This window comes from Colwellia psychrerythraea, from assembly GCF_000764225.1.
GTDB lineage: Bacteria > Pseudomonadota > Gammaproteobacteria > Enterobacterales > Alteromonadaceae > Colwellia > Colwellia psychrerythraea_D.
In genome coordinates, this window is record NZ_JQED01000029.1 from 288,356 (window position 1) to 334,417 (window position 46,062).

Sequence of the window (46,062 nt, forward strand, 5' to 3'; positions counted from 1 at the left end):
TTGATAACCACCAACTGCTCTCAAAAACTTGCGATCAGCGATAAATGCGGGAAGATCTTTATGGTAATGCTTTAACTCCTTTTTTAACTGTCTAGCATTGCCCTTAGTGCCAACTAAGGCAATATTCACTGAATGTCGACATTGCTTAAAGGCTATTGATAATGTCTTTCCTTGTTTTTTACACCAACTGCAATTAGGTTGATAGATCATAACAATCGTTGCTAAATCATTATCTTCTCTACTGTTTTCTACTCCGTGGGCGTTTAGTGATTTCAGTGAAAACGGTGTCGCTTGCACCTCACTAAACAAAATAACAGTAGCTAATAATAGTGCTATTACTAAGTAAAATTTATTTAAAAAACACATATCAACTAATCACTATCATGCTAGACATGCCAAAAGATAAAGTAAGCTACAATTTAATTTCTACGCCTGCATACATTTCTCGACCGTGTAGAGCGCCATAAATATAGGCAACATCATAACCCCCTTCTGCGTCATAAAATAATGGCGTATCACCATCATCAATTTGGGTCTGCTCAAATATATTGGACACACCTGCATAAATCTTAGTATGTTCAGTTAGTTGATATTGAACTTTAATGTCTGACATCGAAAAAGACTTACCCACCAATGTTTTTACCGTACTGGCGTCGTTCAGCTTGTTATAACCTTCATAACCATAGTCGCTTAAGTTTTTTTCACCAAACCATACTGTTGACCAAAAAACTTTCAAATTATCTTTCTCATACTGAAGCTCTATGCTGGCACGCTCTTCTACCGGTGCAATGGCATAAGAAGATTTAAAAGCATCATCATAATTGAATTTTTCAAGACCAATATTCACAGTGAAGTTTTCAGTAAGGTTATAACCAAGTGTAATATCAAAAGTGGTAACTGAGGCACTTTCTTCTAATTGAGTCAATAATGGCACACCGTCTGCGGTTTCTTCTAAGCTGGCTAAGTTATCTACACTAGAGTGAGCCAATGATGCTGTGATAGCGACGGTTTCAGTATCGTAACTTAATGAGTAGCTGGCTGATAAGGACTCTTCAAGTGAGTTAATATCAATCTGATAACCTAATTCAGTATCTAAAATACCGTGATCTGTTTCAAAGAATGATAAAGGCGCTCGATAACCACGACCCGTTGAAAAGCGAGAGGTTAATTCGTCGGTATGGAAATAACGTAAATCTAAGCGGGGAGCAATAAAAGTTTCTTCAACCTCAGTACCTACTTTTTCAGGATCAACGAAATCAGCGGTGATTTGGTCGATACGCAAAGCAATAGCAACCTCTAGTACTTCCAGTGGTGTCCAAGTATCTTGAAAGAAAATGCCTGTAGTCTCGTAATCAAACCCATCACTTTGATAAGCTGCAACCGCTTCTAATGCTTCGGTAGAGGAACGCATTTCTTCATGTCGAGTATCAGCACCAAAGGTAATGAAGTGCTTGTCAGATAGTTCCATATCAATTTTGGCTCTTGCATACCACATGGTATCTTCTGCCTGGTAATCTATACCTTCATAAAAAGAGTCTTGTAAATGATTTGCATAACTGACAGCAAACTCTGCGACAGTATAGTCACTGACCTCTGTCAGGTATTTTACATAAGCTTCATCGCGAGAAGTATCAATCCACTCAGTAGTTTCCCATGGCTTACCTAGATATTGCTTTCTAACATCATCATCTTCAAACAAATGCTCAGAGGCTTGTTTATCATAACCCGCAAGTGCTGCACCAATGGAGTCCACTTGCCCACCTAGAATAGGTCCGCCAAAAATTTCAGACTTTACTTTAGAGATACGAATTTGCACATTGCTGCTATCAGAAATATCTTGGGTAATAAAGCTTGTAAAAGAAAAGTTTTCAATAAAAGGCGCTTCACTGACGCCATTATCATCATGATCTTCCTGATCTTGTTTATCATATTGCCCTATAAAGGTCATGCCTGTTTTGCCATCATCAGAAATACCTGTAGCCATAGCTTTCATTGCAGTAAAGTCATGAGAACCTTTAGCAATATCAAAACTCGCAGTATTTTCATAAGCTTCTTTGGTGATGATATTAACAGTACCGCCAATTGCTTCAGGAGCAATCAATGAGGCCCCTGCTCCACGAGCGACTTCAATTCTATCAACCCCCGTAGTCGCAATTGCATCTACGGCATAAAAGCCAGAAATCAAGGTATGAGTAGGTAATCCATCAACTAATATGGTGGTATGTTCACCTTTCATACCATTAAGCATAATGCGCTTAACGCCACACATAGAGCACTCATTTGAGACATTAACACCTGGCTCATTATTAATTGCAGCGGTGAGACTTAAGGCATTTTTATTTTCTATCGTGATTGCATCTAAAACTTCAGTTTGCTGAATGACATCTTTTAGTCGACCCGCTTGATCTAATTTTTGTCTTAAACTTCTAATTTCAATCACTTCAGTATTATCGTCAGCTGCAGCCGCTTCTTCAGCAAAGGCTACGCTCGTTGAAACTAGCGGGTATATTGTCGCGAGGGCAAGGTATAACGGTGAAAATATTCTCATGTAAAGCTCTTTATAGTGGCAGATAAATGTCAAATCAACTTGAACGCTATTGTGAATGATTCGCACTACCACTTACTTGATCGATGTCAAACTTTGTAACAATTAATTACAGCGGTTCATATGTTTAAGTTTGACTATGAGTTTGAGTGAATGGCTATATGAGAAAGGGAATGATCGAGATAATGGCTACCTCATCGGAACGAAAGACCTCTGCTTAATTTACCTTTCACGTAAAGTTAACCAAAGGTCTTCCTGTTATTCAGCTATAGTTTTTTATGATTTGGTTACCACTTCTTTAACAGCCAAATCTTGCATAGCGATTTGGGTTATCAAGTTGCTAACTCTTAGGGGTAAACCTCTAATTGACTGGTTTTGGGCGTGCAAGCCTTCAACTAATGCCGTGCAACTATCAACTAATGAGTCACTGTAAGCAAAACCTATCAAGGCAACTAGTTTGACCATCGCCACTTCATCAAGCATCTTGCTTGTTTCGTCTTGCTGATCATAAACTATATTCACCAACTCAATAGTGCTAACGAGTTTTTCCATTCGTGGATTTAGCCGATGTAACGCCGCAGCTCTGTTGCTCGCAGCTCTATCAACAAGTTCTTTACTTGCCACTAAGCCATCCCGAGGTTTCCTGCGAATGACAGGTGATTTTCTTTTGACAATCTTTCGCTCGATTGAATCATCATAGGTAAACTCACCATCGACAAACTGGCCTATATTAGTCACGCTTAACCGCTCAGCCATTATCGCAGCAGATTTTGAAGTTTTACGGGTAAAGTCTCTATAATCTTCAGCAAAACCATGGGTCGAAATACATTGCGCTAAGTCCAGTATCAGGGCATCAGTTTTACCTTTTGATGCACGTAAACACCTACCAATAATCTGTAAATACAAGCGTAATATCTTGGTTGGTCGTGCTAAAACAACACAATCAGTCGTCGGATCATCAAAGCCAATGGTTAACATAGACATATTAATAATTAGCCTAACTTCGTTTGATTTATACCGACGTATACTTTCATCATTCTCTTCAGAAGAGCGCTGAGAGTGAACACGCTCATGGTCAACACCGAGTAAATCAAAAGCCTCGGACAAGGATTCTACATGGTTGATAGAGTTAGCAAATAGCATAACCTTTCGTCCTTGAGACAATGCATCATCAAGGGTTTGCTGTGCCACTAACGAGCAATGTTCAAGCAAAATAAGATCTAAACCTGAAACACTAAAGTCACCTCGATACATTTTTACGGCGCTATAATCTATCTCTTGAGAAAGGCTGGGTACTTTATAAACAGGCTTAGCCAATTCCCCCAACTCAATTAACTGTCTTGTGGTTGTTTCTTCAATGAGTTCCATCGATTTATCAATATAAACACCTAATCTATCGATGGGTGTTGCGGTAAGCCCTATGATCAAATCAGGAGATAACTCTTCACGCATAGCAATATAAACGCCCCCCATACAGCCAACGTGATATTCATCTCGCAGCAAAACATCACATTGTATGTTTAAGTGCTTTCGCCGACTATATGATTGCTCCATTACCAAGGTAACATCACCGCCAGCAATATACTTATAGCCTGACTTTACGACACTAACTGACAATCCATTGACATTGAGGGTATTCAGTAATTGAGGAACCAGTGCCGCATTACGTAAACTAATGACAACTTTTTTATCGGGCATTGCTTGGCATAATTTAAGTATACAAATACTCTTACCGCCCCCTGTTGGTAAGGCAATAATTGAGTTAACACCTGCATCAATAGCCTTACGAACGCTGTTTATCTGATAATCTTTTTCTAATACCTGCATGCCATACTACTCGGGCTTGTTTTAGTGTTTATCTGGTAAAATCCAGTCAGTGATATGTCTACTTTGCTCATAACATTTTCCCGCTTCAACAAAATTTATAGCTAATAAAATACAAACCTTTTTGAAAGGGGGCATCATTATATACCTAAACTACTGCAAGATGCAGAAATGAGCATGACTAAAGAGCTATTTAACTACAGATCAAGATCGAGATCATAGATAGTTAATTGTTAGGTTTGACTTTTTGCATATTTCTTCCCCAATAAGAAGCCTTATTTTTTATTGCTAAGTCGAGTCAAAACACAAGTGCTAACAGCAAGTTAACTGTATCTTATTACGATTTTATCAACTACTTAACCTTCACTTACCCCCTACTTTGCTCCACTTAAATCACATTTGATTAATTTGAGTTTAACAGTGAAGTTTTATCCGTTATTGCTTTAAGTGATTAGTGATCTTCTTATCAGCACATGTGCAACCTTCGAAGACTTTGCTTATAATAAAGCTGCATAATAAACGGCTTTTAAATATCAGTGGTAAATAGATAGCGCCATAAAGCTCAGAATTATTTTGTAAATATGATACAAACTGAGAGAAATATCATATAATTATTACCAACAATTTTGTCCGTTTTTTTTACACAAAAAAATCCACCTACTAATTACTATTCATAACCAACTGTTATTAAAGTAATTTAAAAAAACGGTACATTTATTGCTTTTTAACTTTATCTTTTAGATCTCACTTGGAGTCATTATGTTGTTAAATATTAAAAAATGGAGTTTAACAGGACTTCTTATTCTTTCTTCCTCAATTGCTTATGCTGATACTACCACGGCAAGTTTTAGTGGTGTTTCTGGCTCATCAAGTAACATAACCAATTTTTCCCTATCTGTTGATGGTGTTAATATTAACGTGTCTGGATGGTCTGACACTAGAAGTCGTTCTAATGATGGCCCAGGGGACGGTACCATTCAGATAGCAAGAGACTTAAACAAGTATAGTAACGGCTGGGGAATAACAAATAGAGATGAAGGTGGCGGTAGTCCAAGTCACTCGGCCAATAATACTGGGAATGATTATGATTTTTTCTTACTGTCATTTTCTGAAGTCGTTTCACTAACCAAAGCCACCTATAGTTGGGTATATGGTAGTACTGGCCAAAACCAAGTTAGCGTTGCTGCTCTGGACCCCAACGATTTTACAGGTAATGGCAGCCTACATAATAAGACTTGGTCAGGTATTAAAACTGATAACACTTTAAGTTCTGATTATGCACAAATGGAGAAGTCAGGAGGTTATTTTACCAATTTTGCAGGCACAAATGTTGACAACGAATTCTCAACTCACTGGTTAATTGGATCACTAAATTCAGTATTTGGTGGTAATAAGGATATGGAAAGAAACGATGGAATGAAACTAGCTAGTGTAAGCTTCGATAAACAAGAGCCTGTTGGACCAGCTTCTATTCCAGAGCCAAGCTCAATTCTTCTATTCTGTTTAGCTATAATGGGATTAACGGCATCAAATCGTCGTAAAATAAAATAGCTCTAAATCTCTCTCTAAAAAAAGATGGCCGTGGCCATCTTTTTTTGTTTATTATTTAACATTATACCAAGTAAATGAATTATATCGCCGACAAACTTTCATTTAATTGTTATATAGTTAGAATTAAAGTCATAAACATTACCTAATTAATTGGACAGACATGCGTTTAATATTCTTATTTTTGTTAATTTTTGCTTCTTTTTCAGTGACCGCTGCTGATGATTACGAACAAGCGCTTTTAGCATTTGAAGAAAACAATACCAAAGAAGCCTATATACACCTAAAAAACTCATTAAAGCATCAACCTGATAATTTACCTGCAAAAATATTAATGGCTAAAGTATTATTAAAGCAAGAGTTGTACTCAGATGGAATTGATACATTTCTAGATGCATTAGATCAAGGTGCAGACATTAACCTAGTGCTTAACGACTTAGGACATGCATTAATGGTTACTGGACAGTATCATCAAGTAATAAACTTGGGGAAAAATCGCTCTTTATCAAAAGAAGGGCAACTTATTTGGTTATTACTTTCAGGTAATGCTTATTCTTCTTTAAACGATAATGCAAGTGCCCGTTCAGCTTTTGAACAAGCATTAGCTATCAATTCAAACGATATACGCGCGCTAAGTGCTTTCGCTTCATTTGAATTAAATCAAAAAAACGTCAATGCTGCTAAAAAGCTTATTGATAATGCCGTAGTACTCTACCCAAACGATAGTCGTGTTTGGAACCTGACAGGTCAGTATTTCGATAAAATTTCCGATCAAGGCAATGCCTTAACCGCTTACGAAAAAGCACACAGTCATAACGCTAATGATCCTATGGTGCAAAGAAAGTTAGCCCATGCTTATACCAATGCAAGTCAATACGATAAAGCCCTTGGCATAATCGAAATGATACTACTTGCAACACCTTCAGATCCCTATGCAATACTCTTAAAAAGTCAGTTATTAGCTTATAGTAATAAAAATGAAGAATCGCAAAATATTTTACGTGATATTAGTGAAAAACTATCACGATTAACTGATGAAGAAAAACATTCCCATATATCGCTTGCTTATATAGCTGGTACTGCAGCTTATTTTCAAGGGGAATTTGAACTCGCTCAACAAGAATTACAATTTTATATACAAGAAAGACCAGAAGATTTATCTGGTATAAGTATACTTACCGATATTTACCTACAACAAGGGCAGACAGAAAATGCCCTCGAATTTTTAGAAGTTAAAACTAGTATTATTTATGCTGATTTACGCTTATCTTTGCTACTTGTTGAGCTTTACTTAAATAATAAAAAACTGTTTAAAGCAGACGGTATAATTTCACAACTTGAAATAACCTATAAAAGCCATCCTCAATTAATCATTGCAAGAGCAAAATGGCTTACAATAAGCTCTCGTTATGATGAAGCTTTAGCCCAACTCGATAGTAATACACCAAAAGATTTTGATGCTGCCTACGCGCTAGCTAAGGGGCTTACCTACCGAAGCCAAGGAAATCTAGTAAAAGCAGTTGAAATGGCTGAACTCTTGTTAGAGAAGGATTCGACAAATAGCGACTCCCTTGCTTTTAGAGGTACGTTATTCTTACAACAAAAACAATGGCAAAGCGCTGTTGATACCTTTGAAAAAATACTAATTAACAAACCAGATGATTTTTCTAGTTTATTTAATATAGCCACAGCAAGTGCTGCAATGCAAAATTATCAAAAATCAAAAGAGATTACGGCTAAACTAATCGTTTTACAGCCAAATCAAGTTCAATTGAAAATACTGATGGCAAAGCTTGAACGTGATACTGGCTCAATAGTTACAGCCATTAAGTTGTTTAAGGAAATAGCTCAGGCAAACAAAACTAATACAGAAGTAATAGAAGCGCTGTTAATGATTTATGCTAATCAAGGCGATTTCAATGCGGCACTAGTTGAGTCAGATAAACTCACTAAGCTAGTATTTTTAAATCCTGCCTATATTAAACAAAAGGCTGAAATATATTTGGCATTGAACAAAATAGTTGATGCCAGAAAACAACTTGGCTTGTTACAAGGAGTAGTCAATTCACCAAGTGAATTATTTCAATTAAGCCAATTACAACTCAAATTAAATGATGTTAGTAATGCCAAAAACTCGATTGATAAGGCATTATCATTAGCACCACAAAGCCTACGTCTACGCCTAGAATTAGTAAAGATAGAAATGACTTTAGGTAATCTAGATTCTGCAGTGACGCAATTAAAAACTATTGAAAAAGATCACAAAAACAATCCTAACGTACTTTTGGTACAAGGTAGTTTACTTATGAAACAAGGCAAAAATTTATTAGCTCAAAAGAAGTTTTATGCCGCCTTATCCATAGATAATCATTTTAGACTCGCGTTAATAAAGTTATATGAACTTACTGAGCAAGGTATAGGAGGAGAAGAGTTCAGTGATCTCGTAGCAAATATATTGAAGAAATATCCTAACAAGCACTTTATGCGAAATTTACTCGCAGATTATTCACTCAATAATCAAGATTTTCATACTGCTAAATTACATTATGAAAAACTTGCTGAGGTCCCTAACTGGCCAAGTAAAGCTTCTGTTTTTAATAATTTGGCCTACATATCAATAAATTCAGATTTAGGAAGTGCAGAAGCCTATGCTAAAAAAGCATTAGCCTTAAATGATTCATCTGCATCTATTTTCGATACTTACGGTTGGATTTTAAGCTTACGTGGCAATCATAACGAAAGTTTAAAAATACTCAGAAAGGCATTTTCAATGAATTCAAACGCTCCTTCAATCCGTTATCACTTGGGCTACACTCTCAATGAGTTGGGACGAACAGGAGAAGCAAAACAAGAGTTAATAAAAGCAACCTCTTCCACTGATACTTTTATTGAGCGAAATGATGCCGTTAATTTATTACAGCAACTATCGGAATAAAATTTATTGATATTTTTCTCTGTATAAAGTCACAAAATTTTGTCTCGGCATTTCCTGCAAGGAACTGCCTCTGATGCTCCACAACATTGTCGATAACGGGCATCTTTATGCCCCCCAGCGGCGATAAAGAGCAGGAAAACTGGAGAGTTAATTGCTCAATAAATTTGCTCTTCAGTTAACTATTGAAAGGACCATTACACGCCATTTCTGTGAAGTTTGCTCTTTAGAAACCCAATTGCACCTGCTCAGTGAAAGCAAAAATCAGCCATTTGGTGTTTACAGTCAAAACCAGCGTTATATATTAATCGAAATCGTCCAGAAAAATGCTATTTTTCACCATCTGGACAGTTTGCTATTGCTTAGCTAGCCACTTTGTTCCCCTACTATCACTATGTTTCCAAGTTTATGCATCTAACCTTATTGTTGAGTGAAAGTAAGAGAGCTCAAGACTTTTGACATATCAGTACTTGTTACTGACAAAATACTAATGAAGCTGAACTCGGCTTAACAAATGTTTATCTAGCAGCTATTTTTCCTAACTTCTGCGTTAAATTTACCTGTAATAGACCAGCTATTGACGCGAACTTTGCCTTGAATTAAGAAAAACTATCAAGCCAGAAAACAATAAAAATGAATGTTAGCGATTAAGGCAATTTCTTAACCTTCACTTAACCCCTGCTTTGTTACATTTAAATCACATTTGACTAATTTGAGTTTAACAGTGAAGTTTTATCCGTTATTTCTTTCAGTGATTAGTGCTCTTCTCATAAGCGCATGTTCAACTTTTGAAGACGTTACTTATGACACACAAGCCAATAATCAGCTAACTAATCTAGCCAATACCAAGATAGATTTTAGCAATGAACCAGCAGCTATGCCGCTGACTGACCTTTTATCAATCAAAGAAGTTGATGCACTTATTGAGAATGCATTAACGAATAACCCAAGTTTGCAGCAAACGTTGCTTACCTTAAAAAAGGCTCGAGAAAAAGTCACTGTATCATCATCAGCCCAATGGCCAAGCATGTCTGCAGGGGTTAATGCCAGTAATTCGGAAAACAATTCAGCATCTTACAGCGGTAGCCTAGATGTTGCCTGGACTGCAGACATTTGGCAGCAACTCGCCAATGCAAATCAAGCCCAAGAAGCTGATTTTTCTGCCAGTGTTTACGCCTATCAAGGCGCTAAGGATTTATTGGTAGCCAAAGTTATGCAAGCCTACCTCAACTTGGTTAGGCTCACTCAATTAACGAATATTGAAGATAAGCGTGTTACAACGTATAAAAAAAATGGCAAGGTTATCATCGATCGTTACCGTAAAGGTTTGATCTTATTAAACGAGCTAGATACGGCGAAATCGACTACGCGAAGTAGCCAAGCCAATTTGGTTGATTATCAAAACCAATACCAAGAAGCATTGAGAAACCTTTCGTTACTCACCGGTGTAGCTAAAAATCAATTAAGTTATCAAGCAAGCTTTCCAGAGGTTGTTATTCCTGTAAATGAGATCGACGCGAGCAGTATTGGACGTCGCCCCGACCTACAGCAGGCTTATCAAAATATACTCTCAAGCCAATACCTGCATAAGGTTGCTTATAAAGCATTATTACCCAGCTTAACCCTATCTGGTTCAATCAATAGTAATGACAATAACTTACATGATGCTTTATTCGGCAGTAGTGCATGGCAACTACTTGGTCAGATATCAGCGCCAATTTTCAATGCTGGCAAACTAAACAGTGAAGCCGAGATAGCCAAGCTTTCGGCTGAACAAAGTTATTGGGCATTCCAAGAAGAACTGTTATCTGCGGTCAATGAAGTTGATAACGCGATTGCACAAGATGATGCAATATCCAAGCGCTTAAACTTAACAAAGTTAGCATTAGAGAGTGCGCTACGCAGTGAAGTCACTTATACCTCAAGATATCGCCAAGGCACAGTATCCTTACTCGATTTATTACAAATTCAACAACAAACATTTTCCCTACAAGCACAAGTAACACAGCTGACCTATGAGCAATTAAATAATCGTATTACGTTAGGTCTTGCGCTGGGGTTAGGACTATAACGCATGTCAATTATCAATAAAAAATCCCTTGCCACCATTGCTGACGTAACGTGTATCGGCTTAGCAATCATGATTAATAGTACGTTGTCAGCAAATCAACAACAAACACCACCACCACAAGTTATGCCGCAATATCCCGTCGTTTCTGTGTCTGAAGTTTTACCCGTATCCCATCAGGCATCTGTTACAGCCTATGGTGAAGTCAAATCGAGAAATCAACTGGCATTAACCTCTCAGGTCAGCGGCCAAATAACCTACCTATCAGCAAAATTCCACACCGGAAAAACCTTTAAACAAGGAGAGCTATTAGCTGAAATCGAACCCATTGTTTATCAACAAGCCCTAGCCAATGCACAAGCAAGTTTAGCTGATGCCCAATTAGCACTGGCTCAAGAAGAGCTAAACAGTAATCAAGCAGCACAAGAATGGCAACAGTCGGGCTTAGCAAATGAACAAGCTTCAGATCTTGTATTACGAAAACCACAACTCGTTGCCGCTAACGCTAAATATACTATGGCGAAAAAGGAAGTTGAGAAAGCACGATACGACTTAGCACAAACTAAACTAATTGCCCCATTTGACGCCTTGATTGTTTCCAAAAAAGTGCACGTTGGTAGCAATGTGCAAGCAGGTACAAGCTTAGCAGATCTTTATGACGTTTCACTTTTTGAAGTGTCATTGCCTTTATCTGCTCAGCAATGGCAGCTATTGCCCAAAGCGAATAATACTGTTGAGCCGTTTGCCAATATAGAGGTACAGCTAGCAGACGAAACAAGCCATGAACAATGGCTCGCTGAAGTTGATCGTTACGAACGACACCTTGATACGAAAAGTCGTCAACGTTCACTTGTCGCTGTGGTTAAACACCCCATTGCACTCGCCAACCCCTTATTTCCTGGGTCATTTGTCAAAGCGACTATAAAAGGCCAAAAAATAGAACAATTATGGAAATTACCAGCCTCAGCTTTAATTGATAACAACACAGTTTGGCAAGTAAATGATGAAGACTTATTGGTTCAGCTTCCTATCAAGGTGATATTTTCAGAAAACAATGCTGTATATATACAGCCGATAGAGCCGTTACAGCAGGCTAAAATAGTTAATCGTCCATTATCGAGCTATTTAGTTAATATGAAAGTTGCTGCTAAAACTGAGGAGTTATTGTAATGACTCCTGCTCACCAACAACGCGGGATAATTGCCTGGTTTGCTGATAACACTGTTGCGGCTAACTTGTTAATGTTATCAATAATATTTCTTGGCTTAATGTCATTTGATCAGTTACGTAAAGAGGCATTCCCCCCTTGGGCAACTGATTCTATCAGTATTTCTATGACCTATGACAGCGGCGATGCCCGGCTTTCTGAAGAAGGCATTGCAATTAAAATTGAAGAAGCATTGGCAACAGTACAAGGCATTAAACGGGTAACTTCAACATCAAATGCTGGCGGTAGTCGCGTGACTGTTGAAGCGCTATCAAGTTATGACCTAGATATTCTATTACGCGATGTTAAAGCAAAAGTGGATGCAATCTATAATTTTCCAGCGGCAGCTGAGAAACCTGTAATTGAAAAGTTAACCTCACTTGAACATGCTTATTCCATCAAAATATTTGGCGAAAGTGATCGTAGCGGACTACAAGCTATCGCAGAGCGATTAAAAGTAGATTTACTTGCGCAGCCTTCGATATCCAATGTGGTGATAAACGGTAAAGCAGAGCCCATGATGTCCATCGAACTCGATGAACAAAAGTTGCAAGCATATAATTTATCCTTCTCTGACGTAGCAGATGTAGTGAACAATGAATCGGCAACGGCTATTTCCACCAGTTTACGTAATGCCGATAAAGTGGTACGTCTAAAAGTTGCTGAACAAGCCTATCAACAACAAGAATTTGCTAACATCCCATTACTTACACTAGATGATGGCAGTCAAGTTCGATTGGGGGACGTCGCAACAATAAAAGATGATTTTGCTGATGATATTTTTGTCATCGGTCGTTATAACGGTCAACCTGGCATTGGTGTCGAAATCAAAGTAGATGACAATGGTGACGTGTTAAAAATTGTTGAACAGGCAAATAATATTGTCAGCAAATGGCAAAAAAGCGCGTTATTACCACAAGAAGTTGTTATGGAAACTTGGAATGATGGGGGTACGCTTATTCGTGATCGACTAGCCTTATTGGTCAAAAATGCTTTATCTGGTATAGCATTAGTTTTCATCGTATTAGCCATCTTTTTAAATCTTCGTGTTGCCTTTTGGGTAACTGCGGGCTTACCGTTTATTTTTTGCGGCACTTTATTTTTTATGACCGATAGTTTCACCGGCATGACAATTAATGAAATGACCACCTTCGGTTTTATTCTTGCGCTCGGTATTGTTGTTGATGATGCCGTTGTCGTGGGAGAAAGTATTTATACCACACGCAAGGAGCAAGGTGATTCATTAAAGAATACCATTATTGGCACACAAAAAGTCGCGGTACCTACTATTTTTGGTGTGTTGACAACCGTTGCAACTTTTATCGCACTCGCGAATGTAGAAGGCGGCATGGGTCAAGTTTATTCTCAGTTTGCTGTGGTCGTCACTATTTGTTTACTGTTGTCATTAGTTGAATCAAAACTCATATTACCATCGCATTTAGCGCATTTAGATACCCATCGTAAAGCCAAATCAGGTTGGAAAAATATTTGGCCTCGTATTCAAGAAGGCGCTGATAAAAACCTGCAAAAATTTAGTGAAAAAGTTTATCAACCTGCCATAACTTGGGCGGTAAATTACCGTTATGGCGTTTTCTTTGGTTTCATCGCCATTTTCATTTTAGTTATCGGTATGCCAACTAATGGCGGCGTGCGTGTTGCATTTTTTCCTGATATTCCAGGCAGTGTTATTGAAGCGAATATGACCATGCAAAATGATGCTAGTTTTGGTCAAACGAATAAAAACTTAAGCCTAATAGAACAAACGGCTAGACAGTCTGATCAGCAATTAATGGCGGATTATGGCCAACGAGGTAGTGCTATTGATACTATTGAAGTGATTGGCGATAGTGACTTATCAGGCTCCATTGTTGTTGAGTTAGATGAATCAGCCCCTTATGGTTTAAATGAGTTTGCCCGTATTTGGAAACTAAAATCACAGACACCTGAAGGTGTGCGAAAACTGGATATTCGTTCTGGTTTCGGTGGTGGTGATAACTTTAAAGTTGAGTTAAAAGCATGGAATACCGAAACCATACGTGCTGCTGGTCAGGAAATTAAAGCGGCTATATCGCAAGTATCAGGGGTTAGTGGTGTTGATGATAATTTTGACTCAGGCCAAGCACAGTTACGCTTTGCCTTAAATGAGCAAGGGCTGGCTCTAGGTCTAACAACTCAGGGGCTTTCTCGACAAGTTTTACAAGCTTTTGGTGGTGAAATAGTGCAACGTTATCAACGTGGTAAGGATGAAGTTAAAGTAAGAATTCGTTACCCAGAAAGTGAACGTCAAACTATAGATGATGTGATGAAAGCAAACGTAAGGTTAAATGACGGCCAAGCAGTGCCACTCGCCTTAGTGGCAAATGTGAGCACAGAGTATCAACAAAATGACATTACCCGTATTTCTGGTCTACCGGCAGTTTATGTTAGTGCACGGGTTGATAAAGAGGTGATCTCCTCAAATGAACTGGTTGTTGAATTACAAAAATCATTAATACCCAGTTTAGAAAACCGTTATCCCGATTTGGCGATTCATTTTGCCGGCGAAGCAGAAGAACAAGCAGAAACGACAAATTCAATGAGCCGTTTATTTATGATGGCCATGGCTGCGATATATATTTTACTGGCAATTCCACTGCGCTCCTACGTACAACCTGTCATTATTATGATGGCAATTCCATTTGGTTTGGTTGGTGCTATCTTAGGTCATTGGTTGAACGACATGGTACTGAGTATCTTATCGTTTAATGGAATAGTAGCGCTGAGCGGCGTAGTGGTGAATGATAGCTTATTATTAGTATCGCGTTTTAATCACCTGAAACAACAAAAAGAAAAAGTAACTGATGCCATTATTGAAGCCTGCACTGGTAGGTTACGTGCGGTATTGTTAACATCGATTACAACATACGCTGGACTAATGCCGCTATTAAGTGAAACATCGGCACAGGCACAATTCATTATTCCTGCGGCGGCATCACTGGGCTATGGCATTTTATTCGCAACCTTTATTACTTTATTGTTAGTGCCATCATTGCTAATGATGCATCAAGATGCGATAAACTTATTTGGTCAGTTAAAAAGTAAAATTCTCAATGATCGAAAAAAGGAGTTAATCCATGACCATTAGTGTATTACTGGTTGAAGATGATATAGACCTTGCTGCGACAGTAGTTGATTATTTGGAAATTGAAGGTATAAGCTGCGATCATGCTGCTAATGGAGTGCAAGGTCTGTCATTAATAGACAATAATGACTACCACGTAATTTTACTTGATATTAATTTGCCTCGGTTAGATGGTTTATCTGTTTGTCAAAAAGTACGAGCTAGCAGTGATGACACCCCTATATTGATGCTGACGGCGCGTGACTCATTAAAAGATAAAGTAGCAGGTTTTGATGCCGGTACGGATGATTATTTAGTTAAACCTTTTGAAATAGAGGAATTATTAGTACGCATTATTGCCTTATCAAAACGTCGCAGCGGTCAAGCGACCAGTTTAAATGTTGGTAATTTGGCCTTGCAGTTAAAAGCGCGTACAGCGACCTATGCAGGCGAGTCGCTAAAGTTAACGCCAATTACTTTTAAACTGTTAGAAAAATTAATGCGAGAAGCGACCAAACCAGTTACTAGAAATAAACTGATGTTAGCCGTTTGGGGAGAGGACCAGCCCGATAGTAATAGTTTAAAGGTGCATATCCATCACTTGCGAAAGCAGCTTGATAAAGTCAACGCCAATTTATCCATTGATACAGAAGCCGGTTTTGGTTTTGTTCTACGAAAGAAGTCACCTTAAAAAAGAGCATCATAGATGAGTATTCGAACCTATATTTTTGCCTTGTTAACCAGTTTAGTCTTGTTCATTGCGGTTATCTTATCATATCAAAGTGCCCGCCTGTTCATTGGATCATTTGATATGGTCATTGAAGATACTATGTTAAAAATTGCTGAACAGTATCCAGAGCAAGATAAAATAGAACAAAAAATACTCGAATATCATGTCACCACTGACTGGCAGAAAGTACCACAACAGGTACGCGATTATTTTCCGGTAATCCCAATAGAAACAGAAAAACTTCATACTAAATTTGTCGATTGGGCCTATATCGCACCACCACAGAAAATATATTCCATATTGGTATTAAATAGAGATGATGGACAAGTATTTGTTTCTAAATTTAATGAAAACATTCATCAAGAAATGGAAGAAGACCACGACGGTGAGTTTTTCATTGACCCTATGGTGATGATTGTACTGGTGGGGCTATCTGGCATAGCCATTTTCATCATAGTATTGCTTTACGTCTTTAAGAAAGTTGCCTTGCCGATGGAATCGTTGCAACAATGGGCAAAGCAACTGAAATTGACTGAGCTTAACAATGAACGTCCAGACTTTAGGTTTAAAGAACTTAATGGATTAGCAACACTAATACACAATAACCTTGCCTCTGTCGCTGACTCAGTAGAGCGTGAACAAGCCTTCTTAAGTTATGCTAGCCACGAATTACGAACTCCTATTGCTGTCATGAGGAGCAACTCTGCCTTACTGGAAAAGGTGAACCCTTCGCCGTCTGAAAAAGAACGTGTTATTCGAGATCGAATTCAACGCGCAAGTTTAACCATGAAGTCTATGACAGAAACCCTACTCTGGCTCAGCCGAGAAGGAGATGCCGATGTGCCTATCGACAATGTGCACCTAGGAAAAGTAATAGAAAATACACAAGCTGAGTTGACGTATTTACTTGCAGGAAAGTCAGTTTCAGTAAGTGTTGACATCGATGACATAGAAGTTTCTTTAGCTGAAATCCCCGCTGTTATTGTGCTCAGTAACCTGATCCGTAACGCTTTTCAACATACCCAGCAAGGTACTGTGACGATAAAACAACAAGGACATAAAGTGACCATAGTCAATGTTGAATCTAATCAAGATGCCATAGACAATAATCATGAGGAGTTAGGGTTTGGTTTAGGTATGCAATTGGTTGAAAAGCTTAGCAATCAATTTGGTTGGCAATATGAAATCACTCAAGATAGTAAAGGATATCAAGTTTCTATTATTTTTAGCTGATACCTAAAACAATTTAACCTCACCTTAACCCTAGCATTGTTACCATGATTTCAAATTAGAAATCTAGGATAAATCATGCAACTATCAACTCGAACAAAAATTTTACACATCACTATTGCTTTCACTATGATATTTTTATTGATTATAGGGATTTATATGTCCGAAACAGAGACTTTTTCCTTATACCCTCTACATAAATCAATCGGTGTCATCGTTTTTCTTTTTACCGCGTTTAGAGTCCTGACTAGGATCAGAGAAGGTTGGCCTAAAGTTATTGGTAATGCTTCGAAAATACAATTAGCCATGGCTAAAATAGTGCACTGGGGCTTGATTACATTGACAGTATTATACCCAGTTTCAGGCATGATGATGTCTGGAGGTGGCGGTCATGGAATTACTGTTTTTGGCCTAGAATTACTTGCGTCGAACCATGATGACATTTCGGGTAAAACTATAGCACTAAATGAGACAATATCGTCAATTGGTCATAATCTGCATGAAACATTAGTTCCCGTTTTGATTTTATTAATAGTCATTCATGTTGCAGGAGCGCTCAAACATCATTTTTTCGACAAAGATAAAACGATAACAAGAATGTTTTCATTTAAGTAAGTTCATTGCTTGGCTAAAGAGGTAACGTAAGAAAAATCGCCGCTAATTAATACTACCTAATCTGCACTTATCAATTAACGGAAATACCCTAGCTAACTTCCACGAAGTTACCTAGGGTCATTCTTCTGCCTGATTAAAGGAATCAACAAAGGACTGTAACCCTACTTTCACCAATTCATGGGTATTGACAATATTGTTGGCAATATCCCCTTCTAATACTTTTAAATTACCTAGTATATCTTTGGCTTCGCTAAAACCTTGCTCAATACCACCACCAATAATATCCATAAAACTCGTTAACGACTCTTCTGCATCCATTTCAGGGTGTTGAGCTTGATAAGCCCCCAAGAATTGAGTGCTAAACGAAACAATACGCTCAGCCGTTGCTTCCGGACTAAAATCAATGCCTGACTCATAAGCATCTTCAACGTTACTTTCAACCCCATCTTCTTTGAGCGCTTCGTTTATTCCCTGCAAGGCGGTTCTTAACAACAGTGACAGTGGTTGATCACCGACTGTGTTACTGAATTTCAATGTCGACTCAATAATTGCGGCGTTAAGTTGTTTTTTATTACTGACCGCAATAGATTGCTGCACTTCGCCTACTTTCTTCTCGTGTGCAAGAGCCGATATATTTTGGCCTATGGGCCCATTTTCTTTTTTATCCTGTACTTTTGCTAATGATCGAACATCTTGGCTAAAGGTAGCATTCGATTTAATTGCTGAGTTCATAAATTTTATCTCTCTTAATCAACGAATAAACATATATAGAATTATCGGCATGGCACAGTATAACTTAAGTGTCTTAGCCAAAATCAAAAGGCAGTGAATAGTGTTATTGACAATCAATCGAGTACTAGCCAAAACGGCTACCCAACTCATAGCGATATTAGCAGCGTCCTCATCAATACTAGAATAAGATATAATAAACTTATGCTAGTATTTAAATCCAATGTCCCAGACAATTCACCCGACTATTTTCCGCATAAACCTTTGCCTTAAACCGAGTAAGAGTCAATGTTCTCCCAGATATCATCAATTATTTCAGCCATACCCACGACCCTCATTACTGGTTTTTTAGGGGTCGGCAAAACGACCGCAATACTGCAATTACTTGCCAATAAACCTAAGAATGAAAACTGGGCAGTTCTTGTCAATGAGTTTGGCGAAATAGGCATAGATTCAGCACTACTCGCTGCTAATCCTAGTGAAAAAAGCGTATTCATTCGGGAAGTCCCCGGAGGCTGCATGTGCTGTGCTTCTGGTCTACCTATGCAGGTAGCATTAAATCAACTTATTACGAAAGCGAAACCTGACAGACTCATTATTGAACCAACAGGTTTAGGTCACCCAAAAGAAGTAGTAGAAGTGCTAACGAAGGGAAAGTTTCAACAAGTTATATCACTGCAATCAATTTTCTGTTTAGTTGATGCTAGAAACCTTATCGATAAACGCTATACAGAGCATCCATCCTTTATACAGCAACTCAACGTAGCAGACACTATCTTAGCAGCAAAAGCAGATACCTATTCAGCTCAAGATGAAGAGAACTTATCATCTTTTATTAGCCAAAATAAACTAGCAGATAAACCATTACACCTAATGTATCAGGGGAAAATTGATCCCGCTTGGCTAACGAAACGACCTAAAGACATAATAGCGAGCAACACGACTATTGGTGTTGCAACTCCTTCTTCACAAGAAAGTTCACATCAAATTGAAGTCATTGCGAAAAAAGCTAGTGAACAAAAACAAGCGCTACAAACAAAACTATCGAATGAAGGATTTATTGAGCGGCATAATCATGGTGAAGGTTATTTTAGTAAAGGGTGGATTTTTTCGGACAAATATATTTTTAATTATAAACAATTATTCGACTTAATCACTTCATTAACGGTTTCGCGTGCAAAAGGTGTGGTACTTACCGAGCAAGGAAGTTACACCTTTAATAAAACAGGATGTGAATTTAGCTGCAATCAAGTCTCAAAGGTAAAAACTAGCCGAGTTGAATTGATTGATAGAGATGAAAAGGTTTTAAATAATATAACGAGTATCCAATTATTAATGCTAACGAAGGACAACCCATAATTTCACTATTAAGCCGATGATATGAAACGGTATTTAATATAAGTACTGCTTCACCATAAAAGAGTAAACAGTTAGCAGTTTTATTGTAAACTCTTATTATGTGTTGCTTAGTTAAGCCCTTTTCACAAACTTTGCAGTAACCATCATTTCACCTGCTCCATCGACTTTGCAGTCCAGTTGATGATCTTTACCTTCGACTATTCTCCTAATAACCGCTTTTGTACCAACTTTAAGTACTTGAGAGCTACTTTTGATTTTAAGGTCCTTAATCATGGTGACCTTGTCACCTTCATTTAACAAAGTTCCATTGAAGTCCTTAACCGTAAAGGCTTCTTCTTCATCAAGCAGCTCTGATGGATTCCATTCATGGGCACATTCAGGACAGATCAGCAGGCTTTGATCTTGGTAAATAAAATTAGAATTACATTTGGGGCATGGTGGAAGTGACATAAATTATTACTTTATCGATTTTATTTTACTCATATTGTAAAGGCTGTTTCTTATATAATCGAGTATTATAATAGTAATCCCTTTACCATTGTATGAATATTAATAAATAGAATACTCCTCTCTTAACTCCCACTTTTCTCCTCTTCATTGATCCGAATCAACTCCATCGTAAAATAGTGATGCAAGCGAGACAAAACAAGAGAAGATCAATATTTCTGATCCGTACACACGTTACAGTATCTCCTTGAATAACAGAAGTAATGACGAATAAGATGCCACTTTGTATTCGTTGATGAGAGCTTACTTATGAGTATAGAGAATTCACAACAAAGCGTAACCGTAGACCAGATTTCTTTTGGTAATGTCTACATAATGACCCATTCAATTTTCTCAAATGTGATTAAAATTGGCTGCACTCCGAATGACACACAGGCGTATGCAAAATCACTTTCTGCGAAAGGTCCCGGTGATTATCAGGTATATTTTTCTTTGCCTTGTAATAATCCCTGTCAGATTAAAAAACAGCTAAGAAAGCATTTTGAAGCGGAACAATACGTGAATGAGTTTTACGAAGTTGCGCCAGAAAAAGCAAAAAGTATTTTAAAAAGAGAATTAATGAAAATACCGGTATTGAACAACTATTAACTTGCACAATATTTCACAACACAGGCACAATTAAGCCCTGTGCTGTGAATTTCTATTTTCCCTGTCATGCAGTATTTACGCTAAACAGACAGAGCTTCACGTCCATGAGGGCTGTGAAAGTCAATTTCAGGTCCAAGAGGTATTACCCGTGTTGGATTAATTGTTTCGTGACTACCGTAGTAATGTGCCTTGATATAGTCCATCGCCACGGTTTCTTCAATAGCAGGGACTTGATACAAATCTCGTAAATACCCCCAAATATTCGGGTAGTCGACAATGCGACGTAAATTACATTTAAAGTGCCCAACATAAACAGCATCAAAGCGAACTAACGTCGTAAATAAGCGCCAATCAGCCTCAGTAATGTTATTACCCGTTAAATAACGACGCTCTTCTAGGCGTTCTTCCAGGGTATCTAGCGCAGCAAAAACGTCAGTAACCGCTTCTTCATAAGCCTCTTGAGTGGTAGCAAAACCCGCACGGTAAACACCATTATTAATCGTTGGGTAAATAAATTCATTGAGTTCATCTATTTCGGCTAACAGCGCTGGTGGTGAAAAGTCACCTGGCAAAGCACCAACGTCATCAAAAAGCCATTACTTTTTATCAACCAAGAAGCACGCATTTATGGCGGTACATTAACTAAAGGTACAATAATAGAGCATGACATAACACATCAAGCTTATATTTAGCTTCTGAAGGTATGTTCAAAGTGGCAGACAACTCAGAATTTATAACAATGAACAAAGGAAATGGTGCTGAAGTCAGTCAATCAAATTCAATAACATTAAGAGCAGCGACTGATTGTGAGATTAGTATTATCGACACTATAGAGTAAACAATAGCGTTCTGTTAATAACAGACAAACTACCTTACAAACAGTGCTAAGTTTATTTACACCATGTGGCAACAAACGCTGAAATAGCAGCCGAACTAAACACATCAATCAAAAGCAGTATTCAGCTTTACTCATCAGTGACTATGAGCTTAACATGTTAGTTTATAGAGTTTTTTTCAACAGTGATTTACCCAGAGTTTATCTCAGTTAACAAGCCGTCAATTTGACCTTGTGAAAACTAAGTAAATTAAGCCTTACACAACAGCATCTATTGACCATAACGATTAGCAGAAAAAACGCTATGAAGTGTAACTTTGCAGCTATCAGAGCTATTTTATTAGGTAAAATACAGTTAAAATAGCCATACGTTACACTCAGCAGACCTTTTCTTTTGAACCTATTTTCACTGTCATCAATGATAAGCTCCTTCATTACCCTTGTTCTTCTTTTTAGCGCGCCAGCGCAAAGTGATCATATAAATGACCAAGCGCACAAACAGAAAATCATTTGGCTAGTCGAAGACAAACTTGAAAATAGAGACTTATTAGCAAAAACCTCTGCTGACACGTCAACTGCTTCTTATATTGAAAACGTAATTATTCAGCGATTAAGCCAATATAATATTAAAATAGAGCGAGTGACCGCAAGTCGCATGAATCGAGTACTGCAGACAAACGAAAATGCCTGTGTGGCCAATAGAGCAAGTACACCTGAGCGTCGGGAATATTCTCTCTTTTCAGATCCTCAAAGTTTTTACCTTACTCATAAACTTTATCGCTTTAATCAAGCGTCAGCTCTACCAAAGCAATTGTTTAATGCTGAGGGGGAAATCAAAGATCTTGCCAGTGTTTTTAAATTATTACCTGAAAAAACGTTAGGCCTTGCACAAGATGTATCTTTTGGTGTTTTTCTTGATAAACAAATACAAAAAATAAAAGCCGAAAACATTTATTACCGTGGCGGAAATAAGCGTGTTGTAGCGCTATCGTCCATGTTATATAAATCTCGCGTTGACTTTGTACTTGCTTTACCTGTGGATATAACCCCAAATGAAGCGCAAAAGCCGCTAATAGAACAATATACCATTGCAGGAGCGCCTCCTTACCTTATTGCCCATTTCAATTGCTCTAAGACGTCATTGGGGCAACGAGTTATTGACGATATTAATCAAATACTAACCGAGATTTATCAAACTAAAGATTATTACCGAGCACACAAAAAATGGTTTTCTGCTAAACAGCTCGATGATTTACAAATTTTTCTAGCCAAACATTTCTCTGAGCAACGTTATATCAACCCAACAAAATAAGGTTATTAACGAGTATTTTCACTCCTTCTCTGTCAGCTGAGTTTACGCTCTGCCAAGCAAAGTGATGAAAAGGAAAAAATCAAAGCGAATAACACATTTCTGATAACACCTAACTAACCTAAAATAAGCCATAATATTGTAAAGCACAGTCGGTTTATATTATAAAGGTCGCCACTCCAAGAATTGCCAACATAGTGGTTAATATGCACAACCCATCAGTGCTTTAACAATAGCCGTATCCTGTTCGAATTATTGTTCATTAACTAAGTACAAAGTATAAGGTTCACTACAATGAAAACAAAGCTAGAGTGCGTCGCTATTTCAGACACACATGGTATGTACAACAAGCTAGAACTGCCAGTGGGTGATGTTCTTATTCATGCTGGCGATATTACTCGGCATGGAAAGTTATCAGAACTTGAGGATTTCAATGAGTGGCTAGGTGAACAACCCCATCAACATAAAATTATTATCGCGGGCAATCACGATTGGTGTTTTGAGCGTCAAAAACAAGCGTGCTTAAAAATACTCACTAACGCTGTCTATTTAGAAGATCAATCAACAACCATAGCGGGACATACGTTTTATGGCTCACCTTGGCAGCCAAGATTTCAGCACTGGGCTTTTAATTTATCTCGTGGCAAAGCGTTGCAAGAGAAATGGGATCTGATCAGTAAAAATGTTGATGTACTGGTAACCCATGGTCCCGCTTTTGGCCTGTTAGACAAAATTCATAGTGGTGAACATACCGGTTGTGAAAACCTGTTAGTCAAAATTGAAGAAATAAAACCGAGAGTGCATATCTGCGGCCATATCCATGAAGGTTATGGCAGAGTTAAACACCAAGGCATCGAATTTATCAATGCCAGTGTCACTAACGAACGCTTTAAACCAACAAACCCTCCGATGGTATTTACTGTCGGTTAATTTATCTAAGTTGTCTTATCAAAGCTCTGATATTGTCATAGCAACAATAATTTAACAGTAAAAATAAAAACACCACGGCGAGCGTGGTGTTTTATCAAGTTCAACTCAATATTGAGTTATCGTCAGGGTATTTTTAAAACCTTATTTAAACACCTTATCTACCGCAATCACTTCAACATTTTTCGCCGGCAGCATTAACTTATAACGTTCAATAACTTTATCAGTCGCTAACAATTCTGCAGATTTTTCACTGTTATATTTTAATGGTGATACTTGCTCAGACAACAAACGTTTTTTCATGTCTTTACCATCGCCAGAAATGAACACATAGTGAATATCATCAGTTTGTAAGTTTTCTTTAATGACACGATTGACATCGTCTAAGGTAAGTTTTGCAAACTCGCCTCGTACGTACTTAACAAACTCTTCTGTTTGATAAAACTCACTATCCAATGCATAACCTAACTGCTGATCTTGGCTAGCCACTAATTGCGGCGCATAGTTAGTTAGGTAATTACGTGTGGCTTGAAAGTCTTTTTCGCTCATGCCATTTTCAATCAAGTTATCCAATTCAAACAAAGCGGCACGGGTTGCAAAATGCGCATCATTATTTGAACGTAAAGGACGTAACCATACTTGGAAAATTTGGCTTGAACGACCTAAGTTTGCATCAGGCTTAGTTTGGAACATACCACGTGGGAAATACTCAATATATGCATAATCACCATAGTTCATACCACGCGCTTGACGTATTTGTTGATACAAGTAGCTATTAGAACTACGATGCTCACCAAAGTACGAACGTACTAACCAAAGCGCTGCCCAATCTTTGTCACTGCGAACTGTATCAATTGGGAAACCAAAAGAAACGGCCGTTGATTGTGCATTTTTCTCAACAATTGTTGCGTGATGACCTGTTAGTACTGGCGCTTTAGCAATGGTTAAACGTTTTTCATCACCTACAGGCAATGCCGTTAAGTCGGTCATTAACTGTGTTTTTAAAGCACTTGGCAGTGCACCAGTAATACCTAAATGCAACTTAGCTTGTGTTAACTGCGCGGCATAAAAAGCTTTAACATCTTCAAGCGTTATGGCAGTTAAATCAGATAAATCACCACTATTAAAGTTTTCATAAACATGGCCCTGATAAAGTTCGCTATAAAGCACTTCTTTTCCTAACTCTTCATCATTAGATGATTTAAGGCCAGACTTAATACCATCGAGTAACTCTTTTTTAATACGCTTAAAATCATCTTCACGCCAGCCTGGATTCAACAATTGATCGCTGATCAGTTGGTACCACTGTGTTGCATTATCTTTGTGAACACGACCCGTGAATGACATCATTTCTTTATCTAGTTGTGACGAGAAACTTCCCGCTAACGGATATAAACCTTTCTTAATGTCTTCATAACTACGTGTTTGAGAGCCCCCTTGAGTTAACATGCGTGCGGTTAAAGCCGCCACACCTTTTTTACCTACCGGATCTGCTGCTGCGCCGGTATAAAATAGAAAGTTCACATCAATTAACGGCGAGTCATTGGTTTTATCTAACACTGTAAACTGTGGCGCACTTGGGTTCGCTTTGTTCATTTCAATGTTGGCAACCGCGCCATTTAAGTCAACTTCTTGCTCAAAGCCCGCCACTTTATCTAATGCTGATAACGTTACCGTGGTGCGGTTTTCATCAATAAAATATTGATTGGCGATTCGCTTAATATCATCCGCTGAAATGTTGTCAAAGCTATTATAAAGTTGGTTGATGGTTTCAGGATCGCGATCAAAGTGCATATAACTAGCAAGTGTTGCAGCGATAGACTCTGAAGAGTCTAAGCTATTGACGAAGCTATATTTTAGATTCGATTTTAAGTTATCAAGTTTTTCAGTTGAAACAAGTTCTGTACGCACCTTCGCATACGTGCGATTTACCGCATCACGCACAACGACTAAGTCTTTTTCTTCATTTACTTTAATGAAGACATGACGTAAACCTGCATCTTTTGTTTCAGGGTTGTAGTTAAACATTTGACTGGCGAGCTGCTTGTCTACCACTAACTCTTGGTACAATGCTGAATTGTTTGAAAAATATAATTCAGAAATCAAATCTAATGCAGCACGATCTTTTTCCTTCGGTTGCCAATTGGCTCCTTTATAAGATACTAATAGCCAATGCCCTGGTAAACCATCAAATTTTTCATGAACATACTTCGCTTTTTCTTGCTTTGGCTCTTGAGCGATATCATTAACAAAATCACCTTTTTTCCAATTGCCCCAATGCTTTTCAACCATCGCCATAGTAGCTTGTGGCTCTACATCTCCGACTATCACTAACGAAACATATTCTGGTTTATAAAATTGATTAAAGAACTTTTCGCCGTAAGCTATTTGCTTTGGCATTGCTTCAACATCTTCAAAGAAACCCATAGTGGTGTGTTTATAAGTATGGGTATCAAACGCTTCTTTGCGTACCGCTGCTAATAGTTTACGTATGGGGCTGGCATTATTTTTTAAGTATTCACCTTTTACCGTTAAGGCTTCCGTTTTAAATTGTGCATCAGTGTAAGAGAGGTTTTTAAAATGATCGGCTTGGATCTCTAATACTTTATCTAAATGATCTTTAGAAAAATCTAAATGATAATTGGTATAATCGTTAGTCGTGTAAGCACCATTATCAACACCGGCATTTTTAAATAAATCGGCATAAACATCTTGCGGGAATTTATCTGAACCTTTAAACATCATATGCTCAAAGAAATGCGCAAAACCAGTTTTTCCAACTTCGTTTTCATCACGAGACCCTACCGACACAGGGATTTGTACTGAAACAAGATCAGGGTAATCTGTCTTAACCACTAAAACACGTAAACCATTAGATAATTCTTTAAATAAGTATTTTTGACTAAACACTTTATTGGCATCATTTTCAGTAGTTTTGGTTGATGCACTGTTAGCCGAATCAGAAACAGACGCTGAATTGGTTGCCATACAGGCGGATAACGCTATACTTGCGGCGATTACGACTGCCAAATATTTCTTTTTCATAGTAGATCCCTATATTATTTATCGCTATATCTTATGTAACTCTGGGAAGTTTTTCATTAATTATTCGGGGATAACCAGCACAATGATGTAACAAATTAATTACATAGTTATAACAAGTGGAATTCTAAGATGATTTTGCTTGAAGTCGCCAATGAAATACAGCAATCCAGACGTCCCTTTTCCTAGCTGTGCTGTGGTAGATGTGATTGGATAACGTTGCATTTAACTCTGTCATTTACAGCATGCAGCCTAACAAGCCAAAAAGAAGTTGTTAGGCTGCATGACGGTTAACGTAACTGTTTAAGTTGATTTGCCAAACTTAATAGGTCAATGCCTTTACTAATTTCGAACTGCATAAAGGCTAAAATACTATGCATCACAATAAGAATACGCTGATAAGCCTGTGGTTTTTGTTTAAGATCTTCATTGGCCACATCAAAACCGTGTGCATCATATGTCATCAGCAGTTCGATAGCATGTTCCTCAGGCGTACGCACTCTGCTTTTAGGTTGATAACCTAGTTCTGCAACTACTTTTTCGGCAAGTGTCCATACAGACCAAGGGTTTTGACCTGTGATTAATTTTCCATCTTGAGTCACTTTCTCTAAATAGGTTGTGCCCGATTGAAATTTAGCACCTTGTTCAATCAATTTATCTTCAAGTAAAAAAGGAAAAATTTGTTTCGCCTCTGGAATTAAAAAAAGTTCTTCATCGTTAGTAAAGCCACTGACGTTCTTATTTGCAAGCAACATTTCACCATTATCTAACTCAACATTCACCAGTGCAGAAGGACCATGACATACGGCACTAACGACCTTGTTACTCTGATACAGTGTTTTGGCAATATTTTGCACATAAACGTTATCGGGAAAATCAAACATAGTGCCTTTTCCCCCGACAAAATATACTGCCTCATAATCATTCGGATTTACCTCTGCTAGGGCAATAGAGTTGGCTACTTTTTGTTGAATTGTCTCGTCATTTAAAAAAGCATAATCATAGGCTCCCATGTCCTCTCCATCAATCACTACAGGTGGTTTACCTCCCCTAGGACTAGCAATATCAACACTGAAACCATTAGCCGTAAACACCCAGTAAGCACGGGCTAGTTCGGTATGTTCATAACCAGTATCTTGGTCTGCCCCCATTTTATCAATACTAGTCACCACAGCTAATATTTTACCTCTATTTGTTGGGATGTCTTGGCTAAGGTAGGGTAAATCACTTACTTGTGTTGTTTTTATTGCATCAAAGTGGGCTTTTTCAGGTAATAAACTTTTAACCCAAGCTTTGGCGCCGAATAATGAACCCGCTATGAGGACAACTAAGATGGCTGAGGTAATGACTATTTTCTTAAGCATGCGTTTTGCTCCTGTAACTTCAATAGCGCTAGCTTAACGACAGGTAAGTGAAATACATGTGAAATGATCTGCTTGATAGAAAAATTCAGCGCTCAACTAAGCGACTCATTAGCAAATTTTAAACTGACGAACTAAGCCCGAAGATTTCATTACCGACTCACTCACATTAACATTGAGTATGCTAGTACTGCTTAGTGAGTGGTAATGTTGTGCCTACAACGCCTTGAACTAACTAAGTAACCTGAACTCTGGATAAGCAGCACTTGCTCAACATTCCCATTTTTGTGGTTCTCATCGTTAAAACGTCGATAAATAGCCAGCTATTCATAAACGTTTTGCCTTGATAACCTTAGAAATTGAAACATTGATCGGATATTTAACTACGTTGTTCCTGCTAATTTTTCTGCATTACCACCTAAAAAATTGATTTTAAATAAACATTAAGCGTTCATCATCCAGGATTCAGGTTAAGTAAATCAGCCAATAAACCATTTGGCAATACTACTGATCAGCTTTGGTAAAAAGCCCAAGGGCTCGATAATTAGACTATCCATGACAATTTTCTTTGGTTTATCTGCTTGTTGTAACCTTTCGTTCAAAGTCGTTAAGTCACTCGAGGTTAATAACAAAGAAGACTCTTCGGGTTGGTATAAAGTGCCAATCTCATAAAATTCACCCGGTTTATTCGTCATTTCAATATGCGATCCAAGTATTGCACTTACATTATGCTTATTGGTAAATTCAGCTAAGCGGGCGATACTCGCTTTGTAATCACCCCAGGCTTTAACATAGATATAACCTGGGTAGAATGTATCTCCTGTGAGCAGCCACTTAGTTTGCGGGTCGTACACTGAAATAGCTTCCTCTTGGTGGCCAGGGGTTGGAATGATGGTTATATTACGCCCACCAAGCTCAATGTTGGCTTGCTGTTCAGGCCATTGTTCAAACTCAAAAAACTCATTAACTCCAGCGTTATTCGCGGCAACTACGGTGACATTAGCTTGTCCGATAAATTGAGAGTCAGCGCTATAATGATCACTGTGACTATGTGAGTGAATAACGACAATCTCACGCTCATTGGTGCTTGTGTTGTCAGAGTGCTTTTGATTCAGAGATTGTATTGTTTGATACAGTGGAAATTCTTCAGCATTTTCGGTTGCCCCCGTGTCCACAACTAGTATTTTCTTCTGGCCAATTAAGACATAAATAAAAGGCGCTTCATAACTCAAGCACTTATTTTGACGAAGCACATAACTTGATTCATTGTATTGAAAGACTTCTATCGCATGATCTTGATTGTTTTCACAATCTTGCGAACCATGAATCCATTGCTTTTCTCCAAGTACTTCAATCAGATGTGTAGTCGGTTCATTAATAAAATGTTTATCCTCTTCAGCTGCAGCCCCTTTGGTGAACAGAATAAAAAGTATGGCAGTGACTAGCGTGTATTTCATAAAAATTCCTTACATAAATGGTATGTGAACAAGTGATAATCTATGTCCTGACTATGTCTTAACTATGTCATAGGAAGTTCTATGCCAACTCTCTAACTTAATTTTTATACTTTACTATCAGTATGTTAATTAACGTCATCTTAATTGCTAGTGTTTTTATGTTCGGTTTTACAGTAAGAATGTTCGAATCTATTAGGTTCAAAATTACTTTGATAGGTTCTGATTTGAAAAACGGCTTAGTTGTACAAAGCGATATTATCACCCCTGTATTCCCTTATCATTTTCTACTTTCTCGTTAGCGGTAAAACTCAGTATTCATCAACAATAGAGTAAAGTTCAATTATTGAACATTATTAGGCGTTTTTTGAGACTATTTGCTTAGTCTTATGTAACTTTTGCTGTTTGTTACGAAGATCAATGGCTATTAAGGTTACAGTCTCATCGATTAAACCAATCGACGAATACTCGCTTAGCACATAACAAGCTGCTGGTTAGCGAGATTCTGACCCCCTCTTCTCTCGACTCATTTCTAAGTGAAAAGGCAATGCGCTTTATTTTAATAATCTGTAAATAAATTAACTACGCCACGCCAAATATGGCGTATTTTTCACAGAAATATCAATCACTCTATATTGCGTTAACAACTTACTTTGTTTTGTATCAAAAGCGATATCGTCAATAAGTAAATCCTAAAATATTATCCCAAACTCCAAGCTTGTCAATATCAGCAACGAGTATCAAGATTACTACATTTATCTAACAACACTTTTATTCAAAAATATTGACATTACCTATCAATATATTCCGTTTTTTATCTTTATGAATCTATTTTAATATACCTACATCAAATCAACACCTCATAAGCAAAGGCTAACCGCCTTTATGGTACATAAAAATGTTAACAACAATTTGGAGAAAAATTATGAACAATGAAACTACATTAATTATTGGTGCAGCAGGTAATAACGGTACAGCAACTATCAAAGCTTTGGTAAAAAAACAAAGCACTAAAAATACTATTCGTGCTGCAGTGCGCAGCGCTGAGAAAGCCGCTCAGTTAACACAGCAGTTTCCATCAATTGAAACCGTTATTATCGATCTAGATAAGCCTGAAACATTAACTGAAGCATATCAAGGAGTAACGAAAGTATTTATGATACCTGGCAATGTTGAAGCGAGAGAGCAACATGCTAAAAACGCTATTGATGCAGCAGTACAAGCGGGATCTGTTAAACATTTCTTATTTTACTCTGTCTTTGGTGCGGAATATGAATCCATCTTATTCGGTCGTCAATTCAGAGCAGGTGAAAAACACTTAGAACAGTCAGGCCTTAACTGGACACACTTACGTACTATCTTCTTTCAAGATAACTTCTATGGTTGGGCTGAGGGTATTAAACAAGGTGGCTTATACTTTGGTATTCGTGAAGGCAGCTTAGCCCCCTTAAATGTTGCCGACATAGGTGAAATAGCGGCAAATATTTTGACCACATCAGGACATAACAACAAAGCTTACAATGTAACAGGTCCTGAATTATTGACAGGAGAAGATATGGCTGAAATCTTTACAAAAGTAACGGGTAAAGCGGTATCATATATTTCACCTACTAAAGAGCAAACCCTAGATTCACTGCTATCAACAGGATGGCCTGAATGGCAAGCACAGGGGATGTTAGAGTTATTTGAAGTATTTGCAACGAATCAAGCTGCCGTGATAAGCCCTGATGGTGAGCAATTATTAGGCCGTCCGTTAACCACTTTAAAAGACTTTACTGAGCGTAATAAATCGGCATTTGTTTAATTAATCACTTTTATTATTTCCATTAATTTTCAAGTTACTTGGGTATATATTCGTTATAAAAACAGCGATTAAAATAAGATGACATTCAATGTTAGTCTATCTTAAAGTGGATACGATATAGCAGTAAATGTTGCTCTATATAACATTAGGGCAGCATTTACTATGAGTAGGTACCCAGCTTAAGTGAATAATATAGTCTTTATTAAGGAAGACTTTGATAGCAAGGGAATCAACGTTATACCACTCTAGCACATTGGCTTATCACCACTTACTTATCTTTTTGTTGGCAGTATATTACAGCGTGGCTGCTTAGGTAATAACCTAGAAATTTTCCTGAAAATGTTAATTGAATTACTGCAGGCTCAGGTATCTTTCACTTTGAACGAGAGAGCTTTGAAGTGCATGTGCACCCTCAAACATTCGTTAAGTGGTTTGCAATGCTGGACAGCCATACCAGTATCATTGGTTAAACTGACTCCGACATTCTCTCATGTAAAAAACATGGACTACTTCATAACACTCAAAGCGACGTAACGATGAGATTGAAAGCTATGTAAGGTTATCAATCGTTAAATGAAGTTGGTCGATTATATCACCGATACACAAGGTTAAAAGCTTTTAGCTTTGACAGATAAATGCCCCCTGTATAAAGCCCTTACAGATAGTTTAAAGTCTTTTCAATCCTGACATAGGAGCCAGCAACAAAAAAAATAATCACATAATAAATAAGGAAAATAAAGCTTTAGAGTCAGTATATGATAACTATCATAACGATGTTTACCTAGGCCCATATCATTCAGCTCAAATTATTTGAACAAAGTAGTCAAAACATTCCGTTTTTTTTGTTTTTATAAGTGTTCTATTATTTACCCATCAAGTAAACAAGCCTTACAAAATAAAGCTAATTTAATACCTAACATTAAATACTGGAGAATATATATGAACCTTTAATAATCAAAAAATTAGTAGAAACCAACACAGAATTATCAACTTTAGCACTTAGAATTCCAGTGGCAATTATTTTTATTGCCCATGGCGCACAAAAATTATTTGGCTCGTTTGGCGGCTATGGTCTTGATGGCACAAGTCAATGGATGACGTCAATAGGCCTTGAACCTGGTTACTTAATGGCATTGATGGCAGGTAGTGCAGAGTTTTTTGGCGGTATCGCTTTATTAATTGGCTTACTCGTTCGCCCTGTGGCTTTAATGCTTAGTATCACCATGCTAGTTGCCATTTTTAGTGTTCACTCTGTTAACGGCTTATTTATGGCAAACAATGGTTATGAATTTGCACTAGCGTTATTCGCTATCTCAATTTCCCTGATATTTAGTGGTGCGGATAAATTATCACTAGATAACGTAATTACACAGCGTTTAAGTAATCAATAAGGCAAGCGCTACCTACCCTTATGGTAAATAAATCCACAAAAGGGTGACAACAATACTTTAGGAGATACACATGTCTACAATAATAACGAATGAATCATTGAGCAATAGACCATTAGCGAGTGAAGCTCTAGAGCAAGCATTTCTTAATGCACGTACCTTTAATGCTTTTACTAAAGAAACCGTATCAGACGAAACGTTAAAACAACTTTATGAATTAATGAAATGGGGGCCAACGTCAATGAACAGCCAGCCCGGACATTTTACTTTTCTTAAAACAAATGAAGCTAAACAGCGCTTAAAATCAACACTTTTAGCAGGAAATCAGGAAAAAAGTTTAGCTGCACCAGTAACCGTTATTATTTCGAGTGATACTCAGTTTTTTAACCATTTGCCTGAGCAGTTTCCAGCTATACCCGATGCTAAAAAAATGTTTGAAAGCAATGCTAAGTTTTGCCAAGCAACAGCTGAAAGAAATAGCTCCATGCAAGGCGCATATTTAATTATTGCTGCTCGTATGATGGGCTTAGATTGTGGACCTATGAGTGGCTTTGACAACAATGCTGTTGACGCTGAATTTTTCCCTGAAGGGCGCTATAAATCTAACTTTTTAATTAACCTTGGTTATGGCGATAGTTCAGGAAACTACCCTCGAGGCCCAAGACTTACTTTAGAACAAACAACACGCATTATTTAAGTGTCTATTATAAAAAAAGCAGATAAACACAAACAGCAAATAAATTGTATTGAATTAATAATAGAGGTAGCAATCATGACTTCAGTAAAAAATAGCTGGAACAGCAGTATTAAAAATGGTGAATATCAACGTAAAGAATCACAATTTAGAAATTGGATCACGCCAGATGGCAGTGCAGGTATAAGCGGCTGTAAGGGCTTTAAAGCCGAACCTGACCGTTACCACTTATATGTATCACTCGCTTGCCCATGGGCACATCGCACTTTGGTGTTCCGTCAATTAAAAGGTTTAGAATATTTAATTACCGTGAGTGTAGTACACCCAGATATGCACGATAAAGGTTGGGGTTTTAACCATGATGAAGTATCAGCAAAACTTTACGGTACCACCGGTGATGATTTATATGGTGATAAGTACATTGGTGAAAAATACCTTACTCAAGATCCCGATTACAGCGGCGTTAACAGCGTACCTATTTTATGGGATAAGAAAAACAAAGTGATCGTGAATAATGAGTCATCTGAAATAATTCGCATGTTTAATAGCGCTTTTAATGAGCTTACAGGTAACACACTCGATTTTTACCCTGAACATTTACGCAATGAAATAGACGAAGTTAATGAATTTGTTTATAACAATATTAATAACGGTGTTTACAAAACTGGTTTTGCAACAACACAGGAAGCTTACGACGGTAATGTAACATCATTGTTTTCTGCGCTAGACAGTGTTGAAGAAATACTTGCCAAAAACCGCTACTTAACAGGTAACACATTAACGGAAGCAGACTGGCGTTTATGGGTTACCTTAGTACGTTTTGATTCGGTTTATCATACGCACTTTAAATGTAACTTGCGATTAATTGAACAGTACGACAACATTTATAACTTTATGCTGGAGCTGTATCAAATGCCTAATATCGCTAAAACGGTTAATGAAGCGCATATAAAACGCCATTATTATGCCAGTCACTTAGCGATAAATCCGTACGGAATTGTGCCTGTTACACATAATCAAGATTGGACAGTACCTCATGGCAGAGATCAGCAGCTTAGCTAAATAGATCGATTAGTCACACCAATGTAGAAAAAGCGGTAACGCTTAAGTAAAACAGTCCAGACTCAGGGCTGTTTTTTTATACTTGAAATATACGGCTATAGGGTTAGTCCTGCGGATCCATCAATATGGCAACTAACTGTTTCAACCCCTTACCTTTATTCGATATCTTCCACGCCATGTATAAATCTTGTGGTGTTAGTTTTTCTTCTATATCAATAACAACTAGTTGGCCTGATTCAATATACGGGTGAGCCATGCACTTTGGTATGTGACCTATGCCGATGCCAGCGACAATTGCTGCTATTTTTTTGCTTATGGAGCTAACAAAAAAATGCTGACTGCCTTCAATCATATTTATCGACCTGGGGATCTCATGTTGTGCAGAATCATGAACAATAATGCTTCGGTATTTACTAAGGTCATGCCCCTGAATAGGGGGTGTACCTTGCGTTAGCATAGTTGATAGTTCATGTGTTTTAGCTACCACCAACACACTTTCTAACTTTTGTATTTTTACCGCGCGAATACCTTTTTGACTTGGCACTGGCGAAGGTGCGCCAATAACTAAATCAACTTTATCGTGAATTAACCTCTCCCAAGTTCCATTCATTACCTCTTCTTTCACATCAATTTCAATAGTTTCATGCTCAGCTAAAAATCGCTGAATTCCAGAAAAAATCGGCTTGATGTCAATAATAGAATCACAAGCGATGCGTATTTTTGGCTCCCAACCATTGGCAATGGTTTGTGTTTGCTCTGACAGAGCATTTATTCCATGTAATACTTTACGCCCTTCTAGCAACAAATGTTTACCTGCAGGCGTAAGAACAGCCCGCCTACCTTGTCGCACAAATAGCGTAACGTTCAACTGCTCTTCTAATTTCTGAACTATATATGACAGTGCTGATGGCACTTTATTTAATTGCTCTGCGGCAGCGGCATAACTACCACGGTATTCAATGGCATCTAATACAACTAAGGCTTCAATACTGATTGGCGGTGTATTCATATTATTTTTTCCAACAAAATAACTCTTCAAATTTTTTGAGCATATCAAACAAATAATAGGGGTTATTCAATAACAGTTCAACTTATACAATAGCTACATATTCAATTAAGCAAGCTTAACGGCATAGCTTAAAAACTTTAAGGTGAACATTATGAACATTAAACAAATAACTAACTACATCACAAAAACTGAACAGTCATTATCGGCACTTCCATTACGTTTGATCGCAGGACTTCTTTTTGCCGCTCACGGTGCACAAAAATTATTTGCTTGGTTTGGCGGTTATGGCTTAGAAGGAACAGGACAATGGATGGAGTCAATTGGGCTAGCGCCAGGGTACGTAATGGCACTAATGGCAGGCAGTGCTGAGTTTTTTGGTGGTTTATTCTTAATTATAGGCTTTCTTACTCGCCCAACCAGTTTTGCGTTAGCGATTACTATGATTGTTGCCATCTTTACCGTGCACCTCGATAACGGCTTATTTATGAGTAACAACGGTTATGAGTTTGGTTTATCGCTATTAGCGATAATGGTAGCGTTATTTATTCAAGGCGGTGGTAAACACTCTATCGATGAGAAGGTATACCGCTCATTAAGCTAGCACTAGCTTACAAGAACATTAAATAAAACAAGCAGACAAAGCTCATTGATAAAAGCAATATCATTTATTAATCAATGAAGCTTGCCTTATACCAATTTGATTAAGTTGCTTTCCAACTCGGAGCCACACTCTATGTTCAGTAACAAAAAAATTTATTTCGGTCTAGTCATTCAAAGCCCAATAAATTTAACAATGTAGCTGGTCATTGAGTTGCCGCCTATAGGAAATTTTAAAGGTTTTATATGCCGTGTTATTGATTAGAATAAGGGAATAATCATTCTCTTCAATTAGTCTTGTGCCTCTAACACCTTTACTCTCAATGTGTATGAAAGAGCTTAATCAACTTGTCATTAATCAATTTAGTTTAAAATGCAGATTCGCATAATGAGGAAGTATCATGTTAAAACATTATCCCTATAAAAGCTTAGGTAACGCTAACCATGGCTGGCTAAAGTCAAAACATCATTTTAGTTTTGCACATTATTATAATCCAACTCGCATGGGTTTCGGTAAATTACGCGTTGTGAATGACGACTGGGTCGAGCCGGGCACAGGGTTTCCGTCACATCCACACAGTAATATGGAAATTATTAGCTTTATTCGCTCTGGTGCGATTACTCACAAAGATAGTACGGGTAACATGGGCATAACTAAAACGGGCGAAGTGCAAGTGATGAGCGCTGGTACGGGTATTGTTCATTCAGAATATAACCGCACGAAAGAGCCGTTAACCTTTTATCAAATTTGGATTGAGGCGAATAAACAAAATATTAAACCTCGCTGGGAAAGTAAAAAGTTTCCGACAGAGCAGGAAGACGCTCTAACTTTATTGGCATCAGGTTATGATGAAGATAAAAGCAATGCACTGTTCATCAACCAAGAAGCACTTATCTATGGTGGTAAGTTAGCAAAGGGCACGGTTATTGAACATAATATTAACCACCAAGTGTATATTTTGGCCTCAGATGGCATGTTCAAAATAGAGGACGATTCTGGCAGTTACACCATGAATAGAGGTGACGGCATGGAAGTGACGCAGTCGAACTCAATTACGCTAAAGGCGTCGACTGACTGTGAAGTTATCATTATTGATACCGTTGCATAGATGAGCTGTTGTAAAAGAAGCCGTGATAAAGTTATGAACATATTTATCACGGGTTTATTGATTCTAACGGTATAATTTAATCATCTAAAATTTAAATAATTAGTTAGTATTTCATTAGAGGTATTATTTAAATAAATCAATTGATTATCATTAATTCCCTCTCAATTTTTAGCCTAACATGAGTTACAATAGAATATTGTTTGAATGGCGCTTGTATGGCCTTTTATGGGTATAAAGATGATGGCGAGTATATGGAACATAACCATACGTCAACAAGAATGATAACTGGATGAAAAAAATGGTTTTGACAGCAACCTTTGCTGCACTCTTTACTTTGAGCCCACAAACAGCTCTACTTTCTACCTTTACTCCACAAACAAAAAATAGGGTGTTTTATATCTGGGCGGGGTACATGGCGCATCAACCGCTAACTTCAATATAAACACTGTCGCAGCAGATCAAATGATGGCGGCTTTAAATCCATAATTTGTCTTACAATGCGAGTACACAAACAGGGGAACGACCGCTCCGCTTTGCTTTCAATCCCCAGTGCAGCCACTCAACACTTAGTGAAAACTTACATCCTCAATGATGTGTTTACAGACAATACTTGCATTATTTACAAAGCAAAGTCGTCCATAAAAAGCGGCAGTCTTCGCCATCAGGACAAGATGCACCGACATTATCAAATAAGTTACATCCATGTGACGTCATGGCTCAGCTCGACTGACATTTTACAAAACTGAGATTTAATCCCTGAGATGGAAATGGGAGTGTTTGGCTCAGCCGCGTAGCTTCGAAGATGTCATCCCCGTGGTGACTTAATCGGGAATCCAGCTCTTAGTGGCATGGATTCCCGACAAGTAACTTCGCGAATGACAGTTAAAAAAACACCATATAAGAAGCAAGCACCAACTCTGCTAGAACAAACGCTGAAATGAATGAAAGTGTTCTCGTATGTTCATAATGGATAATCAACAAAGTGTTTGAGAACATAAACAAAGTCAGTTACTTCTTTTCCAACAACTTGTTCGTTCTGCTCACATAGCCTCATGTGGCGACGTTTTGTCAGTCTTTTTAAGCCACTGTGACATTATTTCGCTTACGCGGCCACTTTGCTCTAAATCAACCAACGCTTTTCTAATCTTGTTAACAAGCTTAATATTAGTGTGCTTTCCCATTGCTATGTATACACCATGACTGGTATTTGGAATCTCGACTACCCGCTCAACCATTTCAGGGTCAAAACCCAAACTTTTAATTCTCCCTGCGTTATTTATTTCACCGCCAAGTATGTAATCTACTCGCCCTTTAAACAGCATATGTATAACCTGTTCGCGGCTTCCAACTTCGTAAATATTGGCGTCGAAGCCTAAGCTTTCAACGTAACTTTTATAAGACTTACTTTTATGATCACCCTGCACCACTGTAATAGAAGCATTCTTTAAGCCTCTTTTCTTATTCTCTATGGATTTGCTCTTTAATTGCCATAAAAAAAGCCGTTGTCTATTGGTATGAACGGGCACTTTGTATAACCAATGAAACTTGTCTTCTCTGAAGGCGTTTCTATTTAGCCCTGTTAAGATGATATTTGGTTTGTGTATGCTTTCGTATAAAGCTCTTGACCAGATAATTTCTTGATACTGTATATCTACATCACTTTCTTTTAAGGCTTCATTTAAAATATCTATAGTCGAGCCAGTAATTTTATTATTATTAATAACAACATACGCTGGTATTTGTTCTATATAGGCTAAGACTCTATCGCTTGCTTCCACGTAAAATGGCACTAACGCAACAGAATAAAATAAAAAGAGAGAAAAAATAAACTTCATAACAACCTTTACTTGAACAGTACAACTTAACAACGACTCTATAATATCAAAATCACAGTAAAATATTCTGACTAAAACGTTGGCCTTATTAGTAGTGAACCTGCCTTCATCTACATAAAGTTAATTATTTTCACTAGTCAAACGAGTAATCAAGTTAGTAAACATGGTCAAACCATAAGTTGTTAAAATAAGTGAACAGAAGCTCGCTTTTTAATATTTTATATCAACTAGTGTCTACAGATAATTAAGTTTGTGACTCCTTAATAATGTTTAAAAGCTAAGCTATAAACGAAACTTAAAATGATAAAAAATAAATAACCTCATGCTTGTTAATGATTTTGAGTTAACTACCTTTCGGATAATTAACATTAGGCTATAGAATCTAACTCGCTTTCACCCTAGAGCGAGATAGAATAGCTGTTATTTTTTTTGCCAAAACGACAAATTCATCTTTATTTGAGCATTAAAGCTACTTTGCTTAGCTTTCATATTGATTATTAGTTTTTTAAATGAAGGCAATTCATATAACGGCTCAAACATTGTTTGTTTGTTAACTTTTTCGACAGAGGTAATTCCTTGTTCTATTGCTTGCACTAAATATCGGATTGCTAAATTACTTTGCTCAGTTTGTGCATAAATAACAGCCAAATTGTAGCTATATAATGCTTTATCTGTTCCTGATTGTAGTTTGTCTTTCAATACTTGCTCAACTTGCCTAACCTCCTTTTTACTTGCGGGTAAAGTCAGCATTAATCTCATTAAATTAGCAGAAGAAACCAATTGCTTATCATCAATCACTGCTTGATCGTCAAACTGTAATTTTTGATAAAACTCCTGCGCCAATTTAGCTCTTTTAGAAAAATAGAAACTATCCGCCAAACCTTCAATAAGCAAAGGATGTTCATTATAGAGATTAAGCTTTTCTTGATAGATTCTCTCAGCAACAGCATATTCTCCGTTAACAATCGCTAACTGTCCTAAATGATAAGTTGCTAATAAATAATCTGGCTGTAGAGCTATGGCTTTGTTATACCAAATTTTTGCCAATTCAAACTGGCCTAACCTTTGTAAGGTTTGTCCGGCATGTACCATACTAACAACATGTTTATTGTCTAAAGAAAGTGCTTCCTCAATGAGCGATAATGCGTCAATTAAGTTACCCTGCTCGCTATAAATAAAACTTAAATTTGATAGGACTTCGGTGTTATTTGGCTCAAGTGCTAAAGACTTTAAATAAGGGGCAATACTTTTTGACAGCCAACCTGACACATAATATGCAGTGCCTAAAGCTTTGTAAGATTCGGCTGAATTGCTGTCATAAGTAATGGCTTGATAAGCATTATCAATGGCATGCGCCTGTGTATTGTTATCACTTTTAAATTGAAATATTTGCTGCGAATATGCTTGGCTTAATCCTGTATAAGCCAAAGAGTAATCAGCTTTAATAGCGATAGATTTTTTAAAAAAGTCTATCGCTATTATATTATCAACGGCACGATACCGTTGATAATATAATAACCCCTTTTGATAAAGCTCTTGGGCTACTTGTTCTGTATTAGGCTTCCCTTCGTTAATATCACTCGCATCAATACTTACCGTTTTATCTGTTATTGCATGCGTAATAGCGGAAAGAATTGGATTTTGGAAAAAATAACCATAAATCACAACCAGTAAACTAATAAGAAGTAATAAGGTAAAAAGCATTTTAGATAATACTTGCCAAGCACCATGAAATGGCTGACTACCTAAGTTGGGAAATTGGTCATTTCCAGTTAAATCAAGCATTGCCGCCGCAGGTTGAGCCAGTGTACATTCACAAGTGACCTCTGGAAGTAATCGATAACCTCTACCACGCACTGCTTCAATGTAAGTAGGTGCACTGGCATTATCAGTAATCGCTTTTCTCAGTAACTTCACTCGTTGTTTGAGTGTCTCATCCCCAATAACCACATTAGGCCAAACAATCTCCATCAGCTCTTGCTGACTAAGCAAGGTTGGTGAAGCTCTCAGTAATGCCAATAACAGATCATAACTAAGCTTAGGTAAGGGGATCTCTTTATTATTTCGCGTTAATATTCCTCGCTGAACATCTAACACTAAATCAGCAAAGAAATAGCGAGTGATATTACGTCGGTTTGTTAGATTACTCATAATATCCCTCATAACAGATGGTTTCTGACTTAAGCATGATAAGTTACTGTATTTTAAGATAACTGCAATCATTGTTTCACTCTTTCACCAAAGCTTCACCAATAATTAATAGAGCATTCACCAAGTCTTCAAGTCTTTATCTCTGCAATCTTTATTCTTTTAATTGAAATTTAATAAAACTAATAATTAAGAAGAAAATAACAGGGAACAACTATGAGCAACACAATCTTGGCAGAAAACGAAGACCTAAGTATGCCAACAGAATCTCAATTTGATGAATTATGGGGACATCCAAAACCCTTATGGATGTTATTTATGGCCGAGTTTTGGGAACGCTTTGCCTTTTATGGAATACGTTGGGCACTTACTCTTTATATCGTAGCTCAATTTTTTAATGGCGATAGCTCGGGACAAACTTTTGCCTCAAATACCTATGGTGCGTATTTAGCACTTGTTTATGGTAGTGCAATATTTGGAGGATACATTGCTGATAAGGTTATCGGATCACAGCATTCAATTTTACTAGGTGCATTGATTATGGGGACTGGCCTATTTATGATCATGATCCCCAATGAAACGTTTTTTATGCTGGGACTAGCTACTGTCATCGTGGGCAATGGCTTGTTTAAACCTAATATTTCAAACCTTGTTGGAAAAATTTATCAACACAACGATAGTCGCCGTGATAAAGGTTTTAGCATATTTTATATGGGCATCAATGCCGGTGCTATGCTCTCCCCCATTATCACTCAATGGCTAGCGAGTACATTGTCAGACAGCCCAATGATGGATAATTATAAAGCAGTATTTGCCGCTGCAGGTGTTGGCATGTTAATTAGCTATGTTTGGTTTTATTTTGGCCGCCGTCAATTAAAAGGCCTTGGCTCAATAGAAAAATCAGTTAAACGTACTAAAAATCTATCGTATATAGTGATTGGTGCCGTTGTTTCTATTTTTCCTGTCTATATATTGATGGCATATGCCGGAGCACAAGTTCTCGCTTGGATTCTATTTGCCTTATTTGCGGCACTTTCAATAATGTTGATTACTCAGGCTAAAAAGCAAGGAAAAATAGCCCTAGATAAAGTAATTGCTTGTTTGATCATGTTTTTATTCAATGTAATCTTTTTTATGTTTTTTGAACAAGCAGGTAGTTCGTTCACCTTTTTAGCACAAAATATTGTTGACCGAACCATCACTGAATCCATTGATTTTAAAATTGCTTGGTTTCAATCGGTTAACTCAGTTTCTATTTTACTGTTAGCCCCACTGGTCTCAATATTATGGCTTGCTTTAGCAAAACGTAAAATTGAACCCAGTATTCCAAGAAAATTTGCCTTGGGATTACTCGGTACAGGTTTAGGTTTTTTAGTCTTAGTTTATTCCTTAGAAAATTTACTCGATGCTAATAATATGATTCCACTGTGGCCATTAGCAGCCTGTTATGTATTACATACGATAGGTGAACTGTGTTTATCACCAATAGGTTTATCTATGGTGAGTAAGTTAGTGCCAGCATCTATGGCAGGGGTTGCCTTTGGTGGATGGTTTTTAAGTACGGCAATTGGTAATAATTTTTCAGGCATATTGGCAGGCTTTATCAGTGGTGAAACGGGTATGACTGTTAATTCTGCAATCAGTGGTTTCAATTTTAGTTTTTGGTTATTAATTGGTGGCGGAGTATTTTTATTTATCATTGGACCAGCAATTAACAAGCTGATGCACGGGGTGAAGTAATTTTCGTAATATTTAAGCGTGACATAGGTATTATTCGACAATACCTTTGTCATAAACCTAAGTATCTCCTTGGATGAATTGACTATTCCACTACAAATATCTAATAGAGACATAACCAGAAAAAACAAGAACTACGGCAAAATACGCCATTAAAAGTTGACACTTTTTCAGCAAACCTCCTTTCCTATCCGTTAGCAATTTTAGCCATCTTTGTTATAGCGCTGTGTGCCCCTATGAGTGATAGCCACATTAATGCAAAAGTAAGTTGAATTAGGTTTCCTATTTGCAAAAAAAAGCGAACCATTTCTGGTTCGCCTTTATATTTAAAGCCTTAATTTTTTGATGGTTAGAGGTAATAAAGATTGTGACTAAAGCTACTAAATTTTAAAGCTAATTTTAATACTGATCTTTAATTAAGTCTGTGACTAAACTTATTCACTTAGAAGAAATTCACTCTTCGATTTAATAAAGTTTGTGACCAAAGAATTTAGATTATGTTGATAAATTACAAAAGCTATAAAGCTGTTTTATTTTCTGTGAAAATGTCCCACCAAGAAAAGCGCATAGCAAGTAGCTGATCTAATTCTTTTGTGGACGCAGTACGGTTAAAGTTATTTTCATTTCCATCACTGGGCATTGCATAACAAGCAAGTTCGCTTGCCTCAAGCATATGAGTAATACCTTTAGAAAAGCCTTCGCCACCATAAACTACATAAGAATCCATTTGCATTGCTGATGCATCATTTAAAGTGTAAGGGACTTTTTCATCTGCTGTACCAGAAACGTTTTGGCATTTACATTCAATCGCAACAGCTTTATTGTTTTCTTCATCAAGTACAAGAATATCAACTCGTCTATTTTTACCAATTATACTTTTTCCCATATAGACTTCAGTAAAAACACTAACACCTCTATTTGAAAAGTTTGACTTAATATATTGTCCAACCCAATTGGCATACTGAGTTCCATTCATAAAATAATCCTTTTTAACTAAGCTAATTGCAAATCAAACTGTCGTGAATCCCCCACATTCTGCTCAGCTTCTATATTCAAAGGCTTCACAACAGTTTCTTTTAATTCATATGCATCAGGTAATTTCGATAACCTTTTATTGCCATCAGTTACAGCATCTTCAAAAATATCACAGCCTCTAAAATTCCTACCAGTTGTTAGTGCCGCTTCACCTACACTAGCAGAACCAAAAAATGGATCAACAACAACCTCACCTTCAACAGTACTTTGCTCAATTAATATTTTTGAGATATCAACTGGTTTCTCTGTGGGGTAACCACCTCTAATTCTTGGCGAGGATAAAACATCCGGTATACCAAGATTATTTAGTTTCTTTTTCCCTTTTTCAAAAAACAAAATAAACTCATAACGGGCACGGTAATGATAACCCATACCAATTTTCTCTTTATCCCATACTATAGGTTTCCAAAATTTAAAGCCTGCCTGCTCACCTAGAGGCTTTGCAACAAACATTGTCTCTTGATCACAGAATAAATAGAAATGGGTGTTATTCTTCATTACACGATATATTTCAGCAAATAATTCAGGGAATCTATCATTAGGAAATATTTTAAACCATTGATTAGAAGAACCTTTACTCATTTTCAAACGAGTTGTAGTCCCTTTAGAACGATGTTTCTCCAATGATTCATATGGAGGATCAGTAACTAAAAGGTCTACAGATTCATCATCTAAAGTTTTTAGCCACTCTACTGCGTCACTTTCTACTAATTTATAATTGGACATGCTTCACAAACACCAAAATACTGATCATGCAAACAGTGTATTGTATGAATGATCAGTAGTCTAGTTTTTTTTAGTAAGGTGAAATAATAATTCCTATTTCTTTAAATACTTTTTTAAATGCCTTTTTATTCACTCCGTAATATAAAAACACCTGTCCCCTAGTATTTCCTGATGAGTGTTTACCATCAAAACTCTCAAATGGGATTCTTTTATCAACAAGACATAATGCATCTGACTTTCTAGTTAATGATTGAAACCATTTAGTTTCTGTAGCGTTATTCACCAGTACAACCGCTTGAGAAATTGAACTATCACTGATATTTTGCAGAAAAATTTCGACAGCCTTATCAATCAATTTTCTACTGTAAGGAGGATTCATAAACACAGTTCCTTGTTCTTTAAACCATATTTGTTTAAATGCATTAGAATCGGCATCAAAATAACGTTCAGCTTTTACATATTCATTTGCTAAAGACGATGAAAAAGGATCAAGATCGATTGTTCCAAGTACCTTTCTTGTCATATCAGTATATATATTGGGGGTATACCAAGAGTCAGAGTCTCTTGAAGTTATATCACCAGGTTTTGAACCTATATAAGCTAACTTTTTTACGTCTGCTTTCATTATGTATTTTTCTATCCATTTATTTACATTGCCGTTCAAGTCAAATTTACACTAAAACTTGAAAACTAACTACATAGATCAAAAAAACAATGATTTTGTAAAGAATAAGGTAGAAGTAACCGCACTAGTCAGATATATTTTCTTTTAATATCAATAACATTAAAAGAATAGCAATTAACTTATAAGGATTATCATGCCTGATAGAACGGAACATCAACATAACGCACACGAATTTCTCTTAGATAAATTTAACTCCTGCATATTCTCATGCATCGCGATCACCTAATACCATCTAAGCCGATCACCTAATACCATCCATCGCGATCACTCAATACCATCGATGCCGATCACTTTTCGGTCAAAATGGTATTGAGTGATCGGCT

At 37.3% G+C, this 46,062-nt stretch carries 34 protein-coding genes and 1 pseudogene (1 of these 35 running past the window's edge); 20 read left to right on the top strand and 15 right to left on the bottom strand.

Going from position 1 to position 46,062, the window contains the following annotated elements; genetic code table 11:
* The 3 genes from ND2E_RS09470 to ND2E_RS09460 form a co-directional block, all read right to left on the bottom strand.
* Positions 1-366 carry the 5' portion of a hypothetical protein gene (locus ND2E_RS09470; RefSeq protein ID WP_033094135.1) on the bottom strand. It extends 126 nt beyond the left edge of the window, so 366 of the gene's 492 nt are visible here — the first part of the coding sequence; its start codon is at positions 364-366; the stop codon falls past the left edge of the window.
* A gap of 46 nt (positions 367-412) precedes the next feature.
* A complete protein-coding gene (locus tag ND2E_RS09465) occupies positions 413-2,548 on the bottom strand; it encodes a TonB-dependent receptor plug domain-containing protein (protein WP_033094136.1) in 2,136 nt (711 codons plus the stop codon).
* A gap of 273 nt (positions 2,549-2,821) precedes the next feature.
* On the bottom strand, positions 2,822-4,372 hold the full coding sequence (locus tag ND2E_RS09460) for a DEAD/DEAH box helicase (protein WP_033094137.1): 1,551 nt from the start codon (positions 4,370-4,372) through the stop codon (positions 2,822-2,824).
* Positions 4,373-5,128: 756 nt separating this feature from the next.
* On the opposite strand from ND2E_RS09460, the gene xdp1 reads away from it, so the two are divergent.
* From xdp1 to ND2E_RS09420, 8 genes are all read left to right on the top strand, one after another.
* Positions 5,129-5,920, top strand: a complete 792-nt coding sequence (gene xdp1 / locus ND2E_RS09455) for an exosortase-dependent surface protein XDP1 (protein WP_033094138.1) — start codon at positions 5,129-5,131, stop codon at positions 5,918-5,920.
* 160 nt (positions 5,921-6,080) lie between these two features.
* Complete coding sequence (gene prsT / locus ND2E_RS09450) at positions 6,081-8,852, top strand: XrtA/PEP-CTERM system TPR-repeat protein PrsT (RefSeq protein WP_033094139.1); 2,772 nt, start codon at positions 6,081-6,083, stop codon at positions 8,850-8,852.
* 721 nt (positions 8,853-9,573) lie between these two features.
* The gene (locus tag ND2E_RS09445; protein ID WP_052056579.1) at positions 9,574-10,920 is read left to right on the top strand and encodes a TolC family protein; all 1,347 of its coding nucleotides are present in this window, start codon (positions 9,574-9,576) and stop codon (positions 10,918-10,920) included.
* Between the two features lie 3 nt (positions 10,921-10,923).
* On the top strand, positions 10,924-12,087 hold the full coding sequence (locus tag ND2E_RS09440) for an efflux RND transporter periplasmic adaptor subunit (RefSeq protein WP_052056581.1): 1,164 nt from the start codon (positions 10,924-10,926) through the stop codon (positions 12,085-12,087).
* Positions 12,087-15,248 (top strand): efflux RND transporter permease subunit, encoded by a 3,162-nt coding sequence (locus ND2E_RS09435; protein WP_033094140.1) that lies wholly within the window; start codon positions 12,087-12,089, stop codon positions 15,246-15,248. The genes ND2E_RS09440 and ND2E_RS09435 overlap by 1 nt, the downstream gene beginning before the upstream one ends.
* Entirely contained in the window at positions 15,238-15,915 is a 678-nt protein-coding gene (locus ND2E_RS09430) for a response regulator transcription factor (RefSeq protein WP_033094141.1), read from the top strand. The genes ND2E_RS09435 and ND2E_RS09430 overlap by 11 nt, the downstream gene beginning before the upstream one ends.
* A gap of 15 nt (positions 15,916-15,930) precedes the next feature.
* Entirely contained in the window at positions 15,931-17,187 is a 1,257-nt protein-coding gene (locus tag ND2E_RS09425) for a sensor histidine kinase (protein WP_033094142.1), read from the top strand.
* A 75-nt stretch (positions 17,188-17,262) separates the two neighbouring features.
* Entirely contained in the window at positions 17,263-17,799 is a 537-nt protein-coding gene (locus ND2E_RS09420) for a cytochrome b (protein WP_033094143.1), read from the top strand.
* Between the two features lie 117 nt (positions 17,800-17,916).
* Here the strand turns inward: ND2E_RS09420 and ND2E_RS09415 are convergent, their stop codons facing one another.
* On the bottom strand, positions 17,917-18,531 hold the full coding sequence (locus ND2E_RS09415; protein WP_033094144.1) for a DUF5610 domain-containing protein: 615 nt from the start codon (positions 18,529-18,531) through the stop codon (positions 17,917-17,919).
* A 285-nt stretch (positions 18,532-18,816) separates the two neighbouring features.
* Here ND2E_RS09415 and ND2E_RS09410 point away from each other — a divergent pair, with 285 nt between their 5' ends.
* On the top strand, positions 18,817-19,887 hold the full coding sequence (locus ND2E_RS09410) for a CobW family GTP-binding protein (RefSeq protein ID WP_052056582.1): 1,071 nt from the start codon (positions 18,817-18,819) through the stop codon (positions 19,885-19,887).
* Positions 19,888-19,998: 111 nt separating this feature from the next.
* On the opposite strand, the gene ND2E_RS09405 is transcribed toward ND2E_RS09410, so the two are convergent.
* A complete protein-coding gene (locus tag ND2E_RS09405) occupies positions 19,999-20,337 on the bottom strand; it encodes a zinc ribbon domain-containing protein YjdM (RefSeq protein ID WP_033094145.1) in 339 nt (112 codons plus the stop codon).
* Positions 20,338-20,643: 306 nt separating this feature from the next.
* Here ND2E_RS09405 and ND2E_RS09400 point away from each other — a divergent pair, with 306 nt between their 5' ends.
* Entirely contained in the window at positions 20,644-20,982 is a 339-nt protein-coding gene (locus ND2E_RS09400) for a GIY-YIG nuclease family protein (protein ID WP_033094146.1), read from the top strand.
* A gap of 80 nt (positions 20,983-21,062) precedes the next feature.
* Here ND2E_RS09400 and ND2E_RS09395 read toward each other — a convergent pair.
* A pseudogene (locus tag ND2E_RS09395) lies at positions 21,063-21,545 on the bottom strand (glutathione S-transferase C-terminal domain-containing protein); the annotation flags it as partial.
* Between the two features lie 149 nt (positions 21,546-21,694).
* On the opposite strand from ND2E_RS09395, the gene ND2E_RS23500 reads away from it, so the two are divergent.
* From ND2E_RS23500 to ND2E_RS09385, 3 genes are all read left to right on the top strand, one after another.
* A complete protein-coding gene (locus ND2E_RS23500; RefSeq protein ID WP_263281883.1) occupies positions 21,695-21,820 on the top strand; it encodes a hypothetical protein in 126 nt (41 codons plus the stop codon).
* Between the two features lie 391 nt (positions 21,821-22,211).
* A complete protein-coding gene (locus ND2E_RS09390; RefSeq protein WP_033094147.1) occupies positions 22,212-23,129 on the top strand; it encodes a transporter substrate-binding domain-containing protein in 918 nt (305 codons plus the stop codon).
* A gap of 291 nt (positions 23,130-23,420) precedes the next feature.
* The gene (locus tag ND2E_RS09385) at positions 23,421-24,056 is read left to right on the top strand and encodes a metallophosphatase domain-containing protein (RefSeq protein ID WP_033094148.1); all 636 of its coding nucleotides are present in this window, start codon (positions 23,421-23,423) and stop codon (positions 24,054-24,056) included.
* Between the two features lie 141 nt (positions 24,057-24,197).
* On the opposite strand, the gene ND2E_RS09380 is transcribed toward ND2E_RS09385, so the two are convergent.
* The 3 genes from ND2E_RS09380 to ND2E_RS09370 all read right to left on the bottom strand — a co-directional run bounded on the left by ND2E_RS09380 (position 24,198) and on the right by ND2E_RS09370 (position 29,913).
* Complete coding sequence (locus ND2E_RS09380) at positions 24,198-27,098, bottom strand: M16 family metallopeptidase (protein ID WP_033094149.1); 2,901 nt, start codon at positions 27,096-27,098, stop codon at positions 24,198-24,200.
* A gap of 287 nt (positions 27,099-27,385) precedes the next feature.
* Complete coding sequence (locus ND2E_RS09375; protein ID WP_033094150.1) at positions 27,386-28,459, bottom strand: type 1 glutamine amidotransferase domain-containing protein; 1,074 nt, start codon at positions 28,457-28,459, stop codon at positions 27,386-27,388.
* 476 nt (positions 28,460-28,935) lie between these two features.
* Positions 28,936-29,913 (bottom strand): MBL fold metallo-hydrolase, encoded by a 978-nt coding sequence (locus ND2E_RS09370; protein WP_033094151.1) that lies wholly within the window; start codon positions 29,911-29,913, stop codon positions 28,936-28,938.
* A 922-nt stretch (positions 29,914-30,835) separates the two neighbouring features.
* Between ND2E_RS09370 and ND2E_RS09365 the strand changes: the two genes are divergently transcribed.
* The 4 genes from ND2E_RS09365 to ND2E_RS09350 all read left to right on the top strand — a co-directional run bounded on the left by ND2E_RS09365 (position 30,836) and on the right by ND2E_RS09350 (position 34,858).
* Positions 30,836-31,714, top strand: coding sequence for an SDR family oxidoreductase (locus tag ND2E_RS09365; RefSeq protein ID WP_033094152.1), 879 nt, complete (start codon positions 30,836-30,838; stop codon positions 31,712-31,714).
* Positions 31,715-32,664: 950 nt separating this feature from the next.
* Entirely contained in the window at positions 32,665-33,105 is a 441-nt protein-coding gene (locus tag ND2E_RS09360) for a DoxX family protein (protein ID WP_052056583.1), read from the top strand.
* Between the two features lie 70 nt (positions 33,106-33,175).
* Positions 33,176-33,799: a malonic semialdehyde reductase gene (locus ND2E_RS09355; protein ID WP_033094154.1), complete on the top strand. Its 624-nt coding sequence runs from the start codon at positions 33,176-33,178 to the stop codon at positions 33,797-33,799.
* A 75-nt stretch (positions 33,800-33,874) separates the two neighbouring features.
* Positions 33,875-34,858, top strand: a complete 984-nt coding sequence (locus ND2E_RS09350; RefSeq protein WP_033094199.1) for a glutathione S-transferase family protein — start codon at positions 33,875-33,877, stop codon at positions 34,856-34,858.
* A gap of 103 nt (positions 34,859-34,961) precedes the next feature.
* On the opposite strand, the gene ND2E_RS09345 is transcribed toward ND2E_RS09350, so the two are convergent.
* Positions 34,962-35,867: a LysR substrate-binding domain-containing protein gene (locus tag ND2E_RS09345; RefSeq protein ID WP_033094155.1), complete on the bottom strand. Its 906-nt coding sequence runs from the start codon at positions 35,865-35,867 to the stop codon at positions 34,962-34,964.
* A 151-nt stretch (positions 35,868-36,018) separates the two neighbouring features.
* On the opposite strand from ND2E_RS09345, the gene ND2E_RS09340 reads away from it, so the two are divergent.
* Together ND2E_RS09340 and ND2E_RS09335 are read left to right on the top strand one after the other, a co-directional pair.
* Positions 36,019-36,468, top strand: a complete 450-nt coding sequence (locus tag ND2E_RS09340; RefSeq protein ID WP_033094156.1) for a DoxX family protein — start codon at positions 36,019-36,021, stop codon at positions 36,466-36,468.
* A 397-nt stretch (positions 36,469-36,865) separates the two neighbouring features.
* On the top strand, positions 36,866-37,573 hold the full coding sequence (locus tag ND2E_RS09335; protein ID WP_033094157.1) for a pirin family protein: 708 nt from the start codon (positions 36,866-36,868) through the stop codon (positions 37,571-37,573).
* Between the two features lie 1,040 nt (positions 37,574-38,613).
* Here the strand turns inward: ND2E_RS09335 and ND2E_RS09330 are convergent.
* Together ND2E_RS09330 and ND2E_RS22420 are read right to left on the bottom strand one after the other, a co-directional pair.
* The gene (locus ND2E_RS09330) at positions 38,614-39,408 is read right to left on the bottom strand and encodes a substrate-binding periplasmic protein (RefSeq protein WP_033094158.1); all 795 of its coding nucleotides are present in this window, start codon (positions 39,406-39,408) and stop codon (positions 38,614-38,616) included.
* Between the two features lie 420 nt (positions 39,409-39,828).
* On the bottom strand, positions 39,829-41,559 hold the full coding sequence (locus tag ND2E_RS22420; RefSeq protein ID WP_190277831.1) for a TPR end-of-group domain-containing protein: 1,731 nt from the start codon (positions 41,557-41,559) through the stop codon (positions 39,829-39,831).
* Positions 41,560-41,772: 213 nt separating this feature from the next.
* Between ND2E_RS22420 and ND2E_RS09325 the strand changes: the two genes are divergently transcribed.
* Positions 41,773-43,296, top strand: coding sequence for a peptide MFS transporter (locus ND2E_RS09325; RefSeq protein WP_033094159.1), 1,524 nt, complete (start codon positions 41,773-41,775; stop codon positions 43,294-43,296).
* A 514-nt stretch (positions 43,297-43,810) separates the two neighbouring features.
* Here the strand turns inward: ND2E_RS09325 and ND2E_RS09320 are convergent.
* The 3 genes from ND2E_RS09320 to ND2E_RS09310 all read right to left on the bottom strand — a co-directional run bounded on the left by ND2E_RS09320 (position 43,811) and on the right by ND2E_RS09310 (position 45,679).
* Positions 43,811-44,269, bottom strand: coding sequence for a PD-(D/E)XK nuclease superfamily protein (locus ND2E_RS09320; RefSeq protein WP_033094160.1), 459 nt, complete (start codon positions 44,267-44,269; stop codon positions 43,811-43,813).
* A gap of 17 nt (positions 44,270-44,286) precedes the next feature.
* On the bottom strand, positions 44,287-45,054 hold the full coding sequence (locus tag ND2E_RS09315; protein ID WP_052056585.1) for a DNA-methyltransferase: 768 nt from the start codon (positions 45,052-45,054) through the stop codon (positions 44,287-44,289).
* 70 nt (positions 45,055-45,124) lie between these two features.
* Positions 45,125-45,679, bottom strand: a complete 555-nt coding sequence (locus ND2E_RS09310) for a DNA N-6-adenine-methyltransferase (protein WP_052056586.1) — start codon at positions 45,677-45,679, stop codon at positions 45,125-45,127.
* Between the last annotated feature and the right edge of the window lie 383 nt (positions 45,680-46,062).

Excerpts from the sequence above, each read along its gene's own strand:
- ND2E_RS09465 (WP_033094136.1), bottom strand. The coding sequence starts at position 2,548 with ATGAGAATATTTTCACCGTTATACCTTGCCCTCGCGACAATATACCCG.
- ND2E_RS09460 (WP_033094137.1), bottom strand. The coding sequence starts at position 4,372 with ATGCAGGTATTAGAAAAAGATTATCAGATAAACAGCGTTCGTAAGGCT.
- xdp1 (WP_033094138.1), top strand. The coding sequence starts at position 5,129 with ATGTTGTTAAATATTAAAAAATGGAGTTTAACAGGACTTCTTATTCTT.
- prsT (WP_033094139.1), top strand. The coding sequence starts at position 6,081 with ATGCGTTTAATATTCTTATTTTTGTTAATTTTTGCTTCTTTTTCAGTG.
- ND2E_RS09440 (WP_052056581.1), top strand. The coding sequence starts at position 10,924 with ATGTCAATTATCAATAAAAAATCCCTTGCCACCATTGCTGACGTAACG.
- ND2E_RS09435 (WP_033094140.1), top strand. The coding sequence starts at position 12,087 with ATGACTCCTGCTCACCAACAACGCGGGATAATTGCCTGGTTTGCTGAT.
- ND2E_RS09430 (WP_033094141.1), top strand. The coding sequence starts at position 15,238 with ATGACCATTAGTGTATTACTGGTTGAAGATGATATAGACCTTGCTGCG.
- ND2E_RS09425 (WP_033094142.1), top strand. The coding sequence starts at position 15,931 with ATGAGTATTCGAACCTATATTTTTGCCTTGTTAACCAGTTTAGTCTTG.
- ND2E_RS09420 (WP_033094143.1), top strand. The coding sequence starts at position 17,263 with ATGCAACTATCAACTCGAACAAAAATTTTACACATCACTATTGCTTTC.
- ND2E_RS09415 (WP_033094144.1), bottom strand. The coding sequence starts at position 18,531 with ATGAACTCAGCAATTAAATCGAATGCTACCTTTAGCCAAGATGTTCGA.
- ND2E_RS09410 (WP_052056582.1), top strand. The coding sequence starts at position 18,817 with ATGTTCTCCCAGATATCATCAATTATTTCAGCCATACCCACGACCCTC.
- ND2E_RS09405 (WP_033094145.1), bottom strand. The coding sequence starts at position 20,337 with ATGTCACTTCCACCATGCCCCAAATGTAATTCTAATTTTATTTACCAA.
- ND2E_RS09400 (WP_033094146.1), top strand. The coding sequence starts at position 20,644 with ATGAGTATAGAGAATTCACAACAAAGCGTAACCGTAGACCAGATTTCT.
- ND2E_RS09385 (WP_033094148.1), top strand. The coding sequence starts at position 23,421 with ATGAAAACAAAGCTAGAGTGCGTCGCTATTTCAGACACACATGGTATG.
- ND2E_RS09380 (WP_033094149.1), bottom strand. The coding sequence starts at position 27,098 with ATGAAAAAGAAATATTTGGCAGTCGTAATCGCCGCAAGTATAGCGTTA.
- ND2E_RS09375 (WP_033094150.1), bottom strand. The coding sequence starts at position 28,459 with ATGCTTAAGAAAATAGTCATTACCTCAGCCATCTTAGTTGTCCTCATA.
- ND2E_RS09370 (WP_033094151.1), bottom strand. The coding sequence starts at position 29,913 with ATGAAATACACGCTAGTCACTGCCATACTTTTTATTCTGTTCACCAAA.
- ND2E_RS09365 (WP_033094152.1), top strand. The coding sequence starts at position 30,836 with ATGAACAATGAAACTACATTAATTATTGGTGCAGCAGGTAATAACGGT.
- ND2E_RS09355 (WP_033094154.1), top strand. The coding sequence starts at position 33,176 with ATGTCTACAATAATAACGAATGAATCATTGAGCAATAGACCATTAGCG.
- ND2E_RS09350 (WP_033094199.1), top strand. The coding sequence starts at position 33,875 with ATGACTTCAGTAAAAAATAGCTGGAACAGCAGTATTAAAAATGGTGAA.
- ND2E_RS09345 (WP_033094155.1), bottom strand. The coding sequence starts at position 35,867 with ATGAATACACCGCCAATCAGTATTGAAGCCTTAGTTGTATTAGATGCC.
- ND2E_RS09340 (WP_033094156.1), top strand. The coding sequence starts at position 36,019 with ATGAACATTAAACAAATAACTAACTACATCACAAAAACTGAACAGTCA.
- ND2E_RS09335 (WP_033094157.1), top strand. The coding sequence starts at position 36,866 with ATGTTAAAACATTATCCCTATAAAAGCTTAGGTAACGCTAACCATGGC.
- ND2E_RS09330 (WP_033094158.1), bottom strand. The coding sequence starts at position 39,408 with ATGAAGTTTATTTTTTCTCTCTTTTTATTTTATTCTGTTGCGTTAGTG.
- ND2E_RS22420 (WP_190277831.1), bottom strand. The coding sequence starts at position 41,559 with ATGAGTAATCTAACAAACCGACGTAATATCACTCGCTATTTCTTTGCT.
- ND2E_RS09325 (WP_033094159.1), top strand. The coding sequence starts at position 41,773 with ATGAGCAACACAATCTTGGCAGAAAACGAAGACCTAAGTATGCCAACA.
- ND2E_RS09320 (WP_033094160.1), bottom strand. The coding sequence starts at position 44,269 with ATGAATGGAACTCAGTATGCCAATTGGGTTGGACAATATATTAAGTCA.
- ND2E_RS09315 (WP_052056585.1), bottom strand. The coding sequence starts at position 45,054 with ATGTCCAATTATAAATTAGTAGAAAGTGACGCAGTAGAGTGGCTAAAA.
- ND2E_RS09310 (WP_052056586.1), bottom strand. The coding sequence starts at position 45,679 with ATGAAAGCAGACGTAAAAAAGTTAGCTTATATAGGTTCAAAACCTGGT.